Origin of the sequence: Sphingomonas sp. NIBR02145 (assembly GCF_027359115.1) — a bacterium.
Classification (GTDB): domain Bacteria; phylum Pseudomonadota; class Alphaproteobacteria; order Sphingomonadales; family Sphingomonadaceae; genus Sphingomonas; species Sphingomonas kyeonggiensis_A.
In genome coordinates this window covers 4451510-4509180 of record NZ_CP114791.1, presented here as the reverse complement: position 1 = coordinate 4509180, position 57671 = coordinate 4451510, and the positions used below count along the sequence as shown (strand labels likewise).

Annotated in this window: 45 protein-coding genes (2 of these 45 running past the window's edge); 21 read left to right on the top strand and 24 right to left on the bottom strand. The window is 67.7% G+C overall.

Annotated features, from left to right (window positions below; translation table 11 throughout):
* Nucleotides 1-1365 carry the 3' portion of an ATP-binding protein gene (locus O3305_RS20665; RefSeq protein ID WP_269574226.1) on the top strand. The gene continues 1209 nt to the left of window position 1, outside the view, so only the last 1365 of its 2574 coding nucleotides appear in the window; its start codon lies off the left edge, out of view; the stop codon is at nucleotides 1363-1365.
* Nucleotides 1366-1412: 47 nt separating this feature from the next.
* Here O3305_RS20665 and O3305_RS20660 read toward each other — a convergent pair whose 3' ends face one another.
* The 3 genes from O3305_RS20660 to O3305_RS20650 all read right to left on the bottom strand — a co-directional run bounded on the left by O3305_RS20660 (nucleotide 1413) and on the right by O3305_RS20650 (nucleotide 5046).
* On the bottom strand, nucleotides 1413-2558 hold the full coding sequence (locus tag O3305_RS20660) for an acyl-CoA dehydrogenase family protein (RefSeq protein ID WP_269574225.1): 1146 nt from the start codon (nucleotides 2556-2558) through the stop codon (nucleotides 1413-1415).
* Nucleotides 2559-2740: 182 nt separating this feature from the next.
* Complete coding sequence (locus O3305_RS20655; protein ID WP_269576576.1) at nucleotides 2741-3628, bottom strand: crotonase/enoyl-CoA hydratase family protein; 888 nt, start codon at nucleotides 3626-3628, stop codon at nucleotides 2741-2743.
* Complete coding sequence (locus O3305_RS20650) at nucleotides 3628-5046, bottom strand: aldehyde dehydrogenase family protein (protein ID WP_269574224.1); 1419 nt, start codon at nucleotides 5044-5046, stop codon at nucleotides 3628-3630. The genes O3305_RS20655 and O3305_RS20650 overlap by 1 nt, the downstream gene beginning before the upstream one ends.
* A 145-nt stretch (nucleotides 5047-5191) precedes the next feature.
* Between O3305_RS20650 and O3305_RS20645 the strand changes: the two genes are divergently transcribed.
* The 3 genes from O3305_RS20645 to O3305_RS20635 all read left to right on the top strand — a co-directional run bounded on the left by O3305_RS20645 (nucleotide 5192) and on the right by O3305_RS20635 (nucleotide 8358).
* Nucleotides 5192-6367: an acetyl-CoA C-acetyltransferase gene (locus tag O3305_RS20645; RefSeq protein ID WP_269574223.1), complete on the top strand. Its 1176-nt coding sequence runs from the start codon at nucleotides 5192-5194 to the stop codon at nucleotides 6365-6367.
* Nucleotides 6368-6385: 18 nt separating this feature from the next.
* Nucleotides 6386-7168: an SDR family NAD(P)-dependent oxidoreductase gene (locus tag O3305_RS20640; protein WP_269574222.1), complete on the top strand. Its 783-nt coding sequence runs from the start codon at nucleotides 6386-6388 to the stop codon at nucleotides 7166-7168.
* Between the two features lie 146 nt (nucleotides 7169-7314).
* Nucleotides 7315-8358, top strand: coding sequence for a CaiB/BaiF CoA transferase family protein (locus tag O3305_RS20635; protein ID WP_269574221.1), 1044 nt, complete (start codon nucleotides 7315-7317; stop codon nucleotides 8356-8358).
* Here the strand turns inward: O3305_RS20635 and O3305_RS20630 are convergent.
* The gene (locus O3305_RS20630; RefSeq protein WP_269574220.1) at nucleotides 8322-8576 is read right to left on the bottom strand and encodes a hypothetical protein; all 255 of its coding nucleotides are present in this window, start codon (nucleotides 8574-8576) and stop codon (nucleotides 8322-8324) included. The two genes, O3305_RS20635 and O3305_RS20630, sit on opposite strands and share 37 nt — an antisense overlap.
* Before the next feature lie 37 nt (nucleotides 8577-8613).
* Here O3305_RS20630 and msrB point away from each other — a divergent pair, with 37 nt between their 5' ends.
* The gene (gene msrB / locus O3305_RS20625; RefSeq protein ID WP_269574219.1) at nucleotides 8614-9057 is read left to right on the top strand and encodes a peptide-methionine (R)-S-oxide reductase MsrB; all 444 of its coding nucleotides are present in this window, start codon (nucleotides 8614-8616) and stop codon (nucleotides 9055-9057) included.
* A gap of 153 nt (nucleotides 9058-9210) precedes the next feature.
* On the top strand, nucleotides 9211-9465 hold the full coding sequence (locus O3305_RS20620; protein ID WP_269574218.1) for a hypothetical protein: 255 nt from the start codon (nucleotides 9211-9213) through the stop codon (nucleotides 9463-9465).
* Between the two features lie 160 nt (nucleotides 9466-9625).
* Here O3305_RS20620 and O3305_RS20615 read toward each other — a convergent pair whose 3' ends face one another.
* The 4 genes from O3305_RS20615 to O3305_RS20600 form a co-directional block, all read right to left on the bottom strand.
* Nucleotides 9626-10768 (bottom strand): acyl-CoA dehydrogenase family protein, encoded by a 1143-nt coding sequence (locus O3305_RS20615; RefSeq protein WP_269574217.1) that lies wholly within the window; start codon nucleotides 10766-10768, stop codon nucleotides 9626-9628.
* Nucleotides 10768-12384 carry a fatty acid--CoA ligase gene (locus O3305_RS20610; protein WP_269574216.1) on the bottom strand — a complete coding sequence of 539 codons (1617 nt, stop codon included), beginning with the start codon at nucleotides 12382-12384 and terminating at the stop codon, nucleotides 10768-10770. The genes O3305_RS20615 and O3305_RS20610 overlap by 1 nt, the downstream gene beginning before the upstream one ends.
* Before the next feature lie 86 nt (nucleotides 12385-12470).
* A complete protein-coding gene (locus O3305_RS20605) occupies nucleotides 12471-13121 on the bottom strand; it encodes a TetR family transcriptional regulator (protein ID WP_269574215.1) in 651 nt (216 codons plus the stop codon).
* Between the two features lie 49 nt (nucleotides 13122-13170).
* A complete protein-coding gene (locus O3305_RS20600; protein ID WP_269574214.1) occupies nucleotides 13171-13902 on the bottom strand; it encodes a helix-turn-helix transcriptional regulator in 732 nt (243 codons plus the stop codon).
* Between the two features lie 124 nt (nucleotides 13903-14026).
* On the opposite strand from O3305_RS20600, the gene O3305_RS20595 reads away from it, so the two are divergent.
* From O3305_RS20595 to O3305_RS20585, 3 genes are read left to right on the top strand one after another with little or no spacing between them, the layout of a single operon-like run.
* The gene (locus O3305_RS20595) at nucleotides 14027-16501 is read left to right on the top strand and encodes a TonB-dependent receptor (RefSeq protein WP_269574213.1); all 2475 of its coding nucleotides are present in this window, start codon (nucleotides 14027-14029) and stop codon (nucleotides 16499-16501) included.
* 5 nt (nucleotides 16502-16506) lie between these two features.
* Nucleotides 16507-17421: an oxygenase MpaB family protein gene (locus O3305_RS20590; RefSeq protein WP_269574212.1), complete on the top strand. Its 915-nt coding sequence runs from the start codon at nucleotides 16507-16509 to the stop codon at nucleotides 17419-17421.
* Entirely contained in the window at nucleotides 17421-19085 is a 1665-nt protein-coding gene (locus tag O3305_RS20585; RefSeq protein WP_269574211.1) for a GMC family oxidoreductase, read from the top strand. The genes O3305_RS20590 and O3305_RS20585 overlap by 1 nt, the downstream gene beginning before the upstream one ends.
* 51 nt (nucleotides 19086-19136) lie before the next feature.
* Here the strand turns inward: O3305_RS20585 and O3305_RS20580 are convergent, their stop codons facing one another.
* Genes O3305_RS20580 through O3305_RS20570 form a run of 3 tightly spaced genes read right to left on the bottom strand, consistent with a single transcriptional unit; the run spans nucleotide 19137 to nucleotide 22386 of the window.
* The gene (locus O3305_RS20580; protein WP_269574210.1) at nucleotides 19137-20288 is read right to left on the bottom strand and encodes a CaiB/BaiF CoA transferase family protein; all 1152 of its coding nucleotides are present in this window, start codon (nucleotides 20286-20288) and stop codon (nucleotides 19137-19139) included.
* Nucleotides 20285-20917, bottom strand: coding sequence for a glutathione S-transferase family protein (locus O3305_RS20575; RefSeq protein WP_269574209.1), 633 nt, complete (start codon nucleotides 20915-20917; stop codon nucleotides 20285-20287). Before O3305_RS20575 ends, O3305_RS20580 begins: the two co-directional genes overlap by 4 nt.
* Nucleotides 20917-22386 (bottom strand): acetyl-CoA acetyltransferase, encoded by a 1470-nt coding sequence (locus tag O3305_RS20570; RefSeq protein WP_269574208.1) that lies wholly within the window; start codon nucleotides 22384-22386, stop codon nucleotides 20917-20919. Before O3305_RS20570 ends, O3305_RS20575 begins: the two co-directional genes overlap by 1 nt.
* Before the next feature lie 146 nt (nucleotides 22387-22532).
* Here O3305_RS20570 and O3305_RS20565 point away from each other — a divergent pair, with 146 nt between their 5' ends.
* A complete protein-coding gene (locus O3305_RS20565; protein WP_269574207.1) occupies nucleotides 22533-24065 on the top strand; it encodes an acyl-CoA synthetase in 1533 nt (510 codons plus the stop codon).
* A gap of 73 nt (nucleotides 24066-24138) precedes the next feature.
* On the opposite strand, the gene roxA is transcribed toward O3305_RS20565, so the two are convergent.
* On the bottom strand, nucleotides 24139-26154 hold the full coding sequence (roxA, locus tag O3305_RS20560) for a rubber dioxygenase RoxA (protein WP_269574206.1): 2016 nt from the start codon (nucleotides 26152-26154) through the stop codon (nucleotides 24139-24141).
* A 336-nt stretch (nucleotides 26155-26490) separates the two neighbouring features.
* Complete coding sequence (locus O3305_RS20555; RefSeq protein WP_269574205.1) at nucleotides 26491-27069, bottom strand: DUF3617 domain-containing protein; 579 nt, start codon at nucleotides 27067-27069, stop codon at nucleotides 26491-26493.
* Nucleotides 27070-27187: 118 nt separating this feature from the next.
* Here O3305_RS20555 and O3305_RS20550 point away from each other — a divergent pair, with 118 nt between their 5' ends.
* Both O3305_RS20550 and O3305_RS20545 read left to right on the top strand, forming a co-directional pair.
* Nucleotides 27188-27931 (top strand): helix-turn-helix transcriptional regulator, encoded by a 744-nt coding sequence (locus O3305_RS20550; protein ID WP_269574204.1) that lies wholly within the window; start codon nucleotides 27188-27190, stop codon nucleotides 27929-27931.
* A gap of 255 nt (nucleotides 27932-28186) precedes the next feature.
* Entirely contained in the window at nucleotides 28187-29275 is a 1089-nt protein-coding gene (locus tag O3305_RS20545; RefSeq protein ID WP_269574203.1) for an acyl-CoA dehydrogenase family protein, read from the top strand.
* A gap of 41 nt (nucleotides 29276-29316) precedes the next feature.
* Here O3305_RS20545 and O3305_RS20540 read toward each other — a convergent pair whose 3' ends face one another.
* The 3 genes from O3305_RS20540 to O3305_RS20530 are packed head-to-tail and all read right to left on the bottom strand — an operon-like array spanning nucleotide 29317 to nucleotide 32301.
* Nucleotides 29317-30519: an acyl-CoA dehydrogenase family protein gene (locus O3305_RS20540; protein ID WP_269574202.1), complete on the bottom strand. Its 1203-nt coding sequence runs from the start codon at nucleotides 30517-30519 to the stop codon at nucleotides 29317-29319.
* Nucleotides 30520-30531: 12 nt separating this feature from the next.
* The gene (locus tag O3305_RS20535; protein WP_269574201.1) at nucleotides 30532-31521 is read right to left on the bottom strand and encodes an NAD(P)H-dependent flavin oxidoreductase; all 990 of its coding nucleotides are present in this window, start codon (nucleotides 31519-31521) and stop codon (nucleotides 30532-30534) included.
* 12 nt (nucleotides 31522-31533) lie between these two features.
* Nucleotides 31534-32301, bottom strand: a complete 768-nt coding sequence (locus tag O3305_RS20530; RefSeq protein WP_502958155.1) for an SDR family NAD(P)-dependent oxidoreductase — start codon at nucleotides 32299-32301, stop codon at nucleotides 31534-31536.
* A 76-nt stretch (nucleotides 32302-32377) separates the two neighbouring features.
* Here O3305_RS20530 and O3305_RS20525 point away from each other — a divergent pair, with 76 nt between their 5' ends.
* The 9 genes from O3305_RS20525 to O3305_RS20485 all read left to right on the top strand — a co-directional run bounded on the left by O3305_RS20525 (nucleotide 32378) and on the right by O3305_RS20485 (nucleotide 47135).
* Complete coding sequence (locus tag O3305_RS20525) at nucleotides 32378-34465, top strand: 3-hydroxyacyl-CoA dehydrogenase NAD-binding domain-containing protein (RefSeq protein WP_269574199.1); 2088 nt, start codon at nucleotides 32378-32380, stop codon at nucleotides 34463-34465.
* Nucleotides 34466-34615: 150 nt separating this feature from the next.
* Nucleotides 34616-35758, top strand: a complete 1143-nt coding sequence (locus O3305_RS20520) for an acyl-CoA dehydrogenase family protein (protein WP_269574198.1) — start codon at nucleotides 34616-34618, stop codon at nucleotides 35756-35758.
* Nucleotides 35759-35864: 106 nt separating this feature from the next.
* Nucleotides 35865-36533, top strand: coding sequence for a nitroreductase (locus O3305_RS20515; protein ID WP_269574197.1), 669 nt, complete (start codon nucleotides 35865-35867; stop codon nucleotides 36531-36533).
* Nucleotides 36534-36991: 458 nt separating this feature from the next.
* Nucleotides 36992-40102 carry a TonB-dependent receptor gene (locus O3305_RS20510; RefSeq protein WP_269574196.1) on the top strand — a complete coding sequence of 1037 codons (3111 nt, stop codon included), beginning with the start codon at nucleotides 36992-36994 and terminating at the stop codon, nucleotides 40100-40102.
* Between the two features lie 119 nt (nucleotides 40103-40221).
* A complete protein-coding gene (locus tag O3305_RS20505) occupies nucleotides 40222-40929 on the top strand; it encodes a SapC family protein (RefSeq protein WP_269574195.1) in 708 nt (235 codons plus the stop codon).
* Entirely contained in the window at nucleotides 40926-41963 is a 1038-nt protein-coding gene (locus O3305_RS20500) for a cupin-like domain-containing protein (protein WP_269574194.1), read from the top strand. Before O3305_RS20505 ends, O3305_RS20500 begins: the two co-directional genes overlap by 4 nt.
* 9 nt (nucleotides 41964-41972) lie before the next feature.
* The gene (locus O3305_RS20495; protein ID WP_269574193.1) at nucleotides 41973-43454 is read left to right on the top strand and encodes a tryptophan halogenase family protein; all 1482 of its coding nucleotides are present in this window, start codon (nucleotides 41973-41975) and stop codon (nucleotides 43452-43454) included.
* Between the two features lie 112 nt (nucleotides 43455-43566).
* The gene (locus O3305_RS20490; RefSeq protein ID WP_269574192.1) at nucleotides 43567-46053 is read left to right on the top strand and encodes a TonB-dependent receptor plug domain-containing protein; all 2487 of its coding nucleotides are present in this window, start codon (nucleotides 43567-43569) and stop codon (nucleotides 46051-46053) included.
* A gap of 5 nt (nucleotides 46054-46058) precedes the next feature.
* Nucleotides 46059-47135: a cytochrome-c peroxidase gene (locus O3305_RS20485; RefSeq protein WP_269574191.1), complete on the top strand. Its 1077-nt coding sequence runs from the start codon at nucleotides 46059-46061 to the stop codon at nucleotides 47133-47135.
* Nucleotides 47136-47138: 3 nt separating this feature from the next.
* Here the strand turns inward: O3305_RS20485 and O3305_RS20480 are convergent, their stop codons facing one another.
* From O3305_RS20480 to O3305_RS20445, 8 genes are all read right to left on the bottom strand, one after another.
* Complete coding sequence (locus O3305_RS20480) at nucleotides 47139-47810, bottom strand: TonB family protein (RefSeq protein WP_269574190.1); 672 nt, start codon at nucleotides 47808-47810, stop codon at nucleotides 47139-47141.
* Nucleotides 47811-47871: 61 nt separating this feature from the next.
* Nucleotides 47872-49104, bottom strand: a complete 1233-nt coding sequence (locus O3305_RS20475; protein ID WP_269574189.1) for a molybdopterin molybdotransferase MoeA — start codon at nucleotides 49102-49104, stop codon at nucleotides 47872-47874.
* Nucleotides 49101-49871 (bottom strand): uroporphyrinogen-III C-methyltransferase, encoded by a 771-nt coding sequence (gene cobA, locus O3305_RS20470; protein ID WP_269574188.1) that lies wholly within the window; start codon nucleotides 49869-49871, stop codon nucleotides 49101-49103. Before cobA ends, O3305_RS20475 begins: the two co-directional genes overlap by 4 nt.
* Nucleotides 49864-52452 (bottom strand): nitrate reductase, encoded by a 2589-nt coding sequence (locus O3305_RS20465; protein WP_269574187.1) that lies wholly within the window; start codon nucleotides 52450-52452, stop codon nucleotides 49864-49866. Before O3305_RS20465 ends, cobA begins: the two co-directional genes overlap by 8 nt.
* A 1-nt stretch (nucleotide 52453) precedes the next feature.
* Nucleotides 52454-52792, bottom strand: a complete 339-nt coding sequence (gene nirD, locus O3305_RS20460; protein WP_269574186.1) for a nitrite reductase small subunit NirD — start codon at nucleotides 52790-52792, stop codon at nucleotides 52454-52456.
* Nucleotides 52789-55254, bottom strand: coding sequence for a nitrite reductase large subunit NirB (gene nirB / locus O3305_RS20455; protein WP_269574185.1), 2466 nt, complete (start codon nucleotides 55252-55254; stop codon nucleotides 52789-52791). The genes nirD and nirB overlap by 4 nt, the downstream gene beginning before the upstream one ends.
* A 10-nt stretch (nucleotides 55255-55264) precedes the next feature.
* On the bottom strand, nucleotides 55265-56446 hold the full coding sequence (locus O3305_RS20450) for an alginate export family protein (RefSeq protein WP_269574184.1): 1182 nt from the start codon (nucleotides 56444-56446) through the stop codon (nucleotides 55265-55267).
* Nucleotides 56446-57671, bottom strand: the 3' portion of a protein-coding gene (locus tag O3305_RS20445) for a nitrate/nitrite transporter (RefSeq protein WP_269574183.1). 64 nt of this gene lie beyond the right edge of the window; 1226 of the gene's 1290 nt are visible here — the last part of the coding sequence; its start codon lies off the right edge, out of view; its stop codon occupies nucleotides 56446-56448. Before O3305_RS20445 ends, O3305_RS20450 begins: the two co-directional genes overlap by 1 nt.

Below are 57671 nucleotides of genomic sequence, written 5' to 3'. Positions count from 1 at the left end.
CACCGCCACGCCCAGCTGATCGTCGATTCGAGCCGGGCGATGATGCGGCTGCTCAACGACATTCTGGACCTGTCCAAGATCGAGGCCGGGCAGATGCAGGTGAATGCCGAGCGCGTCGATCTGCGCCACGCGCTGCGGGGCTGCCTCAAGCTGATCGAACCGGCCGCCGCGACCAAGGGACTGGCGCTCGACTTCATCGTCGACCCGACGCTGCCGCGCTTCGTGATGGTCGACGGGCTGCGGTTGCGCCAGATCGCGCTCAACCTGCTGGGCAACGCCGTGAAGTTCACCGGCGAAGGCAGGATCACGCTGAGCGCGCGGCAGGCGGCGAGCGACGGCGGCACGCCGCGCATCGACATTGCCGTGACCGACACCGGCATCGGCATCCCGCCCGATCGCCATGCCGCGATCTTCGAACAGTTCGTCCAGGCCGAGCAATCGACCGCACGCCGCTATGGCGGCACCGGGCTGGGCCTGGCGATCAGCAGCCGGCTGGCGTCGCTGATGGGCGGCGAGCTGGGCCTGCGCAGCGCCGAGGGCCAGGGCAGCGTGTTCACCCTGTGCCTGCCGCTTGTCGCCGCGGAGGCGGTGGATGCGGACGGCGCGGGGCCGCGCAGCCCCGAGCGCGCCACCCGCGCGCTGCAGGTGCTGGTGGCCGAGGATCACGACGTCAACCAGCTGCTGATGCAGGAAATGCTCGGTCGACTCGGCCACCGGGTGACGATCGTCGGCGACGGCGCACATGCGCTGGAGGCGGCGACTGCGGCGGACCTGCAAGGCACGCCCTTCGACCTGGTGCTGATGGACATGCAGATGCCGGTGCTCGACGGCATCTCCGCCGCCCGTGCGATCCGCGGCGCAGGCATCTCGGCACAGAAGCTGCCGATCCTGGCGCTGACCGCCAATGCCTATGCCGACGACGTTACAGCCTGTCTGGAGGCGGGGATGCAGGCGCATCTCGCCAAGCCGATCCAGCTGGCCGAATTAGCCGCGGCGATCGATCGCTGGGCGGTGCCAGCTGCTACCGCGCCGGAGCCGATCGCACCGGCGATGGAGCCGATTCCCGCACCGCCTCCGGAGGATAAGGCACCAGCGATGAAGCTGTCGCCCGCGCTCTGGGCAAAGTTCGCCGAGCGCAAGGCGGAGCTGCTGGTGGCGACCGAAGCGTTCGTGGGTGGCGAACAGGGCGACACGGAGACCGAGGCGCTGGGCGAGCTGCTCCACAAGTTCGCCGGCTCGGCAGGGCTGTTCGGCCAGGCGGAACTGGGGAGCAAGGCTTCGGCGCTGGAGGATGCGCTGGAGGTAGCCGCGGCCGGCGAGCGGAAGGCGCTGGTCGAGGGGTTTTTGGCGGAGTTGCGGGGCTAGGCCATATCGAGATTCAGCCCCTCAGCCGCCTCCAAATGTCGATCATCCTACCCCGCCAGCGTCTCGCGCTTGATGCGCTTGGCGAGGCTCCATTTGTGGACTTCGGTGGGGCCGTCATAGATGCGGAAGGCGCGGATTTCGCGGAAGACCTGCTCGACGATCGTGTCACCCGAGACGCCGGTGCCGCCCATCACCTGGACGCAGCGATCGGCCACGCCGAACAGCAGGTCCGACACCGCGACCTTGGCCATCGAGCTCTCCGCAATGCCAGCAACGCCGCTGTCGAGCACCCCGGCGCACCAGTCGATCATCAGCCAGGCCTGTTGCAGCGCGATCCGGTTGTCGGCGAGCATGAAGCCGACGCCTTCGTGATCGATCAGCGGCTTGCCGAAGGCGTGGCGCTTCACGGCGTATTGGCAGGCGATCTCGTGCGCGCGAGTGGCGGCGCCGAGCCAGCGCATGCAATGGGTGAGCCGCGCCGGGGCGAGGCGGATCTGGGCATAGTCGAAGCCCTTGTGGGGTTCGCCGAGGATCTGATCGGCGGGGACGCGCAGCCCGTCGATCGCCACGATCGAATGGCCGCCGGGCATCGAGCTGTCGATCGTGTCGAGCACCCGCTCGATACGCACCGCCGGATCGGGCAGGTCGATCAGGAACAGCGTCGCCCCCTCCCCGGTCTTCGCCATGACGATCCCGACCTTGGCGCCCTGCGCCCCGGTGATGAACGCCTTGCGGCCGTCGATCACCCAGTGGTTGCCGTCCTGGCGGGCAACAGTCTGCATCATCGAGGGATCGGAGCCGGCGCCGCCATCGGTGGCGGGCTCGGTCATGAAGAAGGCCGAGCGCGCGGTGCCGGCGACCAGCGGATCGAGGAAGCGGGCCTTTTGCTCCAGCGTGGCGACGCGGCCGAGCAGGAACATGTTGCCCTCGTCGGGCGCGGCGACGTTGAGCGCTACCGGGCCGAGCGGCGAGAGGCCGGCGGCGCGCAGGACATGCGCGGTCTCGCGGTGGGTGAGATGGGTGCCGTTCGCAATATGCGGGTTGAGCAGGCCGGCGGCGCGGGCGTGGTCGCGGAGTTCGGCGACAAGCTCCTCGGACGGGCCGTGCGGGGTGCAGCGTGGGTCGCGCTCATAGGGGGCGATGGTTTCGCGGACAAAGGCTTCGACCCGGGCGGCGAGTTCTGTGGGATTCATCGCTGCTTCTCTCATCCTGTCATCGTCATCCCGCGCAGGCGGGAATCCAGAGCCACGAGCAAAGGCGTAGCCGATAGGGCCGGCCTCCACGCCGGCCCATGCCCAATTGCACGGGCTGCCTTCCGTTACCCTGGATCCCCGCCTGCGCGGGGATGACGGATTCGGGTTTGTCGGTGCCGGGCTCAGAAATAGCCCGGCTCTTCCCACCAGGGGAAATAATCGGGCATGCCGCTCGATACATGGTCCGGGAACGTCGCCGCACGCTTCTCGAGGAACGCCATCACGCCTTCGCGGGCATCCCCGCTTCGGCCACGGGCCAGTACCCCGCGGCTGTCGATGCGGTGCGCCTCCATCGGATGCGCCATGCCGAGCCCGCGCCACAGCATCTGGCGGGTGAGCGCGACCGAGACCGGGGCGGCGTTGTCGACGATCTCGCGGGCCAGCGCGCGGGCGGCGGCGAGCAGGTCGTCCGGCGCATGTACCGAACGCACCAGCCGCCCGGCCAGCGCTTCCTCCGCCCCCAGCAACCGCCCGCTCATGCACCATTCGAGCGCGCGATCGATCCCCACGATGCGCGGCAGGAACCACATCGACGCGCCTTCGGGGACGATCCCCCGTCGCGCGAACACGAAGCCGAAGCGCGCGCCCTCGCTGGCAAGCCTTATGTCCATCGGCAACAGCATCGTAGCCCCGATGCCGACCGCCGGGCCGTTGACCGCGGCGATCACCGGCTTGAGGCTCTCGAAGATGCGCAGCGTCAGGCGGCCGCCATAGTCGCGGGCATGCGGGCTGGCATAGTCGATCGAGCCGTCGGCGCGGATCGGCGAGTCCGGGCCGCCGGCGGCGTCGAACACCTTGGCGCCCATCTCCAGATCGGCGCCGGCGCAGAAGGCCCGCCCCTCGCCGGTGACGATCACCGCGCCGACCGCGTCGTCCGCATCGGCGCGGTCGAACGCGTCGATCATCTCCTCCATCATCCGGATCGAATAGGCGTTCAGCTTGTCGGGCCGGTCGAGGGTGAGCGTTGCGATGCCGTCGGCGACTTCGTAGCGGACCTGCTCGTACTGCATCACTTGCGCACCGAGATGGTCTGGGCGTTGGTATATTCGAGCAACCCTTCGGTGCCGTTCTCGACGCCGATGCCAGACTGCTTGTGCCCGCCGAACGGCGCCCAGGGGGTGACGTGCTGGGCCTCGTTGATCCAGACGGTGCCGGTATCGAGCCGCTCGGCGATGGCGAGCGCGGCATCGGTGTCGGCCGACCAGACCGAGCCGGCCAGACCATAATCGCTGTTGTTGGCACGGGCGATCACGTCCTCGACATCGTCGAAGCGGATCAGCGGCAGGACCGGGCCGAAAGCTTCCTCGGCGACGACGCGGCTGTCTTCGGGCGGGTTGTCGACCAGGGTAACGGGAATGAAATAGCCCTTCCCTTCCGGCACTTCGCCCCCAGCGAGGAAAGTCAGGCCCTCAGCCTGCGCATCGGCGATCAGCGCCTTCACCCGCTCATATTGGGCGCGGTTCTGGACCGGGCCGAGATCGGTGCCCTGTTCGAGGCCGTTGCCGGTCTTCACCCGGTTGGCGATCGCGGTCAGCTCGGCGGCGAGCGCGTCATAGGCGCTGTCGTGGATATAGAGCCGCTTGGTCGCGATGCAGACCTGGCCGTTATTGCCGAAGGCCGACCAGAAGAGTGGCTCGGCGACCTTGGCGACATCGACATCGCCGAGCACGATCGCCGCGTCGTTGCCGCCCAGCTCGAGCGTGACGCGCTTGAGATTGGCGGCGGCGCTGGCCATCACCCGCTTGCCGGTGGCGGTGGAGCCGGTGAAGCTGATCTTGTCGATGCCGGGATGCGCGGTCATCCAGGGCCCAAGCTGATCGCCGCCGCTGACCACGTTGAACACGCCGGCCGGCAGATGCGGGCGCATCAGCTCGCCGAGCTTGAGCATGGTCAGCGGGGTGAAGGGCGAAGGCTTGATGACCAGCGTATTGCCGCTGAGCAGCGCGCCGGCGATCTTCCACACGCCGAGCAGCATCGGGAAATTCCACGGCACGATCCCGCCGACGACTCCAATGGGGACTCGGCGCGTCTCCGAACGGCGATCGGGCGTGTCCTCGTTCACCAGCACCGGGATTTCCTGCTTGGCGACACTGGCCGCCCAGAAGGCGGCCCCCAGCAATTCCTCGGTCGCCTTTCCGACGGGACGGCCCTGTTCCTGGGTGAAGAGGCGAGCGAACTGGTCGAGATTGGTGGAGATCACTTCGGCGATCTTGGCGACCGCGGCACGACGCTGCTCGATCGGAGTCGCGCGCCAGCCGGGAAAGGCGGCGCGGGCAGCGGCAACGGCTGCGTCGAGCTCAGCCGCGCTGCAATCCGGGGCTTCCGCTACGGTTTCCTCGGTTGCCGGATTGAGCACCGGGATCGTCGCGCCGCCGGGCACGGGCTGGCCGCCGATCGTCATGGTGAAATCGCGGTCGAACGCGGTCATTTCCCTCTCCTCCAGACTCTGTTTGGCGCGAGCATAGAACAGCATATTTCGCCCTGCCACTATTTACTTAGTCAGGTGATTAAGTCCGTTGATCGCATTAGCCGAGGCTGGTACCGCTGATTCGAAAATGGACAGGAGCAGGATGATGGCAGCACCTACCGCCTATATTGTCGAGGCCGTTCGCACGGCGGGAGGGCGGCGCGGCGGCCGGCTTGCCGGATGGCACCCGGCCGACATGGCGGGCGAAGTTCTCAACGCCGTCGCCGATCGCAGCGGGATCGATCCGGCGGCGATCGAGGACGTGATCATGGGCTGCGTCAGCCAGGGCGGCGAGCAGGGCTTTCAGGTCGGCCGCAACGCCGTGCTCGCTTCGCGCCTGCCGGAGAGCGTGCCGGCGGTGACGATCGACCGCCAGTGCGGCAGCTCGCAACAGGCGATCCAGTTCGCCGCGCAGGCCGTGCTCTCGGGCACGCAGGACGTGGTGATCGCGGCGGGCGTGGAGAGCATGACCCGCGTGCCGATGGGATCGACCGGCGCGCTGTTCGCCCAGGCCGGGCTCGGTGGGCCCAAATCGCCACGCCAGGAAGCGCGTTATCCCGGCGTGCAGTTCAGCCAGTTCATGGGCGCCGAGATGATGGCACGGAAGCACGGCTTCACCCGCGAGCTGCTCGACGCCTATGCGCTGGAGAGCCATCGCCGCGCAGCGGCGGCAACCGAGCGCGGCGACTTCGATGCCGAGATCGTGCCGCTCGAAGTCGAGACGCCCGAGGGGGCGGCGCTCCATACCCGCGACGAGGGCATCCGCTATGACGCGACCGCCGAGAGCATCGGCTCGGTCAAGCTGCTCGCCGAAGGCGGGATGATCAGCGCGGCCAATGCCAGCCAGATCTGCGACGGCGCCAGCGCGGTGCTGATCGTGTCCGAAGCGGCGCTCAAGGCGCATGGTCTGACGCCGCTGGCACGCATCCACAACCTCACCGTCACCGGCGGCGATCCCGTCATCATGCTCGAGGAACCGCTGTTCGCGACCGACCGGGCACTCAAGCGCGCCGGCATGTCGATCGACGAGATCGACCTGTACGAAGTCAATGAGGCGTTCGCACCGGTGCCGCTCGCCTGGCTCAAGCATGTCGGCGGCGATCCGGCGAAGCTCAACGTCAATGGCGGCGCGATTGCGCTGGGGCATCCGCTCGGCGCCTCGGGCACCAAGCTGATGGCGACTTTGGTGCACGCGCTCCACAAGCGGGGCTTGCGCTACGGTCTGCAGACGATGTGCGAGGGCGGCGGCCTGGCGAACGTCACGATCGTCGAGCGGCTTTGAGATCATAGGAGGGGATGGATGAAGCTGGATAACACTATTGCCGCGGTGGTGACCGGCGGCGCTTCGGGGCTGGGAGCGGCAACCGCGCGGGCACTGGCCGCCAAGGGCGTGAAGGTCGCGATCTTCGACCTGCAGAAGGAAAAGGGCGAGGCCGTCGCCGCCGAGATCGGTGGCGTGTTCTGCGAAGTGAACGTGACGTCGGACGAGAGCGTCGATGCCGGCTTCGCCAAGGCACGCGCGGCGCATGGGCAGGAGCGCGTGCTGGTCAATTGCGCGGGCACCGGCAATGCGGTGAAGACCGCGAGCCGCGCCAAGGAAGACGGATCGATCCGCCACTTCCCGCTCGAAGCGTTCAACTGGGTGATCCAGATCAACCTGGTCGGCACCTTCCGCTGCATCGCCAAATCGGCGGCCGGGATGCTGACGCTCGATCCGCAGGAAGACGGCGAGCGCGGCGCGATCGTCAACACCGCCAGCGTCGCGGCCGAGGACGGGCAGATCGGCCAGGCCGCCTATTCGGCGTCGAAGGGCGGCGTGGTCGGCATGACCCTGCCGATCGCGCGCGACCTGATGGGCGAAGGCATCCGCGTCAACACGATCCTGCCGGGCATCTTCGACACGCCTTTGCTCGCCGCAGCACCGCAGCCGGTGAAGGACGCGCTGGCAGCCTCGGTCCCCTTCCCCAAGCGGCTCGGGCGGCCGGAGGAATATGCGGGGCTGGCGCTCTGCATGATCGAGACGGGCTATTTCAACGGCGAGGATGTGCGGCTGGACGGCGGCATCCGTATGGCGCCGCGGTAACGCGCCTCCTTACCCCTCCCTGGAAGGGAGGGGCCAGGGGTGGGTCGCGGCCTGGCGATACTGTGACCCAAGGGACAACCGCGCCGCATCGCGTGCATCCACCCACCCCCACCCTCCCTTCCAGGGAGGGGAGTTGAAAGGTCGCCATGCAGCCGTTGAAAGGCATCCGGATCGTCGAGATGGGCGGGATCGGCCCGGCGCCGTTCTGCGGGATGATGCTCGCCGATCACGGGGCGGAGGTGCTGTACGTCCACCGCCCCGGCCAGCCACCCAACCCGCGCGACCCGCTGCTGCGGGGGCGTACGGCGGTGGAAGTGGACCTCAAGTCGCCCGAGGGAATCGCGCATGTCCGCGAACTGGCGGCAGGAGCCGACGGGCTGATCGAGGGATTCAGACCGGGGGTGATGGAGCGGCTGGGATTGGGCCCGGCCGAGCTGCACGCCGCTAACCCGCGGCTTGTCTATGGCCGCATGACCGGCTGGGGACAGACCGGGCCGCTGGCCCAGGCGGCCGGGCACGACATTAATTACATTGCGCTGGCCGGCGCGCTCCACGCCTTTGGCCGGGCGGGCGAGAAGCCGACCCCGCCGGTGAACGCGGTGGGCGATTTCGGCGGCGGCGGCATGCTGCTTGCCTTTGCGATGAGCGCGGGGCTGCTCCAGGCGCGGATCAGCGGCCAGGGCAGCGTGATCGACTGCGCGATGACCGAGGGCGCGGCGCTGCTGATGAGCATGGTGTGGGGCTTCCGCTCCACCCTGGGCTGGCGCGACGAGCGCGGGGTCAACATCCTCGATACCGGAGCGCATTTCTACGACACCTATGAGACGGCGGACGGCAAGCATGTCGCGATCGGGGCGATCGAGCCGCAATTCTATACCCAGCTACGCGCGGTGACGGGGCTGGCTGCCGATCCCGATTTCGATGCCCAGATGAACCCCGCCGCCTGGCCGGCGCTCAAGGACAAGCTGGCGGTGCTGTTCCGGACCAAGACGCGCGACGAATGGTGCGCGCTGATGGAGGGGACCGACATCTGCTTCGCGCCGGTGCTGTCGATGGCAGAGGCGCCGGCACATCCGCATAACGTCGCACGCGGCGCGTTCATCGAGCGGGAGGGTGTGGTGCAGCCGGCGCCAGCACCACGCTTTTCAGCGCCTCAGCTCTCGACCAGCTCGACCACCTCGAAATCATAGCCTTCCCAGCCGCGCTGCTTCGCGGCATCGGCCAGCGCGGCTTTCTTGCCCGTCGCTTCCTTGAGCGACTTGGCGTGCCCCCAGAACACTTCGGTCTTGCCGCCGCCGAGATGCGCGACGATGCGCCAGTAATGGGTGAAAGGCGCGTTGGTGGGGCCGATCGTCTTCACATAGCCATCGGCCATGGTCGCGGTGAGGATGCGCTTTTTCTTCGCCATGCGGATACCCACATAGCGCAGCGAAACGGAGATTTGCATGACCGACTATCGCAAGACCGATGAAGCCATCGCCGCGCTGACCCCGGAGCAGTTCCGCGTGACCCAGCAGAACGGCACCGAGCGCCCGGGCACCGGCCCGCTGCTCAACAACAAGGAAGCCGGCATCTATGTCGACATCGTCTCGGGCGAACCGCTGTTCGCGTCGTCCGACAAGTATGAATCCGGCTGCGGCTGGCCGAGCTTCACCAGGCCGATCGCCAATGTCACCGAGCTGCGCGACACCAGCCACGGCATGATCCGAACCGAGGTCCGCTCGGCGCATGGCGACAGCCATCTCGGCCATGTGTTCGAGGACGGCCCGCTCGATCGCGGCGGGCTGCGCTATTGCATCAATTCAGCCTCGCTGCGCTTCGTCCCCAGGGCGGAGATGGAATCCCTCGGCTACGGCGCCTATCTCGACCAGGTCGAGGACGTCGCCTGAGCCGAGTTGGCACCGAACCCCAATTGCGATTGGGGATCGGCGCCAAGCCGTGGCGTAATTCACCACAGACTGCGCGATCCGCCGGTGCCTCCTCCAGCGCCGGCGGGTCGTTTCGCATGTGGCGCGCTGTACGCGCTGACCGGGCGGCTATGGATGTCGATCGGCGTGCATGGCGCGTGGAACTTCACCCAGGGCTATGTCTTCGGCGCAGCCGTGTCGGGCGGGAATTTCGGACCTTCACTGGCGCGCAGCATTGCACATACCGATGCCAACGTCTGGTTGAGCGGCGGCGGGTTCGGGCCCGAGGCTTCGCTGCCGGCACTGCTGGTGTGCACGGCGGTGGGACTGGTGGCGCTGTGGCTGGCGAAGCGGGCCGGGCGGTTTGGGAATGAGAATCCCGCCGCCTGACCTCCACCTCCGTCATCCCCGCGAAGGCGGGGATCCAGAGCCAAGCACGACCGGCCGGGCAGAGTAACCCCGTATCGGGTAAACAGCGCCCCGCGCTGTTTACCCGATACGCCCCGCCTTCGCAGGGATGACGATTAAGCTCAGGACGAGGGAGAAGGCACTACAACCCCCGCCCGATTACTTCCTTCATGATCTCGTTGGTCCCGCCGAAGATCCGCGAGACGCGGGCGTCGCGCCAGATGCGGGCGATCGGGTATTCGTTCATATAACCGGCGCCGCCGTGGAGCTGCAGCGCGGCGTCGATGATCTGCCACTGGGTATCGGTGTGCCACAGCTTGGCGGCCGAGGCTTCCTCTGGGGTCAGCTCGTGGCGGAGATGGCGGGCGAGCGCCCAGTCGATATGGGCCCAGCCGATCTGCAGCTTCGCCGCGAGGTCGGCGAGGGTGAAGCGGGTGTTCTGGAAATCGAACACCGTCTTCCCGAACGCCTTGCGCTCCTTCACGAAGCCGAGCGCCTCGTCGAAGGCGCGCTGGGCGCTGGCCTGGGCGCCGATCGCGATGGTCAGCCGCTCCTGCGGCAGGTTGCGCATCAGATAGGCGAAGCCGCGGCCTTCCTGGCCGAGCATGTTGGTCGCCGGCACGCGGACATCCTCGAAGAACAGCTCGCTGGTGTCGGCGCCGTGCAGGCCGATCTTGTCGAGGTTGCGCCCGCGCGCGAAGCCCGCGCGATCGGCCTCGACCAGGAACAGGCTGGTGCCTTTGGCGCCAAGCTCCACGTTCGTCTTGGCAACGACGATCACGACATCGGCGGTCTGGCCGTTGGAGATATAGGTCTTGGCGCCGTTGATGACATAGTGATTGCCGTCGAGCCGCGCGGTGGTGCGGATCGCCTGCAGGTCCGATCCCGCGCCCGGCTCGGTCATCGCGATCGCCGCGACCTTCTCGCCCGAAACCATACCGGGCAGCCATTCGCGCTTCTGCTCTTCCGAGCCATAGGCGATGAAATAATCGGCCAGCACGTCAGACTGGAGGGTGATGCCCGAGGGAACGCGCGCATAGGCATGCTCCTCCGTGACGATCGCGTTATAGGCGAAGTCGAGGCCCGGGCCGCCATATTCCTCGGGCACGGTCGGGCAGAGCAGGCCGGCGCTGCCCGCCTTGGTCCAGAAATCGCGATCGACGATGCCGGCCTCTTCCCAGCGATCGAGATGCGGGACACCCTCGGCAGCGAGGAAGCGGCGGACGCTTTCGCGAAACAGGGCCTGGCTTTCGTCCTGGCCGGTGCGACGAGCGGTATCGAGCATCAGTTCACTCCCCTTTCGCGGCCGGCCCAGTATGGATCGCGCAGCGCCCGGCGCATGACCTTGCCCGAGGGCGTGCGCGGCAGGGCGGCGACGAAATCGACCGACTTGGGCACCTTGAACCCGCCGATCCGCTCACGGGCGTAGGCGAGGATAGAGGCATCGTCGGGCTCGGCGCCGGGCTTGAGCACGACCACTGCCTTCACTTCCTCGCCCCATTTGTCGTGCGGGACGCCGATCACCGCGACTTCCTGGACGGCCGGATGGCCGAAGATCGCGCTCTCCACTTCGGCGGGATAGATGTTCTCGGCGCCCGAGCAGATCATGTCCTTGAAGCGGTCGCAGATGTAGAGATAGCCGTCTTCGTCGAGATAGCCGGCGTCGCCGGTGCGCAACCAGCCCTGGCCATCGACCGTGTCCGCAGTGGTCTCGGGCAGGTTCCAATAGCCGACCATGTTGGCGACCGAGCGGGTCTCGACTTCGCCGACCTCGCGGACGGGGAGCGCGGTGCGCTCGGTCGGGTGGACGACCCGGATCTCGACGCCGGGCATCGGCAGGCCGGCGCTACGCATCCGCTCATTGCCGGCGGGATCATGGTCCTCGGGCGGAAGATAGACGATCGTCCCGCAGGTTTCGGTCATGCCATATTGCTGGGCGAAGCCGCAGCCGAACACTTCGGTCGCCTCGCGCAGCAGGTCGAGCGCGATCGGCGAGGCGCCGTAGAGGATGTAGCGCAGCCGGCTGAAATCGGCCTCGCGTACGCCGGGCAGCATCAGCAGCATCTGGAGCGCGGTGGGCACGACGAACATCTTGGTGACGCCGCCCTGCGCGATCGCCTCCAGCACCGCGGCGGGGACGAACTCGCGGTGGACGATCGAAGTCGCGCCGTTGAAATAGCCGACGATCGCCCAGCCGACCCCGCCGATATGGCCGAGCGGAAGGGCGACGAGGTTGACGTCGCCTTCGAGCCACTCGTTCCACGGCATCGCCTGCGCCATGGAGTCGGTGCGGCCGCGCAGCAGGTTGCGGTGGCTGAGCATCACGCCCTTGGGCTCGCCGGTGGTCCCCGAAGTATAGAGCTGGAGCGCGACGTCATCGGCATCGACATCGTCGGGGATGGGTTGCTCGGGTGCGGCATCGCGCCAGGCGGCGAAGCTGTGGAAACCCTCGGCCCCGTCCTCCATCGCGATCGTCTCGCGGATCGTGTCATTGGCCGCGCATTCAGCGGCGCGGCCGATCTGGTCGGGGCCGGCGAAGAGCAGGCTGACCTGGGCATTGGCGAGGATCGTGCAGATTTCGGCGGTGGCGAGCCGCCACTGGATCGGCACCACCACCACGCCGGCGCGGGCGGCGCCGAACATCAGCTCGAAGAATTCGTCGCTGCCCTTGCCGAGATAGGCGATGCGATCCCCTACGCGGCAGCCGGCGGCGCGCAGCGCGCGGGCAACCCGGTCACTACGACGATCGAGCGTAGACCAGTCGGTATCGCGCCCTTCGAAGCGGGTGGCGATGGCATGTGGGCGATGCTTCGCATGATAGGCGGGGATGTCGCCCAGCCGGGGCATCGCCTCGAAATCGATCCAGCCCGACAAGGCTTCTGCAACCAGTGTATCGCCCATATGCCGCTCCTCTCCGAGCCGGTTCGAACCGCGGGGCGTTTTTGCCCTCGAGCATTGTTTAATCGCTTGATTAAGCGATTCGCAAGTCAGGCGTCGGTTTCGGGCTTCACCAGCACGCTGCGCATCAGCAGATCGGTGACGTGCACGGTATAGGCCTTGCGCAGATCGTCATCGATATCCTCCACCCCAAAGGCGTAGCGGAGCGAGTGGCGGCCGATGAAGAGATGGTCGCACATGCCGATAAGCGAGAAATAGAACAGCATCGGATCGATCTTGCGGAAGATGCCCTCGGCCTCGCCCTGCTCGAGGATCGCCTTCTGCGCGGCGGCGAGCGGCCGGCTGAACCGCTCGGAGATGAAGCGCGCGGTCTCGCTGTCGGTCTCTACCGCAAGCGCGGCGACCAGGCGGTTCATGTAGGGATAGCGATAATAGACCTTGATGATGCCGTGGACGTGGTGGCGCAGCTTCTGGCCGGCATCCATGTCGGCCTTCACCAGCCGCTCGAGATCGTCGAACGTGCCGCCGGCATCGCGCTCGAGCAGCGCCATGAACATGCCGAGCTTGCTGCCGAAATGATAGCGGATCAGCGCGGCATTGAGCCCCGATTTCTCCGCGATATCGGCGAAGGTGATATCGACCGTGTTGCGCTCGATCATCAACGCGCTGGTCGCGTTGAGCAGTTGATCCGCCGAACTTGCCTCCAGTCGCACGACCGGAGCCTTTGCCTTGCTTGCCATTTCCGTACCTTAACCGGCGCGACACCGCCGCGCCAACCTCCCGTTATTGTCAGTTGGGCCGCGCGAAGCCCAGGGCGACCGCGCGTTGCACCGTGCGCAATCGACCATTCTCGCCCAGCCGGCTGCTGGCGCGGCGCATGTGAAAGCGGATCGTCGGTACCGACAGGCCAAGGATCGTCCCGATCTCGCCGTCCGTCTTGCCCGCCGCGGCGAGCTTGAGGCACTGGACCTCGCGCCGGGTGAGCTTGTGCTGGACGATATCGGTCGAGGCGTCGGGCCCGGCATTGCAGGTGGCGATGAAGCGCAGCGCCAGCGGATGGAGCACCGAAGCCTCGCGCTCGAACAGCGCGTCGATGTCGAGACCGGGCGTGGTCGTCGCCCAGACCACCGCGCCGATCACGCCGGCGGGGAGGTGGACGGGCGCGACGATCGCGCTTTCCACCCGGTAGCTGCGCTGCATCGCCTCGCGCTCGATCTGCGGTTCGATCCGCAGCGGCCGCCAGCTGCGGATCCGGCCCTGGTCGTAATAGAAGGGCTCGGCGAGATGGCGCGCGACCGAGACGATCGCGTTGCGCAGCGCGAAATCGCCCTGGGCCCAATAGGCACCCGCATCATGGGTGAATTCGAACAGCGCGCTGACCGGCGTGCCGTCGGCAAGCTGCACCGGCCGGGCGCTGCTGATGTCGGCGCAGGCGGCGATCAGCGGCAGGCCCATGCGGCGGCCATGCTCGACGATCCGGCCGGCCAGTTCCCAGGGCATATTCTGCGCGTCAGAGGCCATGTTCTTCCCTATCACATACGATAGCTGCACAGCGCTTTCCCTAAAGCTAATTATTCAAACAAACAACAGCCGGAAATCGACCCCGAAAATCGAGGCGGATCGGCGATATGGAGGGGAAGAGGATATGGCGATCAAGGCAGGCTTGCTGATGGGATCCGCGCTCGGGCTGCTGCTCGCCGCACCCGCGCTGGCGCAGGAAGCTCCGGCACCCAAGGCGGAGGGCCCGCAGACCAGCAATGACGAGATCGTCGTCACCGCCCAGCGCCGCTCGGAATCGATCAACAAGGTGCCGCTGGCGGTGCAGGCGCTCTCCGCCGACACGCTGAAGGACCTGCAGATCACCGATGTCGAGTCGCTCGCCAGCTCGGTGCCCGGCCTCCAGGTTTCGCCGGCCTATTCGGGCGTGCCGATCTTCACGCTGCGCGGCATCGGCTTCAACACCACCAACATCACCGCCACCTCGACCGTGGGCATCTATCAGGACGAGCTGGCCTATCCCTATCCGTCGATGGCCGGCGGGCCGATCTACGACCTGGAGCGCGTCGAAGTGCTCAAGGGGCCGCAGGGCACGCTCTATGGCCGCAACACCACTGCCGGCCTGATCGACTTCATCACCGCCAAGCCGGGCAAGGATTTCGCTGCGGGCGGCACGATCGAGGCAGGCAACTACAAGACCTACAATGTCGAGGCCTATCTGAACCTGCCGCTCGGCGACAATGCCGCGCTGCGCGTATCGGGCCGCGACGAGAACAGCGACGAGGGCTGGCAGATCGCCCAGAGCCGCGGCGAGAAGCTGGGCAAGGTCAAGCGCTGGGGCGCCCGCGCCTCGCTGAGCTTCCAGCCGTCGAGCAAGTTCGAAGGGCTCATCACCGTCTCGGGCTGGCGCGACCGTTCGGACACCCAGGCCGGCCAGGCGATCAGCCTGAACCTGACCAACCGGCTCTCCGCCGCCTCCCCCGCCGTGGGGCCGGGCGACTTCAACTCGGCGGCTTTGCTCGCCTATCTGCAGAACAACCAGCCGACCCGGGCGAGCGATGCCGGCTGGCAGCCCGCCGGTGCACGCGCGGCAACGGTGGGCCTCGCCACCGGCATGGGACCGCCCCGCGCCAAGTCCGACTTCGTCTCGGCCCAGATGCGGCTGACCTGGTCGCCCAACGACCAGCTCTCGGTGATCTCGCTGACCGGATACAACGACTTCACCCGCAAGGACGTGGTCGATTTCAGCGGCGCGCCGTGGGAAATCGTCTCGACGCAATATGATGCGCGGATCAAGTCGTTTTCGCAGGAGCTGCGCTTCGAGGGCAATGGCCCGGGCTTCCGCTGGACGGTGGGCGGCTATTACGCGCATGACGACCTGCGCGAGAACAGCCGCTTCCTGATCGGCGAGAACAGCTCGGTCGTTTACCTGCGTCTGGCCGCGCAGGGCATCCTCGCCAATCCGGTGACCAATGCGATCTTCAATACCGGCGGCTATACGCCTGCACAGGTGGCGGTCGGCTTCCGCGAAGGCGCGGGCCGGGCGAGCGGCTATAACGAGACGTATAGCGGCTTCGCGACGGCCGAATTCGACCTGGGCAGCGGTTTCAAGATCAATGCCGGCGCGCGGCTTGGCATCGACCATGGCGAGCTGGACGGCTGCTCGGTCGATTACAATGGCAATTACCTGCCGATCGTGAACACCGCCGGTCGTGCCGTGATCTTCCAGAGCTATGGCCTGCTCGCGCCGATGGTGCAGAAGGACGGCTGCACCACCTATGATCCCGCGACCAACACCGACAAGCTGGTCCATTCGGTGCTCGACGAGAGCAATTTCTCGGGCCGCTTCTCGCTCAACTACCAGGCGGCGCCGGGCACCCTGCTCTACGCTTCGGTGGCGCGCGGCGTGAAATCGGGTGTGGTGCCGATCGTGCCGGCCAATCGCGCGGTGCAGTTCACTCCCGCCCGTCAGGAAAAGCTGACCGCCTATGAAGCCGGCATCAAGACCGCGGTGGGCGGGCGGCTGGCGCAGGTGAATGTCAGCGGCTTCTATTACGACTATACCGACAAGCAGTTCAGCTCGTACGTGGCCGACCCGACCTTCGGCGCGCTGCAGCGGCTGGTGAATATCCCGAGCTCGCATGCCTGGGGCATCGACGGCGAGATCACGCTGCGGCCCTCGCCGGCCTTCACCTTCGCGTGGAACGCGACATACCTGAAGACCAAGATCACCGACTATACCGGCGCCAATGCGGCAGGCATCCCGACCAACTACGACGGATCGGAATTCTCGTTCGCGCCGGAATTCTCGACCAGCGGCACCGCGACGCTCAACCTGCCGATCTCGTCGAGCCTGAACTTCCAGGCGACCGCCAACGCCACCTATCAGAGCGAGACCCACAGCGACTTCGGCGAGGACCCGCTGTTCCGCATCAAGGGCTATGCACTGGTCAATGGCAGCATCGGCATCGCCAGCGCCGACGGGAAATGGGGCCTTACGATCTGGGCCCGCAACCTGACCAACGAATATTACTGGACCTCGGTAGTGGACAACCAGAACCTCAACGTCCGCTATGCCGGCCGTCCGCGCACGTTCGGCGTCTCGCTGACCGCCGGTTTCTGATCCCGATGCGTGAGCAGGCCATCCCGCTTCCCCCCGGCCCCGCGCCCACCGCGGCGCCGGGGGGCAAGCGGATCCTGCCACGCATCGACTATTCCAATCCGCCAGGCGCGCCGGCGCTCTATCCGCCGGACTCGGTCGCCTGGGCAGTGTTCAAGAACCCCGTCGCTTTGTTCGTCGGCGGGATCGCGGCGGTGTTGCTCGAACTGGGCGAACCGCGGGTGCGTTCGGGCGTGTGGGAACATTCGATCTTCCCGACCGATCCGCTGACCCGGCTGCAGCGCACCGGCTATGTCACCCATGTCAGTGTCTATGCCCCCGCCAATGTCGCCACCAAGGTGATCACCGGGGTGACACGCATGCACGAACGCGTGCGTGGACAGACGCCGCGCGGTGAGACCTATCACGCCAATGATCCCGAGCTGCTCAACTGGGTGCAATGCACGGTCGGCTTCGGCTTCATGGAAGCCTATTCGGCCTATTGCCGGACGCTGACCCGCGAGGAGAAGGATCGGTCGTATGTCGAGGCCAGGCCCTCGGCCGACCTGTTCCTCGCGCATGGCGCGCCGCTGTCGGTGGCGGAGCAGCAGGCGCAGTTCGAAGCGATGCGACCGCGGCTCGAGTCTCACGCGATCATCGGCCAGTTCCTCGACATCATGCTGCGTACCAAGGGCGTGCCGCTGCCGCTCCGCCCGTTCCAGGGGATGATGGTGCGCGCGGCGATCGCGTTGCTGCCGGACTGGGCACGCAAGACGCTGGAACTGGACGGCGAGGAATGGCGGCTGCGCGGCTGGGAACGCCGCACCGTCCGCACGCTCGGCGCGCTGTTCGAGCGGGTGCCGATCCCGGGCACCCCGCCGGTCGAGGCCTGCAAGCGGCTCGGCCTGCCCGCCAACTATCTCTATCGCCGCCGGAAAGCCTGATGCCCGAATGCTTCGAAGCCGATTACGTGATCGTGGGTGCCGGTTCGGCCGGCTGTGTGCTCGCCGACCGGTTGAGCGCCGATGGCCGGAACCGCGTGCTGCTGCTCGAGGCGGGTGGCGACGACCGACCTTTGCGGGAACGCGGACAGTTCCTGTCGAACCTGATGATCCACGTCCCCGTCGGCTATGCGCAGACGCTGAAGGATCCCAAGGTCAACTGGCTCTACTGCACCGAGCCCGATGAAGGCACCGAGGGTCGCCGCCACATCTGGCCGCGCGGCAAGGTGCTGGGCGGCTCCTCCTCGATCAACGGGCTGCTGTATGTCCGTGGCCAGCGCGCCGATTATGACGGCTGGCGGCAGATGGGCTGCGAAGGCTGGAGCTGGGACGACATCGCCCCCTATTTCCGCCGCTCCGAAGACCAGCAGCACGGCGCCTGCGAAACGCACGGCGCCGGCGGACCGCTGAGCGTCACCGACCCCGCCGGATCGCATCCGGTGTCCGAAGCGGTGGTGCAGGCGTGCGAGGCACTTGGCTTGCCCCAGCGCGACATCAACGGGCCGGAGCAGGAAGGCGTCGCCTGGTACCAACTGACCGTGCGCAACGGGCGGCGCTGCTCGGCGGCCGTGGCCTATCTCCATCCAGCGATGCAGCGGCCGAACCTGCGTGTCGTCACCCATGCCCAGGCGACGCGCGTGGTGATCGAGACCGGCCGGGCCACCGGCGTCGAGTTCGTGCGCGATGGCGAGCGGCTGGTCGCCCATGCGGCACGCGAAGTGATCCTGGCGGGCGGCGTGATCAACTCGCCGCAGCTGCTCCAGCTCTCGGGCATCGGGCCGGGCGAATTGCTGCGCGAACAGGGTATCGCGGTGGTGCGTGACCTGCCCGGTGTGGGCGAGAACCTCCAGGACCATCTGCTGATCTCGGCAAACTACCGGCTCAAGCCTGGCACCGTCTCGGTCAACGAGCTGAGCCGGGGGCTGCGGCTTCTCGGCGAAGTCGCGCGCTATGCGGTGGCACGCAAGGGGCTGCTTACCCTGTCGGCCGCGCATATCGCCGCCTTTTGCCGCTCACGGCCCGATCTCGCCTCGCCGGACATCCAGTTCCACATCCTGCCCGCGACGGTGGATGGCGATGCGCTCGCCCGGCTGCAGAAGATGCAGCTGGAGAAGCTGCCGGGAATCAGCATCGCCGCCTGCCAGCTCCGCCCGGAGTCGCGCGGGACCGTGCGCATCCGCTCGGCCGACCCGCTGGCGCCGCCGCGGATCACACCCAATTACCTCAGCGATCCGCTCGACCAGGAAGTGATTGTCGCCGGCCTGCGCTGGGGGCGGCGGATCGCGGCGCAGAAGCCGCTGGCGGACTTCATCGACCACGAGCTTCAGCCGGGTGCCGAACTGCAGAGCGATGCCGATCTGCTGGCGCATGCGCGACGGGCGGGTACGACGCTCTACCACCCGGTCGGCACCTGCATGATGGGGCATGGCCCGCGCGCGGTGGTCGATCCCGAGTTGCGGGTGCACGGGATAAGTGGGCTGCGCGTGGTCGATGCCAGCATCATGCCCCGGATCGTCTCGGGGAATACCAATGCACCGACGATCGCAATCGCGGAGAAGGCCAGCGACATGATCCTGGCGACGGCTAAGGCGCGGGTGGCGGCTTAAGCGAGGCCCGCTCTCCACCAGCCGTCATCCCGGCGAAAGCCGGGATGACGATTATTGTGGCCCCAGCTCCGCCCGGATCGCTTCCCCATCGGCATCGATCCTCGGCGGCACCGCACCGTCCGGCACCGCCCGCACGCCGAAGCGGATCGGGAGCGGCATCTCGACATAGTCCCCCTCCTCCGGGTGCGTTCGCGCGCGGAAGAAGCCGGTCGCCGCCAAATGCGGGTCTTCGCGGATCGCATCGAGATCGCGGACCGGCATGCAGGGCACGCCGCCGGCATTGAGGATTCTCACCCATTCCGCGCTGGTCCTCGCCGGGGTGAAGCGGGCGATCTCGCCATAGAGCGCGCTGATATTGCGCAACCGGTCCATCGGCGTGGCAAAGCGGGGATCGTCGAACACTTCCGTCGCACCGAGCAACTCGAACAATTTCGCGATCGTCGCCGGCGTATAGGGCACGATGCTGACATAGCCGTCCGCGGTAGGGAAAGGCTGGCGGTTGGGATCGATCTGGCGCGGATAGCCGGCGGGCTCGAGCGGCGGATCGAAGGCGGCGCCGAACAGATGCTCCTGCAGCATGAAATGCGCGAAGCTTTCGAACAGCGGCACCTCGACGAATTGCCCCTCCCCGCTGCGCAGCCGATGGACCAGCGCACCGAGCACCGCCTGGGCGCCGTAGAGCCCGGCAACCTTGTCGGCGACCAGCGACGGCAGGTACCGCGGGGCCGGATTGCCGTCCGCACGGGGCAGCAGGGTGGCCGTACCGGTCGCGGCCTGGATTACGTCGTCATAGGCCTGCAAGCCGGCATAGGGGCCGCCCGAACCGAAGCCCTGGCAATGGACATAGACAATGTCCCCGCGCAGGCTGCGCACCGTTTCATAGCCGAAGCCAAGCCGCTCCATCGCCTCGCCGCGGACGTTGTGGATGAACACATCGGCGGCGGCGAGCAGGTGGCGCATGGTTTCAGCGTCCTCGGACACCTTCAGGTCGAGCGCGATCGCCCGCTTGCCGCGGTTGAGCGTGCAATGCACCGGACCCATCTGCCGCGCAGCAGCACGGGATCGGCCGAACTGCCGGGTCTGGTCGCCGCCCGGCGCCTCGACCTTGATGACCTCCGCGCCCATGTCGGCGAGCATCTGGGTGGCATAGGGGCCGAACACGATCGTCGTCATGTCGACGATGCGGATACCCTCCAGCATCATGCCGCCCGCTCCTGCACCTGCGCCGTCTTGGCGCGGACAAAGGCCGGGCGGGCACGCAATCGCTCCCAATAGGCGGCGACACGCGGCAGGCCGCCGTCGCCGATGCGGAGGAACTCGGCGAGCATCAGCGCATAGCCGACCGAGATGTCCGCGGCGGTGAAGCGACCGCCCGCGACATGATCGGCTTCGGCCAGCATCGCTTCGAGGCCACGCAGGCGAGCGAGATACCATTGCCGGTAGTCGTCCGCGACCTGCGGCACCCGCCGCGCCTCGTCCTCCAGCATCGCGTAGCGCAGCACCAGGGTCTGCGGGAAAGTGAGCGTGGCCTCGCCGAACGAAAGCGCGTCGAGATAGGCAGCATAGCCAAGCTCGCCGGGGGCGATAGCGAAACGGCCGTCGCCCCGCGTAGTCGCAAGATAGTGGCAGATCGCGGCGGACTCGGTCATCCGCGCCTCGCCTTCCAGGAAGAGCGGGATGGTGCCGAGCGGGTTGAGCTCGAGATAGCCGGGCGCCCGGTCCCGCGGCGGGAAGGGCAGCAGTTCCAGCCGATATTCGGCTTCCAGTTCCTCGAGCATCCAGAGCACGCGGAACGAGCGGGCGTCGCGGCAATGATACAGGGTTGGGGTCATCATCGCGGGCTCCACTGGCCTTGGTCGTTGATCGTGCCGATCAGGCCGACCGGGAAGCGTGCTTCGCCGGTTATCAGCGCGAGCGTCTCGCTATCCTCGGCCGGCACCGTGGCGAGGGTACGAGCGCCTTCGAGCGTGCGCAGCACGACCACGCCGCGATCGACCGATCCGTCGCGCTGGTACAGGATCGTCGCGCTTTCGAGCGTCGCCGGGCCGGGTTCGGGCTCAACCAGTTCAGGCACCGGCCCGTGGCGGGCATCCGCTGCGGCCTGCACCGAATAGCCGGGAGCGATCGGCGCGCCGGGCTCGCGCGACAGGACAAGCGCATGATGCTTGGTGAGGAACTCGCCCTGGCCGTAGAGCAGCCCGGTGCCGCCACCGCGCAGCACGCGCACCATCGCGCAGGCGGCGTGCAGCATATAGTTGCTGAGCGGACCACCGAAGAAGGTCAGGCCGCCGGTGACGCTCGGTTCGACATCGGGGCCGAGGCCCAGGCTGCGGCGCGCCATCTTGGGGACGCAGGGGAAGCAGCTGTACAGCTCGAGCGCGTCGAAGCCGCCGGGCGCCAGTGCCGATGCTGCCGCGAGCACTGCGTCCTGCGCGGGGCTGGCGGCGAACCCATCCCGGGCGAGGAAGTCGCGCGGCTCGCTGGCCGCCGCGCCGCCGAGGATGTGGGTCATGCGCTCGTCGGGGATGCCGGCCGCGCGGGCGACCTCAAGGCTGGTGACGATCACCGCCGCACCCTGGTTCACCGCCGGGTTGGCAACCATCAGCTTGGTATAGGGCCAGGCAATCAGCCGGTTGGCCTCGGAAGGTGTGACGATCTCGTGCGCGGTCGCGGCCTTGCGCATCCAGGCGCGGGGGTTCTCGGCGGCGACCTTGGCGTATCGCGCCCAGAGCGTGCCCGACTCCGCCCGCGCTTCTTCCGGCGACTGGCCCCAGGCGGCGGCGCTGGCCATCTCGAACAACGGATAGACCTGGGTAGGGGTCGACAGGCCGTGGCGCAGCGCGAGCGGGTGGACGATGTCGGCCCCGCGCAGCGGCGAGGGTGCGTCCCTGGCGAAGGGCGTCCAGGGTGGCGTCTCGCCTTCGCGCTTCGCCCGCGCCGCACTGTGCTGCGCCTCCGCGCCGACGACCAGCGCGACCCTGCTCTCGCCCCGGGCGATCCGCAGCGCCGCTTCGTGAAGCAGGCGGACCGGGGATTCGCCACCGACCTCGTGAAAGGCCTGTATACGCGGCGCGATGTCGAGCTCGGCGCAGAGCGACGCGGCGACATCCGCATAGCGCCAGCTGACGATGCTCACCACGTCAAGTGCGTCGACCCGGCCGAGCAGCCAGCCACCGGCATCCGCGTCGGCAGAACGCGCGGCCTCGGCCATCAGCGCCAGCGGCTCCCTGGCCGACGAAATCGCGAAGGGGCGGTCGATCGACTCCCCGATGCCCACCATGACGGGCGTGTCTGGCGCCATTTTCCTCTCCCTGGTCGCCCGTCCGGTATCGCCGCCTGCCCCGGCATGCGGAACTATCACTAGCGATAGCAGCGCATTTCCGCGGTTCGGCTATGCTGCGCCTCGGAGAGCGGAAACCGCTCCCGATGGAGAGGAGAGAGGGCCGAATGCATCCCTGCGTCCACGCCGAAACCGCGCCGGAGAAGCCCGCGCTGATCCTGGCCGAGACGGGCCAGGCCCTGACGTACGGCGAGCTCGAAGCCCGCTCGAACCAAGCGGCCCAGCTGTTCCGCGCGCTCGGCTTTCAACCGGGGGACGCGGTCGCGGTGCTGCTGGAGAACCATCTCCGCTTCCTCGAGATCGCCTGGGGCGCGCAACGGGCCGGGCTGTATTTCGTGGCTGTATCCTCGCGGCTGACGGCGAGCGAAGCCGCGTTCATTGTGCAGGACAGCGGCGCGCGGGCGCTGATCTCTTCCCGGGCACTGGCATCGGTTGCGAGTGCGGTAGCGGCGGAAGTGGCGCTGGACGACGTCGCGCTGTTCATGCTCGACGGCGCCGTGCCGCCATTCCGCGCCTGGGAAGCCGAGGCCGGCGCGATGCCGGCCACGCGCATCGCCGACGAGCGCGCCGGCACCGACATGCTCTATTCCTCGGGCACCACCGGGCGACCCAAGGGCATCCGCCCGCAGCTGCCCGAGACCGACATCACCATGCCCAACGCCATGGTCGGCATCGCCCGGCATGCGGCGGTGGACGGCGATACCGTCTATCTCTCCCCGGCTCCGCTCTATCATGCCGCGCCCTTGCGCTGGTGCATGGCGGTGCACCGGCTGGGGGGCACCGTGGTCGTCATGCAGAAGTTCGATCCCGAGCAGGCGCTCGCGCTGATCGAGCGGCACAAGATTACGCACGCGCAGTGGGTGCCGACGCACTTCATCCGCATGCTCAAGCTGCCCGAAGACGCGCGCAGCCGGCATGACCTGACCAGCCTGCGCATGGCGATCCATGCCGCCGCGCCCTGCCCCGTGCCGGTGAAGCAGGCGATGATCGACTGGTGGGGGCCGGTGCTGCTCGAATATTATGCCGGGACCGAAGGCAATGGGCTGACGATGATCGGCGCAAAGGACTGGCTGGCCCATCCAGGATCGGTCGGCCGTGCGGTGCTTGGCACGATCCGGATCTGCGACGAGGACGGCGAGCCGCTGCCGACTGGCGAAACCGGGCTGGTCCATTTCGAAGGCGGGCCCGGGTTCCATTATCACAACGATCCCGAGAAGACCGAAGCTGCCGCCAACCGCCATGGCTGGACCACGCTGGGGGATGTCGGCCATGTCGATGCGGAGGGGTTTCTCTACCTTACCGACCGCAAGAGCTTCATGATCATTTCCGGCGGAGTGAACATCTATCCGCAGGAGATCGAGAACCTGCTGGTGCTCCATCCCAAGGTGGCCGATGTGGCGGTGATCGGGGCACCGCACCCCGATATGGGCGAACAGGTTATCGCGGTGGTCGAGCCAGGGGAGGGATTCGAACCCTCCTCCGCGCTTGCCGAGGAACTGGCCGAATGGCTCGCCCCGCAGCTCTCCCGCGTGAAGCAGCCGCGGCGGATCGATTTCGTCGACCAACTGCCGCGCCACCCCACGGGCAAGCTCTACAAAAGGCTGCTGCGCGACCGCTACTGGGCGCAAGTCGAGGCCTGACCGATTCAAGGAGCGGCCGGCCTGGAAACCGGCCGCCCAAGCCAGCCAGACGAAACCCTACATTGCAAGGCGCTCACAGCGTCTTGAGATACTCCAGCAGCGCCAGCCGCTCGGCATCGGTGAGCGACTGGGTGAAGGTATGGCCGCCATTGCCGTCGCCATAGAGGTTGCTGTTGAAGCTCATCCGCGAACGAATCTGCTCGTCGGTGATCGGCGGCGGCGTCTGATAGGCCAGGTTGAGATAGCCCGCCGCCGAATTGGCGAAGGCCGAATAGAAGCGATCCGGCGTCGCCTGGCCATTGCACGGCTGATAGGGCGGGACCGAAGGCGAGCTGCTGCAGTTCAGCGTCTCGTACTTCCAGCCGAGCTTGGCGAAGTCGTAGGACGCATAGCTATAGTCATAGCCCTGGTTCTTGCCGCCGATGCCCGCCGGCGAATAGGGCCGCTTCCACACCGCCGGACGATCCGACGGCTTCAATATGCCCCAGATATCGGGGACGCTGCCATTGTGCAGGAACGGCCCGCCCGCCCAAGCGCCATAGAGCGGCGGCGAGACATAGCCCTTGGGCTCGACCCATTCGTTCGGCCCGAGCGGCGAATAGATCGGCCCGCCATTGTCGTAGACCGCGCGATAGACCCGGCGGATCGAGCTGGCGATCAGCGACTCCACCGGATAGCCGTACCAGCTCGGGCTGAGCGAGTTGTACGCCCACCAGCTGCTGTTCCAGGCGCGGCGCTGGCGCGGATCGGCGAACAGGTTGAACCGGCGCGGATCGGTCTGGATCGTCTCGATCGGCGTGACATTGCCCGGCAGGCCCTTGAGCCGCGGATCGGGCAGATAGGCGGTGTCGTTGGCATAGCGCGGCGAATAGACGCCGTGGCAGCTCGCGCAGGAGCCGTTACCCGGCTGGCGCGGAATCTCGACATTGGCGCCGTTCGCCCAGAGATCGCGCTGGTGGAAGATCACCGCACCCTGCTCGGCCAGCGGCCGATCGATCGTGCCGGGATATTTGGGCGCCGAGAGCGAGAGCAGGAAGTTGTTGATGTCCTCGAAATCGCTGTCCAGCGCGCGCCGGGCAGTGGCATCGCGGGTGAGCGTGGCGACGCCGAACGCCATTTCCGAATGGACGTTGTCCGAGGTGAGCGAGCCGTCCCAGAATTGCCGCGTCTTGAAGGCGCGGTTGAACCAGGCCGGCGCCTTGGTCATGCCGCCGGCGGGCGTGTCGGGCGTATATTCGAGCAGGCTCGGGGCGAGCTGCAGCGTGTCCATGTCGAACAGGGCGGGCAGCAGGGTGATCAGGCCGATCGCGTCGCTGGACCCGCGGCCGTCGCTCCACGGGATCGGCAGCGCCAGGCCGAGCCAGGTGACCGGACTGGTGCGGAACAGGTCCGAGGCGAGCAGGCCGGCGTCGTTGGCGCTGTTGGCCAGGCCCCAGGTGAAACCGGACTCGCTCGCATTGCCCAGCCGCGAGTCATGGCAGGCCGAGCAGGACGCAGTGATCGTGCCGGTCCATTTGCCGTCATCGCCCTTGCCCTGGATCAGGCCAAGCGGAAGCTGGCCCGAGCCGCCATTGGTGGTGTTCGGGTTCTCGCCCGGCAGCGGATAGGGATTGCGGAAGGGCGCGGGATAGAAGCCGTAGCGCTTCTCGACCTGCTCGTTGAAATCGGCGGGCTTGGAGGAGAGCCCCCAGACCGCCCAGAGCTTGTCGTAATCCTGGGCGCGCGAGAAGGGCAGGAAATATTGCCGCGTCTCGAGGTTCTGCTTGCCGCGCGCGACGCTGGCGCGCCAGGCGCCGCAGGTGCTGGGCCGCGCCGGCAGCCGGTTGACATAGGGGGCCGGAGGATTGTGCAGGTTGGTGAAGAAGGAATTGAAGCGGACCGCGCCGTTCGGGTTCGAATTGACGCTGGGCACGATCAGCGTGCGCGGATCGACCGGCAGCGGCGTCGCGTCCGACTTGCCGGCACACCCGGCCGCCAGCGGCGAGCGGATCGCGGCTTCGTCGAGCAGCGGCTGGGTCTGTGCCAGCGCGGCGGGGGCAAGCGTGAGGGGTATCGCAGCGCTTGCGAGCAGGGCAGTCCAGTTGGCCATCGCACCTCTCCCATTGTCGCCGGTCACCCCTGCGGACGAGCCACATGTGCCGGCATTTGATCGGAAAATGCTGCGGGGGTGGGCAGGCGGCAAGCTGGCGAACGTGGCAGGTTTGGGGGGACACCCGCTCCTCCGACCGTCATCCCGCCCTGATCGTCATCCCCGCCTTCGCGGGGATGACGGGGGATGGGGTTGGGTTCGCCTTCACTCCTCCGGGGGAGGACTGGTTCCGTTCCCCGGCGAACGCCGGGGCCGAGGGTCACAAGCGGGACGGCAGAGAAACCCTGAGCCCCGGCGTGCGCCGGGGAGCAGTTTAGTGGAACTGGGCGGGCGTCCCTATAGCCGCGTCAGCGGCCTGCCTTCCGTGCCCAGGCACTGCCCCGAGCGCTTCGCGTCCATCGTCATCGTCACCGATACCTTGCCCGCGGCGCCCGGCTGCTGGGCGCTCTGGCTGTCGGTGGTGACGACCAGCTTGTAGGTGTCGCGGGCATAGCTGCCCGACATCGCCATCGAGCGGGTGCCCATCTGGTCCGAGCAGCGCAGCATGCCGTCGATCCGGCCCTTGCCCATCGCGAAGCGTTCATAGCGGCAGGCCTGGTTCTCCTCGCCGACATAGAAGGCGCCCTTCTTCACATCCTCCGCCGTCAGGCAGCTCGCGGCGACCTGGGGCTGGCGCATCTGCGCCTTGAGCTTGTCGACGAAACCCGCCGGCATGCCGGGGGCATCGACCTGGTTGAGGGTGATTTTCGTCTCCCAGCGGCCTGGCTGGGCGAAGTCGCTGCCGCCCGCGACCTTGCGGATCTGCGCGGCGACGACCGAGCCCGATTCATTGCGCAGATCGACGCTCGAACCCCAATCGCAGCCGGCCACAAGCAACAGGAAGGGTATCGCCGATCCCACCTGAAATCGCGTCATCCAACTCTCCCATTTCGCTCCGTTTTCTGGCTTCCGGAGGCTGCTTGTTTGATGCAGACCATCGCCTGCCGGCAGAACAGATCAAGCTGGTACCCGTCACAGGGTTCGGGAGAGAGGCATGGCGATCGAACGCGACCAGGCGTGGGCCGAGACCACGCTGCTGATCGAGGAAGTGCGCGAAGCGGGGCTGGCGATCGGCCTTCCCTTTGTCGCGGCGCAGGGCGACATCGCCGATCCCGAGCCGATGCGCGATGCCGACGGGCGGCCCTATGCCGAGACGCATTTCCAGTGGCTCGATCCCTCGGACCAATATTGGCACAATCGCCGGCTCGCGCTGCACGCGCCCTTCCTGCAGGTGGCGCGGGTGATGGCCGAGCCCTGCTTCTATGCCGAGGGAAAGCTCGGCACCTGGCGGACCAGCGCGCTGCTCGATTCGATCGATTGCCGGCAGGTGACCGCGACCACGGGCATCGCGGCGGCGATCATCGCGCCGGTGCACCTGCCGCGCGCGATCGTCGGCGCGGTGGTGTGGGCCGGGCGCGAGGGCGACGCGATCGAGCAGAAGTTCGCCCGCCATGCGGTGCGGCTGCAGGGGCTGGCGCTCAAGCTGGTGGCGAGCCATGCCGAAGCCTCGTCGCGGCTGCGCGCGGCATCGGGGCCGATGGTGCTGACCCGGCGCGAGGTCCAGTGCCTGCGCTGGGCGGCGGCGGGCAAGACCGATGGCGAGATCGGCATCATCCTGTCGCTGTCGACCTCGACGGTGCGGTTCCACCTGCGCAATGCGGGGGGCAAGCTGGGCAGCACCGGACGGGCGCAGGCGATCCAGATCGCGGCGGGGCTGGGATTTGTGAGCGCGCGGTAGGTTTTTTCCCTTTCATTACTCCCCTCCCTGAAAGGGAGGGGTCGGGGGTGGGTTGCGACCCCGGCGAAGGCCGGGGGAGCTCAGCCAGCCGGTGGGAAAAAAAGAAAAGACCGGGCATCGAGCCCGCTCTTTTCTAACCCACCCCTAGCCCCTCCCTTGCAGGGAGGGGAATATTGCATGCTCCCCCGCCCTAGCACTTCTCGCAGTTGCCGCATCCGCCTGCTTCGCCAAGGCTTTACCGGTGGAGGACCGGTAGTGAATTTCGAGCTTTCCGAAGAACAGGCGATGCTGCGCGACATGCTGCGGCGCTATCTGCGCGAGCAATATGACTTCGAGACGCGGCGGGCGCGGGTGAGCGTGGGGCGTGGGCAGGATGCGGCGCTGTGGCGAGCGCTGGCGGAACTGGGCATCCTCGGCGTGCTGCTGCCCGAGGCGGCCGGCGGCATGGGCGGCGGGCCGGTCGAGGCGATGCTGGTTTCCGAGCTGCTCGGCGAGGCGCTGGTCGCGGAGCCGTTCCTGGAGACAGTGGTGATCGGCGCGGCGCTGCTGGCGGGCGGCGGGACGCGGGCCGAGGACTTGCTGGCGGAGATCGCCGGTGGTGCGGTGCGGATCGCGTCGTCGCTGGAGCCCGCGATGCTCGCGGCCGAGCCGGCACCGGGCGGCTGGCATCTGCGCGGTCGACTGTCCGTGGTGGTCGGTGCGCCGGGCGCGAGCCACCTGGTCGTGGCGGCGCGGACTACGGGGGACGGGCCTTCGCTGTTCCTGGTCGAGGCCGGAACGCCGGGGGTGACGGTCCAGTCCTATCAGCTGATCGACGACCGGCCAGCCGGGGATGTCGCGATCGACGCGCATCTTCCTGCGGATGCGCTGCTTGGCGCGCCAGGTGCGGCGGGTCCGGCGATCGAGGCGGTGCTCGATGCGGCGCGGGCTGCCTTGTGCGCGGAGGCGGTGGGCGTGCTGCGGCGCATGCTCGACGACACGGTGGAGTTCGCCAGGCAGCGGCGGCAGTTCGGCCAGCCTTTGGCGAGCTTCCAGGCGCTGCAGCACCGGATGGTCGACATGTTCCTGGCACTGGAACAGGCCGTGTCGGCGAGCCATCTCGCGACGCTCAACCTGGGCGCGCCGCCCGAGGCACGGGCGCGCGCGGTTGCGGCAGCCAAGGCGACGATCGGCAAGGCGGCGCGCTTCATCGGCGAGAATGCGGTGCAGCTCCACGGCGCAATGGGGATGACCGACGAGCTGGCGGTCGGGCATTATTTCAAGCGGGCGACGGTGATCGCGCAGAGCTTCGGCAGCACCGATGCGCAGGTGGCGCGCTATGCGGCGCTGATGCGGGCGGCGTAGGTCAACCGATCCTCCCCCTCCGGGGGAGGATTTGGAAGGACTCACAGACCCAGCACGGCTTTCGCCAGGATATTGCGCTGGATCTCGTTCGATCCCGCATAGATCGAGCCGGCGCGCTCGTTGAGGTAGCGTAAGGGGGCGAGCGCCTGCCAGGGGGCGCCGGTGGCGTGGCCGTCGGCCGGCGGGGTGTAGGCGGGGATCGCGCCGCCGGGCATCACGACATGCGGCTGATAGGCGAGTCCCTGGGCGCCCGCCGCCTCGAGATGGAGCGCGGCCAGGTCCTGCGCCAGCTCGGTGCCGAGGATCTTCATCATCGAGGCAAGCGCGCCGACGCTGGCGCCTTCGCTGGCCGAGAGCAGGCGCAGCTCCATCATCTCGAGCACATCGATGCGGATGCGCAGCTCGGCGAGGCGGGTGGCGAGGACGGAGTCGGCGAGCCGCTCTGCGGCCGCGGCTTCGATCTCGCTGACGCGGACCTGGAGCGCGGGCGCGTAGGCACCGCCGCGCTCGAATTCGAGCAGGTATTTCGCCACCGACCAGCCGGCATCGACTTCGCCGAGCACATTGGCGCGCGGGGCGCGGACGGCGTCGAAGAACACCTGGTTCTGCACATGCTCGCCCGAGGTCATCAGGATCGGGCGGACCTCGATGCCGGGCAGGTCCATCGGGACGAGCAGGAAGGTGATGCCCTGTTGCGGGCGACCCTGTTTCGACGTGCGGACGAGGCAGAAGATCCAGTTCGCCTCGGTGGCGTGGGTGGTCCAGATCTTCGAGCCGTCGAGGATGAAGTCGTCGCCATCGGGCTCGGCACGCATCTGGAGCGAGGCGAGGTCGGAGCCGGCGCCGGGCTCGGAATAGCCCTGGCAGAAGAACACCTCGCCGGTGAGGATGCGGGGGAGGAACCAGGCCTTCTGCTCGGGGGTGCCGAAACGGATGATGACATGGGCGACCATGTGGATGCCCATCGGCGAGAGCGAAGGGGCGCCGGCCGCGATGCGCTCGCGGTTGAAGATATAGTGCTGGGCGACGCTCCAGTCGCAGCCGCCATGCTCGACCGGCCAGTGCGGCGCGGCCCAGCCGCGGGCGTGGAGGATGCGCTGCCAGGCCATGCTGGCTTCGTGATCGGGGTAGACGCTGGTCGCGAGCGTGCCGGCGCGGCGGATCTCGGGGGTGAGCTTGTCGGCGAGGAAGGCGCGCACTTCGTCGCGGAAGGCGAGCTCGGCCTGGGTCCAGTCCATGTCCATGCGGGGGCTCCTTCAGGCGGGAACGGGTTCGGGGGCGAGCATCGCGGCGAGGCGGCGGGCGATGATCGCCTCGGCCTCGTCGACGATGCGCTCGACCAGTTCGCGGACGGTGGGAACGTCGTGGATCAGGCCCTGGACCATGCCGGCGGTCCAGATGCCGTGGTCGATGTCGCCGGACACCAGCCCCTCGCGGCCGCGGGCGCCCTTCACCAGGGCGGCGACATCCTCGAACGGGCGGCCCTCGCGCTCGATCGCGACGACCTGCTCGGCGATGCGGTTGCGGGCGACGCGGGCGCTGTTGCGGTAGGAGCGGAAGATCAGCTCGGTCGCGCGTTCGTCGTTTGCGACCATCGCCGCCTTGAAATTGTCGTGGATCGGCGCCTCGCGGGTGGCGCAGAAGCGGGTGCCCATGTTGATGCCGTCGGCGCCGAGCGCCAGCGCCGCCGCCAGTCCGCGACCGTCGCCGAAGCCGCCGCTGGCGAGGATCGGCACTTTCACCTTATCGGCGGCGGCCGGGATCAGGATCAAGCCGGGGATGTCGTCCTCGCCCGGATGGCCGGCGCATTCGAAGCCGTCGATCGAGATCGCGTCGACCCCCATCCGCTCGGCGGAGAGCGCGTGACGGACGGCGGTGCATTTGTGGATGACCTTGATGCCGGCGGCCTTGAAATCGTCGACATGCTCCTGCGGCTTGTAGCCGGCGGTCTCGACGATCCCGATGCCGCTCTCGATGATCGCGCGACGATATTCGGCATAGGGCGGCGGGTTGATCGAGGGGAGGATCGTGAGGTTCACGCCGAAGACCTTGTCGGTGCGTTCGCGGACGCGGTCGATCTCCTTGGTGAGCGCCTCGGGCGTCGGCTGGGTGAGCGCGGTGAGGAAGCCGAGCGCGCCGGCCTCGGCGACGGGGGCGACGAGATCGGCGGTGCCGACCCACATCATCCCGCCCTGCACGATCGGATGCTCGACGCCGAAAGCCTCGGTGAAACGGGTGCGGATCATGGATTCTCCTCCTTAGAGCGACTGGCCGTCATCGACGGTGACCACCGATCCGGTGACGAAGCGGCTCGCCGGGCCGCAGAGATACGCGACCGCTCCGTCGAGCGCGTCGCCGTCCATCAGCCGGCGGCGGGGCCATTTGGCGATCTGCCTGTGGCCAGCCTCGGTGCCGAACCAGTCGGCGTTGAGATCGGTCTCGATATAGCCGGGGCACAGGATGTTGAGGTTGACGCCCTTGTTCGCCCAGTCGCGCGCCAGCACCCGGCCGAGCTGGAGCACCGCGGCCTTGGAGGCGCTGTATGCCGCGAGCCCGGGCGAGACCGATTGCGCGGTGATCGACGATACGATCAGCACGCGCCCATCCGCCCTGGCCGCGATCATCCGGCGCGCGCCTTCGCGGACGGTGAGGAACACCCCGCGGACATTGACCGCCAGTACCTGGTCGAACGCCGCGACGTCGAGATCGAGCGCGGGGCCTTCCATGTTCATGCCGGCATTGGCGATGACCGTATCGACGGTGCCGAACGCGGCTTCGGCAGCGTCATAACCGGCCTGGACCGAGGCTTCGTCGGTGACGTCCATCGCCACGCCGATCGCCTCCCCGCCCCCGGCGACAATCGAGTCGCGCAAATCCGCGAGCAGCGATTCGCGGCGGGCAGCGAGCACCAGCCGAGCACCACGCGATGCCAGGAGGCGGGCGAACCGCACGCCCAGCCCGGAGGACGCGCCCGTCACCAGCGCCACGCGCCCCGCAAGATCGCGTTCCCCGTTGCCCACGCCCATCCACTCCGCTAGTTGCTTCTCGATTTAATTAGCCGAATAAATGCGAAAGAAACAAAGCGCGAGAGGAAATTTAGTCATGCAGATAAATTCGATCGCCCAGCTCGATGTGGCGAGCGGTATCGCGACGCTCACGCTCGATTCCCCGCCCGTGAACGCGCTGTCCGCTGCGGTGCGCGACGGACTCGACCAGGGCTTCCGTGCCGCGATCGAGAATGAAGCGGTGCAGGGCATCGTGCTGATCTGCGCCGGGCGCACCTTCATCGCGGGTGCCGATATCAGCGAATTCGACAACGCGCCGACAGGCGCACCGCTGCACGACGTGCTCGCACTGATCGAGGGATCGCCCAAGCCGGTGGTCGCGGCGATCCACGGCACCGCGCTGGGCGGCGGGCTGGAGACGGCCCTGGTGTGCGACTACCGGGTCGCCACCCCTTCCGCGAAGCTCGGTCTGCCCGAAGTCGCGCTCGGCCTGCTGCCCGGCGCCGGCGGCACCCAGCGGCTGCCACGCGTGGTCGGCGCCGAGGCGGCGCTGGAGATGATGGCGATCGGCAAGCCGGTACGCGCAACGGATGCGCTGGCGATGGCGCTGGTCGATGCGATCACCGGCGAGGAGACGCTGCACGCCGATGCGGTGGCGTTCCTCACGGCTCGGCTCGACACCCCGCGCACTCGCATCCGCGACCGTACCGACAGGATCGCCGGGCAGGATCCCGCGCTGTTCGATGCCTTCCGCGCGAAGCATGCCCCCGCCTTCAAGGGCTTCAAGGCACCGGAGAACATCATCAAGGCGGTTGAGGCGGCGGTCGCCCTGCCCTTCGATGCGGGCATGAAGCGCGAGGCGGAATTGTTCTGGGAGCTGTTCCGCAGCCGCGAATCCGCCGCGCAGCGATACTTCTTCTTCGCCGAGCGCCAGACCGCCAAGGTGCCCGACCTGGCCGCAGACCTGCCCGAGATCCCGGTCAAGCGCGCCGGCGTGATCGGCGCGGGCACGATGGGCGGCGGCATCGCGATGAACTTCCTCAATGTCGGGCTGCCGGTGACGATCGTCGAGCAGGCGCAGGACGCGCTCGATCGCGGCGTGGCGACGATCCGGCGCAACTATCAGGTCACGGTCGACAAGGGACGGATGACCGCCGAGCAGCTCGAGCAGCGCATGGCCCTGCTCACCCCCAGCCTGGAGTTCGAAGCGCTGGGCGAAGTCGACCTGGTGATCGAGGCGGTGTTCGAGAAGCTGTCGCTCAAGCAGGAGATCTTCGCGCGGCTCGACAAGGTGGCGAAGCCGGGCGCGATCCTGGCAACCAACACCTCCTTCCTCGATGTCGATGCGATCGCCGCCGCGACCGGGCGGCCCGAAAGCGTGGTCGGCATGCACTTCTTCTCGCCGGCGAACGTGATGAAGCTACTGGAGGTGGTGCGCGGTGCCGAGACCGATCCGCAGGTGGTCGCCGCCGCGATGGCGATCGGCCGCAGGATCGGCAAGGTCGCGGTGTTGAGCCGGGTGTGCGACGGCTTCATCGCCAACCGGATAATGGCGCCGCGCATGGCCGCCGCCCAGGCGCTGATCCTCGAAGGACCTGCCCCTTGGGAGATCGATCGGGTGATGCTCGACTATGGCTTCCCGATGGGGCCGTTCGCGATGCTCGACCTGGTCGGGCTCGACGTGATCGGCTGGGATGCGGCGACGAGCAGCTCTTCGAGCGTCGTGGAAGTGCTGTGCGAGATGGGCCGCTGGGGGCAGAAGAAAGGCGGCGGCTATTATGATTACGACGAGAAGCGCCGCGCCGCGCCCTCGCCGATCGCCGAGCAGGTGATCCGCGACTTCGCGGCGAAGACCGGCGTGGCGCAGCGCCGGTTCAGCGACGAGGAGATCGTCGCGCGGCTGCTCTATCCGGTGGTCAATGAAGGCGCGAGGATCCTGGAGGAAGGCGTGGCAATCCGCGCCTCCGACGTCGATGTCGCTTTGGTCTACGGCTATGGCTGGCCGGTGTTCACCGGCGGGCCGCTGTTCTGGGCGGACGGCGTGGGGCTGGCCAAGATCGCCGATGCGCTGGAGGAAATGGGGCATACCCCCTCCCCGCTGCTGCGCGCGCTTGCGGAGCAGGGCAAGCCGATCCACCAATATCGCAGCGTGGCGCCGGTGGGGCGTGTGGCTGAGGTGGCTTAGGGTAATTTCGTCGTCATCCCCGCGAAGGCGGGGATGACGGAATGTTCGGGGATGACCGCAGTCATTCAATGGCCGAGGGAACCCGTAGCGCTTGCGAGAGGGGCTGACTGAAGGTTGAACAGCCTGACAAAAACATAAGGGAGACGGGATGTGCTGAACACCAACGGGCGCACCGCCTATGACGAGCAACAGGCGCTGTTTCGCGATCAGGTGCGCAGGTTCTTCGACGCCAAGCTGACGCCGAACCTGGAGCGCTGGGAGGAGGAGGGCATCGTCGATCGCCAGTTCTGGCGCGATTGCGGCGAGGCCGGGCTGCTCTGCCCGACCATGCCCGTGGAATATGGCGGGCTGGGCCTCGACTTCGGCTATAACGCCGTGATCGGCGAGGAACTGGCCTGGTCGGGCTCGTCGGCGGGCATCACGCTGCAATCGGATATCGTTGCCGACTATATTCTCCATTACGGATCGGAGGAGCAGAAGCAGCAATGGCTGCCGGGGATGATCTCGGGCGAGGTCGTCACCGCGATCGCGATGACCGAGCCGGGCGCGGGATCGGACCTGCAAGGCGTTAAGACCACTGCGCGCAAGGACGGCAACCATTATGTCGTCAACGGCTCCAAGACCTATATCACCAATGGCCAGAACGCCGACCTGATCATCGTCGTCGCCAAGACCGATCCCGAGGCGGGAGCGAAGGGCATTTCGCTGATCCTGGTCGAGGCCAGCCGCGAGGGGTTTGCGCGCGGGCGCAACCTCGACAAGATCGGCCAGCATTCGGCCGACACGTCCGAGCTGTTCTTCAACGATGTCCGGGTGCCGATCACCAATTGCCTGGGCGAGGAAGGGCGCGGCTTCGCGTACCTTATGAACCAGCTGCCCCAGGAGCGGCTGTCGATCGCGGTGGGCGCACAGGCGGCGGCGCAGCGCGCGTTCGACGAGGCGCTGGCCTTCGTCAAGGATCGCAAGGCGTTCGGCAGGACCGTGTTCGATTTCCAGAACACGCGCTTCGTGCTGGCCGACCTGGCGAGCAAGCTGCAGGTCGGCTGGGCGCATCTCGACTGGGCGATCCGGCGGCACGTCGCCGGCGAGCTGACCGCGGTGGAGGCTTCCGCGGCGAAGCTGTGGCACACCGATCTGCAGGGCGAGGTGTGCGACGCGGCGCTGCAGCTGCATGGCGGTGCCGGCTATATGAACGAGTATCCGATCGCGCGGCTCTGGCGCGATGCCCGGGTGTCGCGGATCTATGGCGGGACGAACGAGATCATGAAGGAAGTGATCGGGCGGTCGCTTTGATCGTCGTCACCCTGGGCCTGAGCCGGAGTCCCGCTATCCTTGTGGTTGCGGGAAGAAGCGGGACCCCGGCTCAAGGCCGGGGTGACGGAGGTTCGAAAGGGCAACCATGAACGTCAGCGAAGCCGTCGCTACCCGCCGTTCGGTGCGGGCGTTTCTCGACAAGCCGGTCGATCTCGACCTGCTGCGCGATCTGATCGAACGCGCCGGGCGGGCGCCTTCGGGTGGCAATCTCCAGCCCTGGCATGTCCATGTCGTATCGGGTGGCGCGATGGACCGGCTCAAGGCGATCATGCGCGCACGGCTGGCCGAGGCGCCGTTCGGCGATCCGCCCGACTATGCCGTCTACCCCTCCCCGCTCGGCGAACCCTATCGCAGCCGCCGCTTCCAGGTGGGCGAGGCGATGTATGCGGGCCTGGGCATTCCGCGCGAGGACAAGCCGGCGCGGCTGCGCTGGTTCGCCGGCAACTGGCAGTTCTTCGGCGCGCCGGTGGGGTTGTTCTGCACCCTCCGCCGCGATCACGGGCCGCCGCAATGGTCCGATTGCGGGATGTTCCTGCAGACGCTGATGCTGCTCCTGCGCGAAGCCGGGCTCGACAGCTGCGCGCAGGAGGCCTGGTCGGCGCATCATGCGACGGTGCGCGATTTCCTGGGCCTGCCCGAAGAGCAGATGTTGTTCACCGGCATGGCGATCGGCTTTCGCGATCCCGATTCGCCGCTCAACCAGTTTCCGGTCGAACGCGCGCCGATTGGGGAATGGGCGCGCTTTCACGACTAAGGCGCCGCTGTTGAGCTCCCATCCCGACTGCTCCCCGGCGAAAGCCGGGGCCCAGGGTCACAAGGGGTGTCGCTCCATTACCCTGGGCCCCGGCTTTCGCCGGGGAAGCGGGATCGGGGAAACGCCAACATAGCTCTCCGACTCGGGGCCCTGCCGATCTCCCTGATCCGGGCCGGAAACCTGCCTCCGCCGACGATCCCGCGACCGTTTTCCTGCGATGCTGCACCGCATCCTGTCGCAGCCGGGCAACAGTTTGCATCAATCCGAATTTGGAACCGCTTCCAATCGACATGGTCCAATTGACAGACGGAAAACCGATGATAGCGATAACATCAGGGAGGCACTTCGCTCGCCCGAAATAAATAAAAAGTCGCGCCCGGAAAGTGGCGCTTAGAGGAGGGGTTATGACTAGCTTCAAGCGCACACCTATACTTGCGCGTTCTGCATCCATCTTCGCCATGGCCGCCGGCCTTGCCATGCCCAGCTTCGCCCGTGCGCAGGCCGACAACGCTGTCAGCGCGGCGCAGACCGCGGACACCGGCGGCCAGGACGCCCAGGATGACGGCGCTATCGTCGTCACCGGCATCCGCGCCAGCCTCGAGCGCTCGATCCAGATCAAGCGCGAGGCGCCGGGCATCGTCGACGCGATCTCGGCCGAGGACATCGGCAAGTTCCCCGACACCAACCTGGCGGAATCGCTGCAACGCATCCCGGGTGTGTCGATCAACCGCACCAACGGCGAAGGCTCGCAGGTCACCGTCCGCGGCTTCGGCCCGACCTACAACATGGTGACGCTGAACGGCCGCCAGCTGGCGACGGCGGCGGTCTCGGTGGTCGGCGGCGACCAGAATGCCGACGGCGCGCAGGGCACCTCGCGCTCGTTCGACTTCTCGAACCTGGCGACCGAAGGCGTGCGCACGCTGGAGGTCTACAAGACCGGCCGCGCGGCGGTTCCCTCGGGCGGCATCGGCGCGACGATCAACGTCGTCTCGCGCAAGCCGCTCGACGACAACAAGAGCGGCCTCAACGGCAGCATCGGCGCCAAGGCGGTCTATGACACCAGCGTCAACGACTGCATCGACTGCGGCTCGAAGGTCACTCCGGAATTCTCGGGCGTGGTCAGCTGGAGCGATCCGGACCAGCGCTTCGGCGTGATGCTGTTCGGCAGCTACCAGAAGCGCAACTACACTTCGATCGCGGCGACCTCGAACGACTGGAACATCGTTCCGTACAGCACCTTCCTGACCGGCGGCTTCGCCCGCTCGGGCGGCGCCTGCCCGGCCGGCACTACGACGCCGACGCCGACCTGCACCGTGGTCAACAACGCGCCGACCAACCCCAACCAGCTGGTCGCGATCCCGAACGACAGCCGCTACCACTATGCCGAGGGCACGCGCGAGCGCATCAACGGCCAGGCGGTCGTCCAGTTCAGGCCGACCGACGCGCTGACGATCACCGCCGACGCGCTCTATGCGCAGAACAAGCAGAAGGAGACGCGTTCGGACCTCTCCAACTGGTTCAGCCGCCCGTTCGACGTGGTGACCTTCGACGGCAACACCACCGTCGCCACCGCGCAGTATCTGCACGAGACGATCAACGGCCAGAAGGACGAGGGCTTCGAGGCCCAGTCGCGCGCGCAGAAGGGCAAGCTGGAGGATTACGGCCTCAACCTCGAATGGCAGTTCGCCAGCAATTTCGGGCTGAAGCTGGACGGCCATATCTCGACCTCGTCGAGCACGCCGGACAATCCCAACGGCGTCAGCTCGACGCTGGTCGGCATGGGCGCCAACGTCGTCGCGTCGCACTCGGTCGACTATTCGAGCGGCATTCCGCGCCAGGACATCACCTTCGGTGCCGCGGGCCCGCTCGACGTGAATGACGTCGGTTCGCAGGTCGGCCGCACCTATCGCTCGACGCAGCAGCAGAAGGTGAAGGAACTGCGCGCCGACTTCGGCTGGGACCTGGGCGAGGAGAGCCGCTTCGACTTCGGCGGCAACTATCGCACCACCGACATGCACCAGACCTTCCGCGCCACGCAGCAGACGCTGGGCGACTGGGGCATCAACAACCCGGGCGACGTGCAGGCGCGCGCGCCGGGCGCGCTCCAGGCTTTCTGCCTCGAGTGCAAGTTCCACAAGTTCAACCCCGGCGGCGATCCGGAATCGCAGGTGGCCTTCCGCGGCGTGGCCTCGGACATCTACTCGATCCTGTCGCCCTATTATGCGAGCCAGGGCAAGGCCGTGGGCGTCACCAGCAGCCAGGACAACCGGGTCAAGGAAGAGATCTGGGCGGCCTATGGCCAGCTGACCTGGAAGGGTGAGCTGGGCGGTGCGCCGGCACGCCTCGTCGCGGGCATCCGCTACGAGCACACCAAGTCGACCACGACGTCGCTGGAAGCCATCCCGTCGGGCATCGCCTGGGTGTCGGACAACGACTTCACTGTGTCGATCTCGAACCAGACCCAGTTCGTCACCGACGGCGGCAGCTACAGCAACCTGCTGCCGCAGGTCGACTTCCAGGTCGAGTTCGCCAAGAACCTGATCGGCCGCCTGTCGTACAGCAAGACGATCGCCCGGCCGAACTACAACAACCTCTACACGGCGACCACGGTGGGCGGCCCGCCGCGCCCGATCAACAATGGCGGCATCGCCACCGCCTCGGTCGGCAACGCCCGGCTGCGTCCGCTGGAATCGGATAACTTCGACGCGTCGCTGGAATGGTATTTCAAGCCGGACAGCTACATCTCGGTCGCGTTCTTCGACAAGCGCGTGCGCAACTTCATCGGCAACGGCCAGTTCACCTCCTCGCTGTTCGGGCTTCGCGACCCGAGCTCGGGCGCGGCGGGCAGCCGTTCGGGCTCGGCCAAGGCCGCGCTTGGCGGTCTCGGCGCCGATGTCAGCGACGTGAACCTGTTCGTCATGTCGGCGCTGATCCAGGCAACGGGATCGGTGGCGGCCGCGACCGCGCAGTTCAACGCCAACTACAACCCGGCAACGCGCTCGCTCGACGACAATTTCGTCAAGACGATCAACAACACCTATGACCTGAACGGCATCGCCAGCGATCCGCTCTACCAGTTCCAGGTGACGCAGCCGATCAACAACAAGGACGCCGAGATCTACGGCGTCGAGCTCGCCGGCCAGTATTTCCTCGGCTCGACGGGCTTCGGCATCGCGGCAGCCTATACGCTGGTGCGCGGCGACGTGGGCTTCAACATCGGGGCCGATCCCTCGCAGGATCAGTTCGCGCTGCTCGGCCTGTCGGACACGTTCAGCGGCACGCTGATCTACGAAAAGCACGGCCTCTCGGCCCGCGTGGCCTATAACTGGCGCGACAAGTTCCTCTCGGGGATCAACCGCCAGGGCTCGCGCAACCCCGAGTTCACCGCGCCGTTCGGCCAGCTCGATGCCACGATCAGCTACGAGTTCACGCCGAACATCGCGCTGACGCTCGAGGGCATCAACCTGACCGAGACCTCGGTGCGGACCTATGCCCGCAACGAGAAGCAGCTCTGGTTCGCGCAGGAGCTCGACCGGCGCTTCCTGCTCGGCGCCCGCTTCAAGTTCTGATCGGACACGACGTTAAGAGGGGGAACTGGGGCTGCCGCCATGTGCGGCGGCCCCTTTCTCTCTGATTGAGACCGGCCGCGCTTTGCGCCATGCTGGCCGCCAACAAGCTGGATTTCCCGATGTCCCGACCGGTCGCGCTCGACAATGTCGCCCATGCCGATCTCCGCGTCGCGCTCCGCCACGGCGCCGCTTATGGCGAGGCGGTCAACCGGGCGCTCGTCTTCCCCACCGAATTCGGCGAAGCGCAGCGTGACTTCCCGATCCTGTTCCAGCGCGATCCCGCCGAAGGGCTGCAGGCCGTCGCCCTGCTCGGGCTCGACCGCGACGAAAATCTGTTCCTCGACGGCGAGCGCTGGACCAGCCGCCATATCCCGCTGATCCTGCAGCGTGGCCCGTTCCTGATCGGGCTCAACGCCGATGGCGGCGCGCCGGTGATCCAGATCGACCTGGACGATCCGCGCGTGAATGCCGCGGACGGCGAGCCGCTGTTCCTGCCCCAGGGCGGGCAGAGCCGGATGCTCGACCATCTCGGCCGGGTGCTCGGCGCGATCCATGTCGGCATGGCCGATGCCGGGCCGATGTACGCCGCCTTCGACGCGCTGGGACTGATCCAGCCGGTCGCGCTCGAGCTGATGCTCGACGAGGAACGGCGCTATGTGATCTCGGACCATGAAGTCCTCTCCGCCGAGAAGCTCGCCGCGCTGGGCCCCGATGCGCTCGACCAGCTCAACCGCGCCGGGCATCTCGGTGCGGCTTTCCTGCTCGCCGCCTCGCTCGGCAACATTTCGAGCCTGATCGAGCGCAAGAACGCACTGGGCGGGGCGTGAACGTCCTCGCCGCCAGCGCGCCGAGGGTCCGCGAGCGGACCGGCGTCGCGCTGGACGCCATTCCCTATGCCGAACTGCTGGCGGCGCAGGCGCCGACCATCCTGCGCGGCATCGCGAGGGACTGGCCCCTGGTCGCCGCCGCACGCAAGTCCGACGAAGCCGCGATCGCCTATGTCGAGCGCTTCGATTCCGGCCAGCCGGTGGTGGGCTTCACGGGCGCGCCCGAGATCGGCGGACGCTTCCATTACAATGCCGGGCTGACCGGCTTCAATTTCGAGGGCGCCCGGGTCGGCATGGCCGATTTCCTGGAGCGGATCCGCGCGCAGCTGGACGCGCCCTCCCCCGCCAGCTTCTATATCGGCTCGACCGACCTCGACCGGTACCTGCCCGGCTTCCGCGCCGAGAACGACCTGCCGCTGGACGATCCGATGTTCGCGCATGGCGTGCTCGCGAGCATCTGGATCGGCACGCGGACCACCGCCCACGCGCATCACGACATGTCGCACAACATGGCGATCTGCGCCGCGGGCAAGCGCCGCTTCACCCTGTTCCCGCCCGAGCAGATCGCCAATCTCTATCCCGGCCCGCTGGAGCCGACGCCCGGCGGGCAGGTGATCTCGATGGTCGACTTCGCCGATCCGGACTTCGCCGCGCATCCGCGCTTCCGCGACGCGATGGCCAGTGCGCAGGTGGCCGAGCTGGAGCCGGGCGACCTGCTCTTCTACCCGGCGCTATGGTGGCATCATGTCGAGGCGCTCGGGCGCTTCAACATCCTGGTCAATTACTGGTGGAACGAGGCGCCGGCATTCCTCGACACGCCGCAGACCACGCTGCTCCACGCCTTGCTGAGCCTGCGCGACCGTCCGGATGCCGAGAAGGCCGCGTGGAAGGCGATGTTCGACTATTATGTCTTCGGGCCCGCAGGCCAGGCCGCGGCGCATCTGCCGGCGCATGCGCAGGGCCCGCTCGCGCCGATCGACGCGACATCGGCGCGGCGGCTGCGCGCCCAATTGATCAACAAGCTCAATCGCTAGGGGGACGAGATGGACCAGGCACCGGTGCGGCGCGTCGTTATCGCGGGTGGCGGCACCGCAGGCTGGATCGCCGCGGCGGCGCTCGCCAAGCTGCTCGGGCCGCTGCTCGAGATCACGCTGGTGGAAAGCGACGAGATCGGCACGATCGGCGTCGGCGAAAGCACCATCCCGACCGCCCGCACCTTCCACGACCTGCTCGGCATCGACGAGAAGGCGTTCCTGCGCGATACGCTCTCCACCTTCAAGCTGGGCATATTGTTCGAGGACTGGGCGCGCGAAGGCGATCGCTACATCCACAGCTTCGGCCAGCTCGGCAAATCGAACTGGATGGGCGACTTCCACCATTTCTGGCTGCATGCGCGCGAGGAAGGCTGGGGTGGCGAGCTGGGCGATTATTGCTTCGAGCTGCAGGCGGCCAAGGCCGAGCGCTTCGCCATCCCCGAGCAGGGGCATATCAACTATGCCTATCACCTCGATGCCGGGCTCTATGCGCGCTTCCTGCGCAAGTTCGCCGAGCCGCTGGGGGTGGAGCGGATCGAGGGCAAGATCGAGACGGTCGAGCAGCATCCCGAAACCGGCTTCGTCACCGCGCTCAAGCTTGCCTCCGGCGATCGGATCGAAGGCGACCTGTTCATCGACTGCACCGGCTTTCGCGGGCTGCTGATCGAGCAGGCGCTGCATGCCGGCTATGAGGACTGGGGCCATTGGCTGCCCACCGACAGCGCGCTCGCGGTGCAGACCGCCTCGGTCGGCCCGGCGGTTCCCTATACCCGCGCGACCGCGCACCAGGCGGGATGGCAATGGCGCATCCCGCTGCAGCACCGGGTGGGCAATGGGCTGGTCTATGCGAAGGACTTTCTCGACGACGAGACCGCCCGCGCGCTGCTCGATGCGCGGATCGAAGGCGAGAAGCTGATCGAGCCGCGGCTGATCCGCTTCAAGGCCGGGCGCCGGCGCAAGGTGTGGGACAAGAATGTCGTGGCGCTCGGCCTGGCCAGCGGCTTTGTCGAGCCGCTGGAATCGACCAGCATCCACCTGATCATGATCGCGATCACCCGGCTGGTACAGCTCTTCCCGTTCGGCGGGGTGAGCGAAGGCGTGGCGGAGCGGTTCAACGCATTGAGCCGCACCGAGATCGAGCGGATCCGCGACTTCATCATCCTCCATTACCGGCTGAACGAGCGCGCGGATGGCGGCTTCTGGGAACATTGCCGGACGATGGACATCCCGGACTCGCTCGAGGAGCGGATCGCGGCGTTCCGCGACGGGGCGATCGCCTGGCAGGCATCGGACGACCTGTTCCGTGTCGACAGCTGGGTGCAGGTGATGCTGGGCCAGCGGCTCGAGCCGCGAAGCCATCACCATATGGGCCGGATGATCGTGGAGGGCGAGCTGCAGGGGGCGCTCGGCAAGCTCAAGGCCGACATCACGCAGACGGTGGCGCAGATGCCGGCGCACCAGGCATTCCTCGAAAGGTTCGTTGCGGCATGAGCTGACGGGCGCATCGGCTGGCGACGCCTTCCGCTCAACTTATATTGCGAATCGTTTGCATTAGCAATTTCAGCTGCTATTGCGCGGCCCCTAAAACCAAAAGGGGTCCGCAATGCATCTTCGTCTCTCCGCCTCCCTCGCCGCCATCACCTTCGGCCTGCTCTCGGCCGGCACTGCTCAGGCACAGCAGGCGGAGGCGCTGCCGGAAACCGTGGCGGAGGGCGAGAAGGCCGCACCGAGCTATGAGCTGCAACCGGGCAACGACACCGGCACCACGATCATCCGCGAGCAGGAGATCAAGGCGCGCGCGCCGGGCTCGGGCGATGTGAACCAGCTGCTCAAGGCGCTGCCGACGGTGCAGTTCGACCGCGCCGAGGGCCGGGCATCGCGCGAGGATCTGCAGGACCTGCGCCCCGCCGACATCTCGATCTCCGGCGGGCGGATCTACGACAATCTCATCACCATCGACGGCATCGATGCCAATAGCCGGCTCGACATCACCCAGGACAACCCGCAGCACTTCGCCGAGCCCGCAGGCAATTCGGCGCAAAATCTGTGGCTCGATTCCAACCTGGTCGGCGAGATCGTAGTGCGCGATTCCAACGTCTCGGCCGAATTCGGCCGCTTCACGGGCGGCGCGCTGGATATCCGCACCCGCGATCCCCGGCACAAGTTCGGCGGCTCGGCCACGGTCAGCTTCACCTCCGACGAGCTGGTCGACTATCGCATCTCCGACGCCTCGCGCGCCGCGCTGAACGGCGCCGCGCTGCCCGACCGGCCGAGCTTCCGCAAATGGCGGTTTGGCGCCAGTGTCGACGTACCGGTCTCGGAGGATGTCGCCTTCCTGATCGCGGCCAATCGCTCGCGCGCAGACGTGACCTATTATCGCGCCGCCGCCTATGGCGGCTCTTCCTACGGACAGAGCAGCGTGAGCGACAACATCATGCTGCGCGGCGTGGCCGACCTGTCACCCAGTCTGAAGCTGACGGCGCAGTTCACCTATTCGCCCTATGAGAGCGAATCCTCGGCGGACAACGGCATCGACAATCTCGTCACTTCGAAGGGCGGTGGCCTTGCCGGGCAATTCCAGCTCGAGAACAGCGGAAGCACGCGCTGGACGCTGAAGGCGCGGTTCAGCCACAATGATTCCGGGCGCACCGCCTCGGCGAACAATTATTCGATCCCCTCGACCAGTACCAACGGCGCGGTGTGCAGCAGCGCCAACTGCACGATCGGCGGCTTCGGCAATGTCGACCAGTGGCAGGACAATTTCGGGCTCAGCTTCACCGCGGCGCGCGACATCGGCCCGGGCGAGCTGCGCGGCGGCGTGGACTATCAGCGGATCACCGCGATGCGCAGCCGGCCCGAGACCAACTATGCCTATTCGCGCGCGACCAGCGGCACCAACATCGTCTGCGCCAGCGGCGAGAGCCTGCTCTGCGCGACGGGGCAATATGCGCTGGGCCAGTATAGCGAATATCGCGCCTATCGCGCCGAGGTCGAGCTCGACAGCATCGCTGGCTGGGCGGAATATTCGGTGAAGGCAGGGCCGGTCGATCTGCGCGGCGGCGTGCGCTACGACTATGAGAGTTTCCTCGGGAACCACAATTTCGCGCCGCGCCTGTCGGCTACTGTCGACCTGTGGAAGGGCTGGTCGCTCACCGGCGGCGCCAATCGCTATTATGGCCGCTCGATGCTCGCCTATGCGCTGCGCGAGCAATATCCCGACAACTTCATCTATCGCCGCAACGGGGTCAGCTCGGGCGGGCGGCTGACCTATTCGGACAGCGGCTGGACGCTCTACAGCACCACCCATTCGACGAGCTACGCCAATGCCGACCTCAAGACGCCCTATTCGGACGAGCTGACCGGAGCGGTGACCGGCAAGGTGCTGGGCGGCACGGTGCGCCTCAAGGGGGTGTTCCGCTGGGCGAAGGACGAGTTCTCGCGCTCGGTGGCGACGCGGGTGACCGGCACGCTCGAGACCGGGGCAACGACGACCTACACGCTCTACACGCCGAACAATGACGGCCGCAGCCGCTACCGGGGCGGCTCGCTCGAATGGACCCGCGCCTTCGGCAAGCACAGCATCGCGGCGAACGTGAACTATTCGAAGGCCTATACCAGCAACACCGACTATCTGCTGACGAGCGACAATGTCGAGGATGCGGACGTGATGTACGTCTATAATGGCCAGCTGGTCTCGGCGCTGTCGATCCTCGACCAGAACCAGCGGCTGGAATTCGCCTCGCCGTTCATCGCCAACATGACCTGGACAGGGCGCTGGCTCGACGACCGGCTGACCACCAACGTCAATGCGCGCTTCCGCAACGGGTTCGACCGGATCGAGGATTCGGGGGTGAACCAGACGATCAACGGGGTCAGCTATGACGTGGTGGCGCTCAGGCACTACCGCGCCAGCCTCGACATGAACCTCAACGCGCAGCTGGAGGTGATCCGCAGCAGGCTCGGCACGCTGACGCTCGATGCGCGCATTTCGAACCTGCTCAACCGCGTTCCGATGCAGGACTACGCCCTGACTTCGAATCCCTACCAAACCGGCCGCTCGGCCTGGTTCGGCCTGTCGTACAAGTTCTGATGCGCATGGAACGGGTTTCCCGTTTTGCCCTGCTGGGATCGACGCTGCTGTTCCTGACGGCAGCGGCGTTCCGGCAGGACGCGGAGCCGCTCGACCTGCGCCGGGCCTATGCCGGGCCGGTCTCGACCTGGCCCGGCGCAGAAGTGGATCCGGGGGTGGAGTTCGTCGAGTTCGGCCCCCTGCCCCCGGCCCAGCGCCCCGCCGGCATCGACGCCGAGCGGGTCGCGCTGGGCGCGCGGCTGTTCGACGAACCGCGGCTCTCGGCATCGGGACAGTTCGCCTGCGCATCCTGCCATGCCCGCGAGCTGGGGTTCGGCGACGGGCTGAAGACGTCGTTCGGGCATGATCGCCAGCGCGGCCAGCGCAACGCGATGAGCCTGTTCACCGCGGGTTTCATGAATAGCCTGTTCTGGGACGGACGCAGCCCGACGCTGGAGCACCAGGCGCTGCAGCCGATCCCGAACCTGGTCGAGATGGCGGCCAGGCCGGGGCAGGTCGAGCACTGGATCAACAGCGACAAGGCCTATCGCGACGCCTTCAAGGAAGCCTATGGCGTCAAGCGGATCCGCATGACCGATATCGCCGCCGCGATCGCCAGCTTCGAGCGGACGCTGCGCCCGCCACAGAGCCCGTGGGACCGGGTGTTCACCCGCGGCACCGCGTCGATGACCGACCAGCAACTGCTCGGCCTGCACCTGTTCCGGACCAAGGCGCGCTGCGCGAACTGCCATAACGGACCGCTGCTGACCGACCAGAAGTTCCACAATCTCGGCATCAGCTTCTACGGACGCCGGCTGGAGGATGTCGGCCGCTACGGCGTGACGCACGACGCGATCGATGTCGGCCGGTTCCGCACGCCCTCGCTCCGCGCGCTGCGGCGGACCGGGCCCTATATGCACAACGGCATCTTCCCCACCCTGGCCGGGGTGGTGAACCTCTATGCCGCGGGCGGCGGGGTCGATCGCAAGGTGCAGAGCGCGACCACCAAGGCGCCGCCACCCCAGCCCGACCCGCAGCTGAAGAAAGTGGCGCTCACCGCCGAGGAACGCGCCGCACTCGTGGCGTTTCTCGAGATGCTGTGAGCCTCAGCGCGAACGATAGGTCATCGGGATGCGGAAGACGCGCGGCTCCCCTCGCGGTGGCGGGGGGAGAAGCGTGGCCTGCACCTGCGCCAGCGCCAGGCGATCGAGCGCCGCATTCTCGGAGGATATCGCGACAACCGCATAGACCCGGCCGCGGGACGAGACCTTCAGTTCCACCACCACCGTACCGGTAAGCCCCGCGCGTGCCAGCTCGGCCGGATAGCTCTGCCGCGCCCGGATCTCGCGGAATACGGCGCGGCCATATTGGTCGGCCTCCTCGCGGCGTTCGGTCGGCTTGGCTGCACGACTACTCTCCGCGCCGGTGGATGCCGGGCGCGCCGCGTTCTCGGCTGCGGCAGGCGCTGCCTGGATAGGCCCTGCGACGGCGAGCGTCACCGGCGGCCCCAATGCGACTTCCACCGGCCGCACCGGCTTCGGAGCAACCACCGGCACGGGAGAAGGTGCGGAAATCTCCGGCTGCACGACAGATCGGATTGCAGATTCGGAATCAGGCTCGGGTTCGGGTGCGATGCTTTCGGCGGAAACGTCGAAGATCCGCATCGCGCGGGTGCTGGCGGTCTGCGGCATCGGCGCGGCGAACAGCGCGAGAACCGCCCCGAGCGGCGCGGCCGTCAGCAGCAGGGTCAGGGTGACGGCGCCGGACCGCTCCGACAATGAGCGTTTGGGTGAATACACGCGCGCGCATTATCGCGAACGCGTCGCAATAACAACAAAATCAGAATCGGAGGAAGGACACTGTGCTGCCGACCGCCAACGCCGGATCCCCCGGCAAGCGGCGGACCAGCATGTCGGCCCGCGCGAGCATGGACTGGGCCGAGGCAGATTGGGCCGCGATCACCTGCACGCCCGCATCGGCCCGCTCGGCGCACAGAAAGGCTTCGCGGTCGCCATTGGCTTCCATATCCTCCGTCAACGGCAGACTTTCCCAGCGAAGCGCCGCCTGCACGCCACGACCGCCCAGTCCGGCGAGCAGCGGTGCAAGGAACAGGCGTGCGACCGTCATCGCCGCGGTCGGGTTTCCCGGCAGGCCGAGCACCAGCCTGGTGCCGATCCGCCCGAGCCAGACGGGCTTGCCCGGCTTGATCGCGACATCGGCAAACAGCAGCTCGAGGCCCAGCGGCAGGAGCGCCGACCTGGCGAAGTCTCGATCCCCACGCGAGGCCCCGCCGCACAGGACAAGGACATCGGCATCCGCCAGCGCAGTTTCGGCCGCGGCGGCGAGCAGCGCTGCGTCGTCACGCACCTGCACGGCGCCGAGCGGCCTGGCGCCCCATTGGCGCGCCATCAGCAGCACGGCTTCGGAAAGACTGTCGGGGATGCCACCGCTCGCCTGCGCCTCGCCGGCGGGCACCAGTTCATCGCCGGTCGCGATCACACGGACGCGCGGCGCGCGCCAGACGGTCAGTTCCGCTGCGTCGGCCGCGGCAGCAACCACAAGCGCGCGTGGATCGAGGAGCTTGCGGGCCGGCAGCACGACGGCTCCGGCCATCGTGTCCGATCCGCGCAACCGGACATGGGGCTTGGCGGGAACCGCGCCGTCGAGCGTGGCGATCGAAGCTTCGGCGCTGACGAGTTCGCGCATCAACACTCGGTCGGCGCCGGCGGGCATCAGCGCGCCGGTCATGATCCGCACCGCCTCGCCGGGCGCGATCGCTCCATGAAAAGGCGCGCCCGGATAGGCAGCGCCGATCACGGCAAATCGCCGCCGGCCGACGGCGAGATCAGCCTCGCGCACCGCAAAGCCGTCCATCGCAGAAAGATCCCGCGCCGGGATGTCCATCGCCGCGCGGACCTGTTCGGCGAGCACGCGCCTGCCCGCCCTGGATAGCGACACGCGTTCCGTGCCCAGCGGCCGGGCAACCGCGGCGAGGATCGCCTGGGCGGCATCGAACCGCAGCGCGGCGCCACAAGGCACACGCGCATCGACCGGAACCCGGACATGCTTCACTGCGCTCGCTCCGCCAGCATCGCAGCCGACTGACCGCCGGTGCTCGCCACCGCCGCGCCTACCAGAAGCAGGGTCGGCTTGTCCTCCGCGATTGCCGCGGCAGCGATCGGCAGCAGGTCGAGCCGGGTGTGGAGCAGCCGTTCGCCCGGCAGGCTGATGTCGCAGGCGATCAGCACCGGCGTCGCCCGGTCCAGTCCCGCCGCGACCAGCTGGCGGCTGATCTCACCTGCGGCACCGCGCCCCATATAGAAGGCCGTCGTTGCGGCGGGATCGGCGAGCGCCGCCCAGTCGAGCGCCAGCTTCTCGCCGGCCCGGACATGCGCGGTGACGAACTGGACGCGGCGCGCCAGGCCACGCAGCGACAGCGAGATGCCGGCCGAGGCCGCCGCCGCGCTCGCCGCAGTGATGCCGGGACAGATTTGTGCGCGAACGCCGACAGCGGCCAGCGCCGTGATCTCCTCGGTCGAGCGGCCGAAGACCGAGGGATCGCCGCCCTTCAAACGCACCACCTTCTCGCCGTCCAGCGCGGCCTCGACGAGCAGCGCATCGATCGTGCCCTGATCCTTCGAATGCCGGCCCGATCGCTTGCCGACGGGCACGCGGCGCACATGTTCGGGGATCAGCGCCAGCACGCCGGGGCCGACCAGCGCGTCATAGAAGACCACGCTCGCGCCGCGCAGCAGCCGCTCCGCCTTGCGGGTGAGCAGATCGGGATCGCCCGGTCCGGCACCGACAAGCCAGACTTCGCCCGGAAGAAACTCATCCATTGGCGGCACTCCTGTTTTCGTCGAGGATCCGGCGGATCGCGGGCCGGCACGAACCGCAATTGGTGCCCGCCGACAGTGCCGCGCCCACCGCCTCGACCGTAGTGAGCTGCTGGCTGCCGATCGCCGCGACGATTGTCTTGAGGCCGACATCGAAGCACAGGCAGATGATCGGCCCGCGATCCTCGCGCGCGCCCGGCGGCGCGCCGGCGAGCAAGGCTGCGGTGGCAGCCTGGCCAAGCTGTTCGACCAGCCATTCGCGCTTGGGCAGGAGCCCGCGTTCGGTGCGGAACAGCGCCGCGACCAGCCGGCCGTCACGCATCACCGCGACCCGGTGCGATCCGCGTGCACGGTCGAAGCTCTCGATCCGCTCGCCGCGCGGCAGCTTCGCTTCAATCGCCTGCGCATCGCCGTCGCCAGCCAACTCGTATAGCGTGCCGCCGGGCACCGAGACGCGGGTGGCCCAAAGGCAATCCGGGCGGTCCATTGCTTCGGTAGTGATCAGGAAGCCGCGCCAGGCGGGAGCGACCGCCTCGATCTTCGCGGGCGTCGATTTGAAGCCGGGCTGGCCGGAATGCGGATCGACCAGCGGACGCGGGAGCAGGCCGGTGCGGCCTCCGGTGGATTGCCGATCGGTCCAGTGGATCGGCGTGAAGATCTCGCCCCGGCGCTGGCCGGTGCTGAACTGGACACGGAACAGGCTCGCGCCCTGCGGCGTCGAGACGCGGGCGAGGCCGCCATCCTCCAGGCCCTGGGCAGCGGCATCCTCGGGATGAACCTCGACCAGGGGCTCCTCGCGGTGGCGCGAAAGCTTGGGGCTGAGGCCCGTGCGCGTCATCGTGTGCCACTGATCGCGGTAGCGCCCGGTGTTGAGCGTCAGCGGCCAGTTGGCGAGCGGCGCAGGCAGCGGCATCTGGGCGACCGGCACCAGCCGCGCGCGGCCATCGGGGGTCGGGAAGCGTCCATCGGCAAAGGCGTCTCCGCCCCAGCGGAACGGGGCCATCGCCTCATAGTCGGCATTGCCGATCGCGACCTTGTCCCCCAGGTCGAACAGCCGGGCGCCGTCATTCTGATAGGCGGAAAGGCGCGCATGCTCGCGGAAGATGTCGGCAGGCCGGGCATAGGCGAAGTCGCCCGGCCAGCCCATGCGGCGGCCGATTTCCTTGATGATCCACCAGTCGGGCCGTGCCTCGCCGGGTGCCTCGAACAGGGCGCGCTGGCGGCTGACCCGGCGCTCGGAGTTGGTGACCGTACCGTCCTTTTCTCCCCAGCCGGTGGCGGGCAGGCGGACATGGGCGAAGGGGGTGCAATCGGTCTCGGCGATCACATCGGAGATGACGACGAAGGGGCAGCGGGCCAGTGCTTCGCGCACCGCCCCGGCATCGGGCATCGAGACCGCCGGGTTGGTCGCCATGATCCACAGTGCCTTGATCCGCCCCTCACCCATCGCGCGGAACAGGTCGACCGCCTTGAGGCCGGGCTTGGGCGCGATCGTGGGCGAGGCCCAGAAGCGCTGGACGCGGGCGCGGTTCTCGGGCGCGAAATCCATGTGCGAGGCAAGGCTTGAGGCCAGCCCGCCGACTTCGCGCCCGCCCATCGCATTGGGCTGGCCGGTGATCGAGAAGGGCGCCGCGCCCGGCTTGCCGATCCGGCCGGTGGCGAGGTGCAGGTTGAGGATCGCGTTGACCTGGTCAGTGCCGCGGATCGACTGGTTGATGCCCTGGCTGAACAAAGTGATCGTGCGCGGATGCGCGGCGAACAGCTCATAGAAGCGCCTGAGGTCGGCGGCCGGCACTTCGCATGTCCGTGCCACCGACCACAGGTCGCTTCCCTCTCCAACCTGGTCCCAGAAATTCTCGGGCACGCTGACGCTCGCGGTGAGATAGGCCTCATCGACCAGACCGGCTTCGCGGCAATGGGCGAGCAGCCCGTTCATCAGCGCGACGTCGCTGCCCGGACGGATGGCGAGGTGCAGGTCGGCTCCCTCGCAGGTCTCGGTGCGGCGCGGATCGATCACGACCAGCTTAGCCCCGGCATCGCAGCGTGCGCGGATCCGCTGATAGACGATCGGGTGGCACCAGGCGGTGTTCGAGCCGACCAATATGATCAGGTCGGCGGCATCGAGATCGTCATAGCTGGCCGGCACGACATCCTCGCCGAACGCCCGGACATGGCCGGCGACAGCACTCGACATGCAGAGCCGCGAATTAGTGTCGATATTGCCCGAGCCGATGAAACCCTTCATCAGCTTGTTGGCGACGTAATAGTCTTCGGTCAGCAGCTGGCCCGAGACGTAGAAGGCGACGCTGTCCGGTCCGTGCTCGGCGATCGCCTGGCGGAAGCGCTTCGCCACCAGGTCGAGCGCCTTGTCCCAGTTCGCCCGGCGCTTGCCGATCGTCGGGTGGAGCAGGCGACCCTCCAGGCCCAACGTCTCGCCGAGATGCGTGCCCTTGGAGCAGAGCCGGCCATGATTGGCGGGATGCTCGGGATCGCCCTTGATCTCGACCGAGCGCGCGCCGGTGCGCGTCGCGACGATCCCGCAGCCGACGCCGCAATAGGCGCAGGTGGTGCGGGTCGCCGTCATGCTATGCCGCCGCCTTCAGCGTGCTCGCGCGGCAGATCAGCACGCGGCCGCCGCTGATCTTCACCGGGATCACCGGGGTGCAGCCCTTGTCCTCGCCCTGCGCCTGGCCAGTCGCCAGCGCGATGTTCCAATTGTGCAGCGGACAGGCGACGCTATGGCCATGGACGATGCCCTGGCTGAGCGGGCCGCCCTTGTGCGGACAGCGATTGACCAGCGCGAACACCTTGTCGTCGCCGGTGCGGAACACCGCGATCTCCTCGCCGCCCTCGACCGGCACAGTACGGCTGCCGCGCACCGGGATCTCCTGCAGCCAGCCGATATCGAGCCATTCGCCGATCATGCGATTTCCTCCACGCGGATGGGGTTGAAGGCAGCCATGTGCGCGTGCTGCTCGCGTTCCTGACCGGCGGCGCGCTCGGCCCAGGGATCGTCCTGGCTGAAGGTCTGGGAGTGCCAGAAACGTGCGGCGAGCGCGTCGCGCCCCGCTACGTCCTCGACGATCCGGTCCTTCACATATTGTAGTCCGACCCGCTCGATCCACGGCGCGGTGCGTTCGAGATAGCGCGCCTCCTCGCGGTAGAGCTGGACGAAGGCGGCGGCGTAATGGAGCGACTCTTCCTCGGTCGCGACCTTCACCAGCAGGTCGGTCGCGCGGACATGGATGCCGCCATTGCCGCCGACATGGAGCTCGTACCCGGAGTCCACGCAGACCACGCCGAAATCCTTGATCGTCGCCTCGGCGCAGTTCCTGGGGCAGCCCGAGACCGCCATCTTGAACTTGTGCGGCATCCAGCTGCCCCAGAAACCACGCTCGAGCTTTACGCCGAGCCCGGTCGAATCCTGGGTGCCGAAGCGGCACCATTCGGAGCCGACACAGGTCTTCACCGTGCGCAGCGCCTTGCCATAGGCGTGGCCGGAGACCATGCCCGCCGCGTTGAGGTCCGCCCAGACCGCGGGCAGGTCCTCCTTCCTGATCCCGAAGATATCGAGCCGCTGCCCGCCGGTAACCTTGACCATCGGCGCATCGTATTTCTCGACGACGTCGGCGATCGCGCGCAGCTCCTGCGGGGTGGTGATGCCGCCCCACATGCGCGGGACGACCGAATAGGTGCCGTCCTTCTGGATGTTGGCGTGCATGCGCTCGTTGACGAAGCGGCTCTGCTGGTCGTCCTGATAGTCGCCGGGCAGCGCGCAGAGCAGGTAATAGTTGAGCGCCGGGCGGCAGGAGGAACAGCCGTCGGGCGTCGACCAGTGCAGCTTCTGCATCACCTCGGGGATCGACCGCATGCCCTGCGCGACGATCTCGCGACGGACATCGTCATGGCCGAAGCTGGTGCATTTGCACATCGTCTTGGGCCCGGCCTGGACTGCGTCGCCCAGCGTGACCGCCAGCAGCGTCTCGACCAGCCCGGTGCAGGAGCCGCAACTCGCCGATGCCTTGCAGCCGGCACGCACGGCATCGAGGCTGCACGCGCCCTTCTCGATGCAGGCGACGACCTGGCCCTTGGACACGCCGTTGCAGCCGCAAATCTCGGCATCGTCCGAGAGCGCCGCAACGGCCGCCTTAGGGTCCGCCTGCCCACCTCCCTGGGCAAATGCCTGGCCGAAGATCAGCAGGTCGCGGAGATCGGAGATGTCCTCCTGCTTCTTGAGCAGATCGAAATACCAGCTGCCATCGGCGGTATCGCCATAGAGGACGGCGCCGACGATGCGGTCGTCCTTGACCACCACGCGCTTGTAGATGCCGCGGCTGGCGTCGCGCAGGACGATGTCCTCGGCACCGTCGCCGCCCGAGAAGTCGCCGGCGGAGAACAGGTCGATGCCCGAGACCTTGAGCTTGGTCGAAGTGACCGAACCGCGATAGCCGGTATGTGCCTCGACCAGCCCGTCGGCGAGCGCCCGGCACATCTCCCAGAGCGGCGCGACCAGGCCATAGACATTGCCGTCATGCTCGACGCATTCGCCGACCGCGAGCACATTGGCGTCGCTGGTGACCATGTGATCGTCGACCTGGATGCCGCGGCCCACCGCCAGCCCGGCCTCGCGGGCAAGCGCGGTCGAGGGGCGGATGCCCACCGCCATCACCACCAGGCTGGCCGGGATCACCCGCCCGTCCTTGAGCTTCACGCCCTCGACATGATCGGTACCGAGGATCTCGGCGGTGTCGGCGCCGGTCAGGATCGTCTGGCCGCGCGATTCCAGCTCGGACTTGAGCAGCCAGCCCGCCGCTTCGTCGAGCTGGCGCTCCATCAGCGTCGGCATCAGGTGCAGCACGGTGACCTTCATGCCGCGCAGGGTCAGGCCATGCGCCGCCTCGAGCCCGAGCAGGCCGCCGCCGATCACCACCGCGTCACCGCCCTTCCCTGCGGCCGCCAGCATCGCGTCGACATCCTTCATGTCGCGGAAGCTGATAACGCCGGGCAGGTCCTTGCCCGGCACCGGGATGATGAAGGGATCCGAACCGGTGGCGATCAGCAGCTTGTCATAGCTGACCGTGCGCCCGCTGGCGGCGGTGACGGTTCGCGCCGCGCGGTCGATCCCGGTGACGCTGTCGCCGGCGACCAGCTCGATGCCGTTGCCGTCATACCAGTCGCGCGGGTTGATCACGATCTCGTCGAACGTCTTCTCGCCGGCGAGCACCGGGGAGAGCATGATCCGGTTGTAGTTCACATGCGGCTCGGCGCCGAAGATCGTCACCCGGTAGCGACCCGGATCGCGGGCGAGCAGTTCCTCGACGGCGCGGCAGCCGGCCATGCCGTTGCCAATCACCACCAGGTGCGGGCGGTCGATGTGATGGGTCATGCGTGCAACCTCACAGGGTAAAATCGAGCTCGAGCCACAGCTTGCGCGTATCGGTCGCGAAGCTGGCGGCGCGGTAATCGGCATATTTGATCAGGGCGGCGACGCGCTTGAGCGGCTTGAAACCGAGCTGCAGGTCCCATTCCTCGCCGTAGCGGCGCGCGTTCCGGTCGCTGTCGAAGCGGTGGTAGATCGCCTGCAGCGTGATCACCGGCACCTTGCCGAGCGCCAGCGCATAGCTGCCCCCGGCATAGAGGTCGCGGATGCCGTCCGCCGGGGTGACGAGGAACTTGTCCGCCCAGCCCTGGAACTTGTGCAGCGTGGCCAGCGGCGTCTGGAAGCTGGTGTTCGCCAGCCCCTTGTCCGCGCCGAGCACCTCATAGCCGCCGCTCACCCCGAAGGCCTTCACCTGGAGCTGCCCCTCGGCCAGCCAGTAATCGGCGGCATAGCGATTGGGATTGTCGCGCCAGTTCGACTGGCGGGCATAGCTGGCGGCGAGCGAAAGCTTGGCGGCGCCGAGCGGCAGCGTGGTCGCCGCCCGCCCGCCATAGGTCTGGCTGGAGAATTGCCGCCGGCCGGTCGCGTCCTGATCGACCAGATAGGCGAAGCCCTTGGCGCTGACCGGGCCGAGCTTCACGCTCGCGCCGGCGAAGACATTGTCGCCGCCGATCCCGGCGATCGGGCTCTCGACGCCGTAGATCGTGTGCGCCGCCCAGGCATAGGTCATGTCGATCGCCACCGGCCCCAGCGCCTTGCTCTCGACGCGCACCGCATCGAAGGTCTGCTCGTTCTGCCGCCAGGCGACATTGCCAACGAAGCGCTGGTCGTCGAGCGCGATGCGCTGGCGGCCGGCGGTGAAGACGGTGTTCTTGATCCCGCGATACTGGAGCTGAATCCGGTTGATCTCGACATTCTCGGGATCGGCCACCACCGGCCAGGCGGTGCGGCCGTTCACGGTGCTGTTGTAGCGTTCGCTCAGCGCCAGCGTGCCTTCGCTCTCGGCGAGCAGCGCGAAAACACCCTGCTTGAGCTCGAACCCGGCGCGGACACGCAGCGTGAGCGCATCGGCATCCCGTGCCAGCCCGGCCTGGTCGACGCCTTCATAGCGAAGCCGCGCATCGACGATCGGCTTCATCTCCTGCGCCATCGCCGGCGTCGCGGCGATGGCCAGAGGAAGGAGGAGCGCGGCGCGCATCAGATCCGCACGCCCTGCGCCGCGGCGACCCAGCGCGCCCGCCACTTGCCCTTGACGAAGGTCAGGCCGGCAAGTGCGCCCAGCGCCAGCATCGCGAAGATCAGGAAGCCCGGGCCGAACCCACCGGTCGCCTGCCGCGCGAAGCCGAGCGAGGAGGCAAGGTAGAAGCCGCCAATGCCGCCCGCCATGCCGACGAGCCCGGTCAGGATGCCGATCTCCTTGCCGAAGCGCTGCGGCACCAGCTGGAACACCGCGCCATTGCCGGTGCCGAGCGCGAGCATCGCGATAACGAACAGGGTGAGCGCGACGCCGAGGCTGGCGGGCGAGGTGCTGACGCCGAGCAGCGCGAGTGCCGCGACGATATAGACGGCGGTGAGCGCCGCGACGCCGCCCACCTTGTCGGCCAGCGCCCCGCCGAGCGGACGGACCAGCGACCCGGCGAACACGCAGGCCGCGGTGCAATAGCCGGCGACTACCGTGCTCAGCGCGAACTGATCGGTGAAGTAGATGGTCAGCGACGAGGCGAGCCCCGAGAAGCCGCCGAAGGTGACGCCGTAGAACAGCATGAACCACCAGGCGTCCGCGGTCTTGAGCGGCTCTAGATAGGCGGCGAGCGGCTTGGGCGCGGGCTGGTTCGGCGCGTCCTTGGCCAGCACGACATAGACCACCAGCACGATCGCCAGCGGAATGCAGACCAGGCCGAGCACGGCGTTCCAGCCGAACGCCTTGGCCAGCATCGGCGCGAACAGCGCGGCAAGCACGGTGCCAGAATTGCCCATGCCGGCGATGCCCATCGCCTTGCCCTGATGCTCGGGCGGATACCAGCGGCTGGCGAGCGGCAGCGCCACCGCGAAGCTGGCGCCGGCAAAGCCGAGCACACCGCCCAGCGCCAGCGTGCCGGCAAAGCTGTGGACGCCCAGCCGCCAGGCGGTGAGCAGTCCAGCGATCACGATCACCTGGCCGATCACCCCGGTGCGCTTCGGCCCGATCCGATCGGCGAGCAGGCCGACAAGCAAGCGGAGCACCGCGCCGGCCAGGGTGGGCGTTGCCACCATCAGGCCCTTCTGCGCGGGGCTGAGGTGCAGGTCCTTGGCGATCTCCGGCGCAAGTGGGCCGAGCAGCACCCAGACCATGAAGGCCAGGTCGAAATAGAGGAAGGCGGCGATCAGCGTCGGCGTGTGGCCGCTGCTCCAGAATGCCGACTTTGCCTTGCGTGCCGGAAAGG

What these genes read in the sequence shown, in the direction of transcription:
- O3305_RS20610 (WP_269574216.1), bottom strand. Translation starts at nt 12,384, where the DNA reads ATGGGCGATACACTGGTTGCAGAAGCCTTGTCGGGCTGGATCGATTTC.
- O3305_RS20490 (WP_269574192.1), top strand. Translation starts at nt 43,567, where the DNA reads ATGCATCTTCGTCTCTCCGCCTCCCTCGCCGCCATCACCTTCGGCCTG.
- O3305_RS20650 (WP_269574224.1), bottom strand. Translation starts at nt 5,046, where the DNA reads ATGACCGCGTTCGACCGCGATTTCACCATGACGATCGGCGGCCAGCCC.
- roxA (WP_269574206.1), bottom strand. Translation starts at nt 26,154, where the DNA reads ATGGCCAACTGGACTGCCCTGCTCGCAAGCGCTGCGATACCCCTCACG.
- O3305_RS20505 (WP_269574195.1), top strand. Translation starts at nt 40,222, where the DNA reads ATGTCCCGACCGGTCGCGCTCGACAATGTCGCCCATGCCGATCTCCGC.
- O3305_RS20635 (WP_269574221.1), top strand. Translation starts at nt 7,315, where the DNA reads ATGCAGCCGTTGAAAGGCATCCGGATCGTCGAGATGGGCGGGATCGGC.
- nirD (WP_269574186.1), bottom strand. Translation starts at nt 52,792, where the DNA reads ATGATCGGCGAATGGCTCGATATCGGCTGGCTGCAGGAGATCCCGGTG.
- O3305_RS20630 (WP_269574220.1), bottom strand. Translation starts at nt 8,576, where the DNA reads ATGGCGAAGAAAAAGCGCATCCTCACCGCGACCATGGCCGATGGCTAT.
- O3305_RS20605 (WP_269574215.1), bottom strand. Translation starts at nt 13,121, where the DNA reads ATGGCAAGCAAGGCAAAGGCTCCGGTCGTGCGACTGGAGGCAAGTTCG.
- O3305_RS20595 (WP_269574213.1), top strand. Translation starts at nt 14,027, where the DNA reads ATGGCGATCAAGGCAGGCTTGCTGATGGGATCCGCGCTCGGGCTGCTG.
- O3305_RS20600 (WP_269574214.1), bottom strand. Translation starts at nt 13,902, where the DNA reads ATGGCCTCTGACGCGCAGAATATGCCCTGGGAACTGGCCGGCCGGATC.
- O3305_RS20660 (WP_269574225.1), bottom strand. Translation starts at nt 2,558, where the DNA reads ATGAATCCCACAGAACTCGCCGCCCGGGTCGAAGCCTTTGTCCGCGAA.
- O3305_RS20495 (WP_269574193.1), top strand. Translation starts at nt 41,973, where the DNA reads ATGGACCAGGCACCGGTGCGGCGCGTCGTTATCGCGGGTGGCGGCACC.
- O3305_RS20645 (WP_269574223.1), top strand. Translation starts at nt 5,192, where the DNA reads ATGGCAGCACCTACCGCCTATATTGTCGAGGCCGTTCGCACGGCGGGA.
- O3305_RS20570 (WP_269574208.1), bottom strand. Translation starts at nt 22,386, where the DNA reads ATGGCGCCAGACACGCCCGTCATGGTGGGCATCGGGGAGTCGATCGAC.
- O3305_RS20615 (WP_269574217.1), bottom strand. Translation starts at nt 10,768, where the DNA reads ATGCTCGATACCGCTCGTCGCACCGGCCAGGACGAAAGCCAGGCCCTG.
- O3305_RS20620 (WP_269574218.1), top strand. Translation starts at nt 9,211, where the DNA reads ATGTCGATCGGCGTGCATGGCGCGTGGAACTTCACCCAGGGCTATGTC.
- nirB (WP_269574185.1), bottom strand. Translation starts at nt 55,254, where the DNA reads ATGACCCATCACATCGACCGCCCGCACCTGGTGGTGATTGGCAACGGC.
- cobA (WP_269574188.1), bottom strand. Translation starts at nt 49,871, where the DNA reads ATGGATGAGTTTCTTCCGGGCGAAGTCTGGCTTGTCGGTGCCGGACCG.
- O3305_RS20525 (WP_269574199.1), top strand. Translation starts at nt 32,378, where the DNA reads ATGCAGATAAATTCGATCGCCCAGCTCGATGTGGCGAGCGGTATCGCG.
- msrB (WP_269574219.1), top strand. Translation starts at nt 8,614, where the DNA reads ATGACCGACTATCGCAAGACCGATGAAGCCATCGCCGCGCTGACCCCG.
- O3305_RS20590 (WP_269574212.1), top strand. Translation starts at nt 16,507, where the DNA reads ATGCGTGAGCAGGCCATCCCGCTTCCCCCCGGCCCCGCGCCCACCGCG.
- O3305_RS20585 (WP_269574211.1), top strand. Translation starts at nt 17,421, where the DNA reads ATGCCCGAATGCTTCGAAGCCGATTACGTGATCGTGGGTGCCGGTTCG.
- O3305_RS20580 (WP_269574210.1), bottom strand. Translation starts at nt 20,288, where the DNA reads ATGATGCTGGAGGGTATCCGCATCGTCGACATGACGACGATCGTGTTC.
- O3305_RS20655 (WP_269576576.1), bottom strand. Translation starts at nt 3,628, where the DNA reads ATGCAGTACGAGCAGGTCCGCTACGAAGTCGCCGACGGCATCGCAACG.
- O3305_RS20565 (WP_269574207.1), top strand. Translation starts at nt 22,533, where the DNA reads ATGCATCCCTGCGTCCACGCCGAAACCGCGCCGGAGAAGCCCGCGCTG.
- O3305_RS20450 (WP_269574184.1), bottom strand. Translation starts at nt 56,446, where the DNA reads ATGCGCGCCGCGCTCCTCCTTCCTCTGGCCATCGCCGCGACGCCGGCG.
- O3305_RS20640 (WP_269574222.1), top strand. Translation starts at nt 6,386, where the DNA reads ATGAAGCTGGATAACACTATTGCCGCGGTGGTGACCGGCGGCGCTTCG.
- O3305_RS20555 (WP_269574205.1), bottom strand. Translation starts at nt 27,069, where the DNA reads ATGACGCGATTTCAGGTGGGATCGGCGATACCCTTCCTGTTGCTTGTG.
- O3305_RS20535 (WP_269574201.1), bottom strand. Translation starts at nt 31,521, where the DNA reads ATGATCCGCACCCGTTTCACCGAGGCTTTCGGCGTCGAGCATCCGATC.
- O3305_RS20540 (WP_269574202.1), bottom strand. Translation starts at nt 30,519, where the DNA reads ATGGACATGGACTGGACCCAGGCCGAGCTCGCCTTCCGCGACGAAGTG.
- O3305_RS20485 (WP_269574191.1), top strand. Translation starts at nt 46,059, where the DNA reads ATGGAACGGGTTTCCCGTTTTGCCCTGCTGGGATCGACGCTGCTGTTC.
- O3305_RS20550 (WP_269574204.1), top strand. Translation starts at nt 27,188, where the DNA reads ATGGCGATCGAACGCGACCAGGCGTGGGCCGAGACCACGCTGCTGATC.
- O3305_RS20510 (WP_269574196.1), top strand. Translation starts at nt 36,992, where the DNA reads ATGGCCGCCGGCCTTGCCATGCCCAGCTTCGCCCGTGCGCAGGCCGAC.
- O3305_RS20465 (WP_269574187.1), bottom strand. Translation starts at nt 52,452, where the DNA reads ATGACGGCGACCCGCACCACCTGCGCCTATTGCGGCGTCGGCTGCGGG.
- O3305_RS20575 (WP_269574209.1), bottom strand. Translation starts at nt 20,917, where the DNA reads ATGACCCCAACCCTGTATCATTGCCGCGACGCCCGCTCGTTCCGCGTG.
- O3305_RS20515 (WP_269574197.1), top strand. Translation starts at nt 35,865, where the DNA reads ATGAACGTCAGCGAAGCCGTCGCTACCCGCCGTTCGGTGCGGGCGTTT.
- O3305_RS20530 (WP_502958155.1), bottom strand. Translation starts at nt 32,301, where the DNA reads ATGGGCGTGGGCAACGGGGAACGCGATCTTGCGGGGCGCGTGGCGCTG.